This is a genomic window from Brevibacillus sp. GCM10020057 (genome assembly GCF_042683565.1).
Taxonomy (GTDB): Bacteria; Bacillota; Bacilli; order Brevibacillales; family Brevibacillaceae; genus Brevibacillus.
The window spans coordinates 1-57,671 of the sequence record NZ_JBHUJW010000024.1; the positions used below are offsets into that span (position 1 = coordinate 1).

47 protein-coding genes (1 of these 47 running past the window's edge) are annotated in these 57,671 nt (G+C 56.0%); 36 read left to right on the top strand and 11 right to left on the bottom strand.

Features of this window, described 5'->3' with window-relative positions:
• Positions 1 to 641: 641 nt before the first annotated feature.
• Genes ACFSO0_RS08490 through ACFSO0_RS08505 form a run of 4 tightly spaced genes read right to left on the bottom strand, consistent with a single transcriptional unit; the run spans position 642 to position 5,880 of the window.
• On the bottom strand, positions 642 to 1,952 hold the full coding sequence (locus tag ACFSO0_RS08490; RefSeq protein ID WP_376878919.1) for a YheC/YheD family endospore coat-associated protein: 1,311 nt from the start codon (positions 1,950 to 1,952) through the stop codon (positions 642 to 644).
• A gap of 42 nt (positions 1,953 to 1,994) precedes the next feature.
• Positions 1,995 to 3,368 carry a YheC/YheD family endospore coat-associated protein gene (locus tag ACFSO0_RS08495; protein WP_376878921.1) on the bottom strand — a complete coding sequence of 458 codons (1,374 nt, stop codon included), beginning with the start codon at positions 3,366 to 3,368 and terminating at the stop codon, positions 1,995 to 1,997.
• 2 nt (positions 3,369 to 3,370) lie between these two features.
• Positions 3,371 to 4,462, bottom strand: a complete 1,092-nt coding sequence (locus tag ACFSO0_RS08500) for a YheC/YheD family endospore coat-associated protein (protein ID WP_376878923.1) — start codon at positions 4,460 to 4,462, stop codon at positions 3,371 to 3,373.
• Positions 4,463 to 4,467: 5 nt separating this feature from the next.
• Complete coding sequence (locus ACFSO0_RS08505) at positions 4,468 to 5,880, bottom strand: YheC/YheD family endospore coat-associated protein (protein WP_376878925.1); 1,413 nt, start codon at positions 5,878 to 5,880, stop codon at positions 4,468 to 4,470.
• 93 nt (positions 5,881 to 5,973) lie between these two features.
• Here ACFSO0_RS08505 and ACFSO0_RS08510 point away from each other — a divergent pair, with 93 nt between their 5' ends.
• From ACFSO0_RS08510 to ACFSO0_RS08520, 3 genes are all read left to right on the top strand, one after another.
• Complete coding sequence (locus tag ACFSO0_RS08510; RefSeq protein WP_376878927.1) at positions 5,974 to 7,131, top strand: DUF445 domain-containing protein; 1,158 nt, start codon at positions 5,974 to 5,976, stop codon at positions 7,129 to 7,131.
• Positions 7,132 to 7,342: 211 nt separating this feature from the next.
• On the top strand, positions 7,343 to 8,653 hold the full coding sequence (locus ACFSO0_RS08515) for a DRTGG domain-containing protein (protein WP_376878929.1): 1,311 nt from the start codon (positions 7,343 to 7,345) through the stop codon (positions 8,651 to 8,653).
• A gap of 157 nt (positions 8,654 to 8,810) precedes the next feature.
• Positions 8,811 to 9,428 (top strand): DUF2087 domain-containing protein, encoded by a 618-nt coding sequence (locus ACFSO0_RS08520; protein ID WP_376878931.1) that lies wholly within the window; start codon positions 8,811 to 8,813, stop codon positions 9,426 to 9,428.
• 169 nt (positions 9,429 to 9,597) lie between these two features.
• On the opposite strand, the gene ACFSO0_RS08525 is transcribed toward ACFSO0_RS08520, so the two are convergent.
• Entirely contained in the window at positions 9,598 to 9,909 is a 312-nt protein-coding gene (locus ACFSO0_RS08525) for a YtpI family protein (protein WP_376878933.1), read from the bottom strand.
• Between the two features lie 179 nt (positions 9,910 to 10,088).
• On the opposite strand from ACFSO0_RS08525, the gene ACFSO0_RS08530 reads away from it, so the two are divergent.
• The 11 genes from ACFSO0_RS08530 (at position 10,089) to ACFSO0_RS08580 (ending at position 24,537) form a co-directional block, all read left to right on the top strand.
• The gene (locus ACFSO0_RS08530; RefSeq protein ID WP_376878935.1) at positions 10,089 to 13,565 is read left to right on the top strand and encodes a DNA polymerase III subunit alpha; all 3,477 of its coding nucleotides are present in this window, start codon (positions 10,089 to 10,091) and stop codon (positions 13,563 to 13,565) included.
• 166 nt (positions 13,566 to 13,731) lie between these two features.
• Entirely contained in the window at positions 13,732 to 14,976 is a 1,245-nt protein-coding gene (ystJ, locus tag ACFSO0_RS08535) for an NADP-dependent malic enzyme (RefSeq protein ID WP_376878937.1), read from the top strand.
• A gap of 82 nt (positions 14,977 to 15,058) precedes the next feature.
• Positions 15,059 to 15,730 (top strand): FadR/GntR family transcriptional regulator, encoded by a 672-nt coding sequence (locus ACFSO0_RS08540; RefSeq protein WP_376878939.1) that lies wholly within the window; start codon positions 15,059 to 15,061, stop codon positions 15,728 to 15,730.
• Between the two features lie 81 nt (positions 15,731 to 15,811).
• On the top strand, positions 15,812 to 15,994 hold the full coding sequence (locus tag ACFSO0_RS08545; protein ID WP_376878941.1) for a glutamate decarboxylase: 183 nt from the start codon (positions 15,812 to 15,814) through the stop codon (positions 15,992 to 15,994).
• Positions 15,995 to 16,015: 21 nt separating this feature from the next.
• Positions 16,016 to 16,960 carry an acetyl-CoA carboxylase, carboxyltransferase subunit beta gene (gene accD, locus ACFSO0_RS08550; protein WP_376878943.1) on the top strand — a complete coding sequence of 315 codons (945 nt, stop codon included), beginning with the start codon at positions 16,016 to 16,018 and terminating at the stop codon, positions 16,958 to 16,960.
• Positions 16,927 to 17,883 (top strand): acetyl-CoA carboxylase carboxyltransferase subunit alpha, encoded by a 957-nt coding sequence (locus ACFSO0_RS08555; protein WP_376878945.1) that lies wholly within the window; start codon positions 16,927 to 16,929, stop codon positions 17,881 to 17,883. Before accD ends, ACFSO0_RS08555 begins: the two co-directional genes overlap by 34 nt.
• A 222-nt stretch (positions 17,884 to 18,105) precedes the next feature.
• Positions 18,106 to 19,065, top strand: coding sequence for a 6-phosphofructokinase (gene pfkA, locus ACFSO0_RS08560; RefSeq protein ID WP_376878947.1), 960 nt, complete (start codon positions 18,106 to 18,108; stop codon positions 19,063 to 19,065).
• A gap of 39 nt (positions 19,066 to 19,104) precedes the next feature.
• Complete coding sequence (pyk, locus tag ACFSO0_RS08565; protein ID WP_376878949.1) at positions 19,105 to 20,859, top strand: pyruvate kinase; 1,755 nt, start codon at positions 19,105 to 19,107, stop codon at positions 20,857 to 20,859.
• A 359-nt stretch (positions 20,860 to 21,218) separates the two neighbouring features.
• Complete coding sequence (gene nrdJ, locus ACFSO0_RS08570; RefSeq protein ID WP_376878951.1) at positions 21,219 to 23,480, top strand: ribonucleoside-triphosphate reductase, adenosylcobalamin-dependent; 2,262 nt, start codon at positions 21,219 to 21,221, stop codon at positions 23,478 to 23,480.
• A 224-nt stretch (positions 23,481 to 23,704) separates the two neighbouring features.
• Positions 23,705 to 24,136: an acyl-CoA thioesterase gene (locus tag ACFSO0_RS08575; protein ID WP_376878953.1), complete on the top strand. Its 432-nt coding sequence runs from the start codon at positions 23,705 to 23,707 to the stop codon at positions 24,134 to 24,136.
• Between the two features lie 2 nt (positions 24,137 to 24,138).
• The gene (locus ACFSO0_RS08580; protein ID WP_376878955.1) at positions 24,139 to 24,537 is read left to right on the top strand and encodes an FxsA family protein; all 399 of its coding nucleotides are present in this window, start codon (positions 24,139 to 24,141) and stop codon (positions 24,535 to 24,537) included.
• Between the two features lie 69 nt (positions 24,538 to 24,606).
• On the opposite strand, the gene ytvI is transcribed toward ACFSO0_RS08580, so the two are convergent.
• Positions 24,607 to 25,737, bottom strand: a complete 1,131-nt coding sequence (gene ytvI / locus ACFSO0_RS08585; protein ID WP_376878957.1) for a sporulation integral membrane protein YtvI — start codon at positions 25,735 to 25,737, stop codon at positions 24,607 to 24,609.
• Positions 25,738 to 26,128: 391 nt separating this feature from the next.
• Here ytvI and citZ point away from each other — a divergent pair, with 391 nt between their 5' ends.
• The 12 genes from citZ to ACFSO0_RS08645 all read left to right on the top strand — a co-directional run bounded on the left by citZ (position 26,129) and on the right by ACFSO0_RS08645 (position 39,455).
• Entirely contained in the window at positions 26,129 to 27,241 is a 1,113-nt protein-coding gene (gene citZ / locus ACFSO0_RS08590; protein ID WP_376878959.1) for a citrate synthase, read from the top strand.
• 171 nt (positions 27,242 to 27,412) lie between these two features.
• Positions 27,413 to 28,696 (top strand): NADP-dependent isocitrate dehydrogenase, encoded by a 1,284-nt coding sequence (gene icd / locus ACFSO0_RS08595; protein WP_376878961.1) that lies wholly within the window; start codon positions 27,413 to 27,415, stop codon positions 28,694 to 28,696.
• A 64-nt stretch (positions 28,697 to 28,760) separates the two neighbouring features.
• A complete protein-coding gene (mdh, locus tag ACFSO0_RS08600; RefSeq protein ID WP_376878963.1) occupies positions 28,761 to 29,699 on the top strand; it encodes a malate dehydrogenase in 939 nt (312 codons plus the stop codon).
• Positions 29,700 to 29,911: 212 nt separating this feature from the next.
• A complete protein-coding gene (locus tag ACFSO0_RS08605; RefSeq protein WP_376878965.1) occupies positions 29,912 to 30,607 on the top strand; it encodes a response regulator in 696 nt (231 codons plus the stop codon).
• A gap of 15 nt (positions 30,608 to 30,622) precedes the next feature.
• Positions 30,623 to 32,386, top strand: a complete 1,764-nt coding sequence (gene pnpS, locus ACFSO0_RS08610; RefSeq protein ID WP_376878967.1) for a two-component system histidine kinase PnpS — start codon at positions 30,623 to 30,625, stop codon at positions 32,384 to 32,386.
• A gap of 96 nt (positions 32,387 to 32,482) precedes the next feature.
• Positions 32,483 to 33,139, top strand: a complete 657-nt coding sequence (gene phoU, locus ACFSO0_RS08615; RefSeq protein ID WP_376878969.1) for a phosphate signaling complex protein PhoU — start codon at positions 32,483 to 32,485, stop codon at positions 33,137 to 33,139.
• 148 nt (positions 33,140 to 33,287) lie between these two features.
• A complete protein-coding gene (locus ACFSO0_RS08620; RefSeq protein ID WP_376878971.1) occupies positions 33,288 to 34,373 on the top strand; it encodes a hypothetical protein in 1,086 nt (361 codons plus the stop codon).
• 74 nt (positions 34,374 to 34,447) lie between these two features.
• Positions 34,448 to 35,398 carry a VanW family protein gene (locus tag ACFSO0_RS08625; protein ID WP_376878974.1) on the top strand — a complete coding sequence of 317 codons (951 nt, stop codon included), beginning with the start codon at positions 34,448 to 34,450 and terminating at the stop codon, positions 35,396 to 35,398.
• A gap of 136 nt (positions 35,399 to 35,534) precedes the next feature.
• Entirely contained in the window at positions 35,535 to 35,963 is a 429-nt protein-coding gene (locus ACFSO0_RS08630; RefSeq protein WP_376878976.1) for a MarR family winged helix-turn-helix transcriptional regulator, read from the top strand.
• Between the two features lie 9 nt (positions 35,964 to 35,972).
• Positions 35,973 to 36,632 (top strand): efflux RND transporter periplasmic adaptor subunit, encoded by a 660-nt coding sequence (locus ACFSO0_RS08635; protein WP_376878979.1) that lies wholly within the window; start codon positions 35,973 to 35,975, stop codon positions 36,630 to 36,632.
• Positions 36,633 to 36,637: 5 nt separating this feature from the next.
• Positions 36,638 to 37,861 carry an efflux RND transporter periplasmic adaptor subunit gene (locus ACFSO0_RS08640; RefSeq protein WP_376878981.1) on the top strand — a complete coding sequence of 408 codons (1,224 nt, stop codon included), beginning with the start codon at positions 36,638 to 36,640 and terminating at the stop codon, positions 37,859 to 37,861.
• Positions 37,862 to 37,874: 13 nt separating this feature from the next.
• Positions 37,875 to 39,455 (top strand): DHA2 family efflux MFS transporter permease subunit, encoded by a 1,581-nt coding sequence (locus ACFSO0_RS08645; RefSeq protein ID WP_376878983.1) that lies wholly within the window; start codon positions 37,875 to 37,877, stop codon positions 39,453 to 39,455.
• Positions 39,456 to 39,530: 75 nt separating this feature from the next.
• On the opposite strand, the gene ACFSO0_RS08650 is transcribed toward ACFSO0_RS08645, so the two are convergent.
• Together ACFSO0_RS08650 and ACFSO0_RS08655 are read right to left on the bottom strand one after the other, a co-directional pair.
• The gene (locus ACFSO0_RS08650) at positions 39,531 to 39,674 is read right to left on the bottom strand and encodes a hypothetical protein (protein ID WP_376878986.1); all 144 of its coding nucleotides are present in this window, start codon (positions 39,672 to 39,674) and stop codon (positions 39,531 to 39,533) included.
• Positions 39,637 to 40,581 carry a DMT family transporter gene (locus ACFSO0_RS08655; RefSeq protein WP_376878988.1) on the bottom strand — a complete coding sequence of 315 codons (945 nt, stop codon included), beginning with the start codon at positions 40,579 to 40,581 and terminating at the stop codon, positions 39,637 to 39,639. The genes ACFSO0_RS08650 and ACFSO0_RS08655 overlap by 38 nt, the downstream gene beginning before the upstream one ends.
• Before the next feature lie 125 nt (positions 40,582 to 40,706).
• Here ACFSO0_RS08655 and ACFSO0_RS08660 point away from each other — a divergent pair, with 125 nt between their 5' ends.
• Entirely contained in the window at positions 40,707 to 41,441 is a 735-nt protein-coding gene (locus ACFSO0_RS08660) for an N-acetylmuramoyl-L-alanine amidase family protein (RefSeq protein WP_376878990.1), read from the top strand.
• On the opposite strand, the gene ACFSO0_RS08665 is transcribed toward ACFSO0_RS08660, so the two are convergent.
• Positions 41,418 to 42,209, bottom strand: a complete 792-nt coding sequence (locus ACFSO0_RS08665; protein WP_376879105.1) for a divergent polysaccharide deacetylase family protein — start codon at positions 42,207 to 42,209, stop codon at positions 41,418 to 41,420. The two genes, ACFSO0_RS08660 and ACFSO0_RS08665, sit on opposite strands and share 24 nt — an antisense overlap.
• A gap of 159 nt (positions 42,210 to 42,368) precedes the next feature.
• On the opposite strand from ACFSO0_RS08665, the gene polA reads away from it, so the two are divergent.
• From polA to ACFSO0_RS08690, 5 genes are all read left to right on the top strand, one after another.
• Positions 42,369 to 45,023 carry a DNA polymerase I gene (gene polA, locus ACFSO0_RS08670; RefSeq protein ID WP_376878992.1) on the top strand — a complete coding sequence of 885 codons (2,655 nt, stop codon included), beginning with the start codon at positions 42,369 to 42,371 and terminating at the stop codon, positions 45,021 to 45,023.
• Between the two features lie 44 nt (positions 45,024 to 45,067).
• Positions 45,068 to 45,895 carry a DNA-formamidopyrimidine glycosylase gene (gene mutM, locus ACFSO0_RS08675; RefSeq protein WP_376878995.1) on the top strand — a complete coding sequence of 276 codons (828 nt, stop codon included), beginning with the start codon at positions 45,068 to 45,070 and terminating at the stop codon, positions 45,893 to 45,895.
• A gap of 44 nt (positions 45,896 to 45,939) precedes the next feature.
• A complete protein-coding gene (coaE, locus tag ACFSO0_RS08680) occupies positions 45,940 to 46,548 on the top strand; it encodes a dephospho-CoA kinase (RefSeq protein WP_376878998.1) in 609 nt (202 codons plus the stop codon).
• Positions 46,545 to 47,108 (top strand): lytic transglycosylase domain-containing protein, encoded by a 564-nt coding sequence (locus ACFSO0_RS08685; RefSeq protein WP_376879001.1) that lies wholly within the window; start codon positions 46,545 to 46,547, stop codon positions 47,106 to 47,108. The genes coaE and ACFSO0_RS08685 overlap by 4 nt, the downstream gene beginning before the upstream one ends.
• A gap of 192 nt (positions 47,109 to 47,300) precedes the next feature.
• On the top strand, positions 47,301 to 48,347 hold the full coding sequence (locus ACFSO0_RS08690; protein WP_376879004.1) for a glyceraldehyde-3-phosphate dehydrogenase: 1,047 nt from the start codon (positions 47,301 to 47,303) through the stop codon (positions 48,345 to 48,347).
• A gap of 117 nt (positions 48,348 to 48,464) precedes the next feature.
• Here the strand turns inward: ACFSO0_RS08690 and ACFSO0_RS08695 are convergent, their stop codons facing one another.
• On the bottom strand, positions 48,465 to 49,580 hold the full coding sequence (locus tag ACFSO0_RS08695) for an HD-GYP domain-containing protein (RefSeq protein WP_376879007.1): 1,116 nt from the start codon (positions 49,578 to 49,580) through the stop codon (positions 48,465 to 48,467).
• Positions 49,581 to 49,718: 138 nt separating this feature from the next.
• Between ACFSO0_RS08695 and nrdR the strand changes: the two genes are divergently transcribed.
• The 4 genes from nrdR to ACFSO0_RS08715 all read left to right on the top strand — a co-directional run bounded on the left by nrdR (position 49,719) and on the right by ACFSO0_RS08715 (position 55,559).
• On the top strand, positions 49,719 to 50,207 hold the full coding sequence (nrdR, locus tag ACFSO0_RS08700) for a transcriptional regulator NrdR (RefSeq protein WP_376879009.1): 489 nt from the start codon (positions 49,719 to 49,721) through the stop codon (positions 50,205 to 50,207).
• Between the two features lie 146 nt (positions 50,208 to 50,353).
• Positions 50,354 to 51,802, top strand: a complete 1,449-nt coding sequence (locus ACFSO0_RS08705; protein ID WP_376879011.1) for a DnaD domain protein — start codon at positions 50,354 to 50,356, stop codon at positions 51,800 to 51,802.
• Positions 51,803 to 51,809: 7 nt separating this feature from the next.
• Positions 51,810 to 52,751 carry a primosomal protein DnaI gene (gene dnaI, locus ACFSO0_RS08710; RefSeq protein ID WP_376879013.1) on the top strand — a complete coding sequence of 314 codons (942 nt, stop codon included), beginning with the start codon at positions 51,810 to 51,812 and terminating at the stop codon, positions 52,749 to 52,751.
• A 204-nt stretch (positions 52,752 to 52,955) separates the two neighbouring features.
• Complete coding sequence (locus ACFSO0_RS08715; RefSeq protein WP_376879015.1) at positions 52,956 to 55,559, top strand: Ig-like domain-containing protein; 2,604 nt, start codon at positions 52,956 to 52,958, stop codon at positions 55,557 to 55,559.
• Between the two features lie 202 nt (positions 55,560 to 55,761).
• Here ACFSO0_RS08715 and ACFSO0_RS08720 read toward each other — a convergent pair whose 3' ends face one another.
• A protein-coding gene (locus ACFSO0_RS08720; protein WP_376879018.1) for a methyl-accepting chemotaxis protein crosses the window boundary here: on the bottom strand, positions 55,762 to 57,671 show its 3' portion. It continues 61 nt past the right edge of the window; 1,910 of the gene's 1,971 nt are visible here — the last part of the coding sequence; its start codon lies beyond the right edge, outside the window; its stop codon occupies positions 55,762 to 55,764.

Sequence of the window (57,671 nt, forward strand, 5' to 3'; positions counted from 1 at the left end):
ATCCGTATAATGGATGTCCCGGGCATTCTATTGTCTTTTTTCAGGTTAGCGAATCATTCGGAAGGTGAATTCCATTCCTTACTTCAATACTAAGGCATTAGGGATTTTCACAGAAAAAAGTATTTAATAGCCGAGAAGCATTTCAATGAAAGGGATATATATAAAGTCAAAACCACGTACAATCGAAAATTTGGAGAACACCAGACTAAGGTGATCTTCAACGACGAGAAAAATATTTGTTATGTGTATCTATACATCCAAGGGAGAATAAAACAATATGGTTTTCAAAGCTCAGAAGAGAGCACGACTCCCGACTCTCTTAACAATCCAAAACATATTGAAGAGTGATTGGTCCAGTACCAGCGCAGCTGACAAAGACGGCAAAGTAGTTTGACGGGTTCCGCCAGCAAAACTACGACAAAAGCATAGCCCTGTCACATAATTTTACGGTGCCAGGGCTTTTTCTATCTACGCAGAGCATATGAGAGACTATCCGCGTCAACGTGTCAGAAAGGCTAAAACGCCCCATATAGCTACACCCGCTTGCCGTTCAGCGCCAGAGCGACGGTTGCTTCCTGCTCCGCCTTTGATTCAGCCAACGCTTGTGGCGGCAAGATGACGTATTTCAGTTGCATGGTTCGTTACCCCGCTACGGTTCCGCGCCCGCTTTGCAGGCGGGATACATACTGTGCGTAATGAATGAGATTCGCCAGGGAAAGCCTGCGGATCGACGGTTCGTCGAATTTCTCCGGCTTGGCGTTCGCCTCGAAAAACCACAGCTTGCCGTCCTCGGTCAGTCCCAGATCCATTGACATCTCTGCCAAGCCTTCGATTTCCTCGTTGAGAGCACGGGCGAGCGTCAATGCAGCATGGTGGATGTTGGCTTCCATCATCTCGGGGTCTGCCCCGAACAAGTGATGGAGGACCGTTGACAAGGAGATGATCGAGCCGCCCCGGGGGACATGGGTCGTGATGCTCTGCGATCCCGATCTGCGGATGCCGACGCCTGTCACGCTCCATTCTCCTTTTCCGTTTTTTTGCACGAGGACGCGCACGTCAAACGGTTTGCCCCGATACCGCGCCCGCTTGATTCCTTGCTGCATGATATATTTTTTTTGCCCAATGTGCCCCATCACGTGATGCCAGACATCCTCCAGGGTGGCAAAGCGGCGGACGATCGCTCTTTGCTCTTTCAGGCGTTCCAGACGCCACGCGTTATTTTTGTATTCAATCCGCATGATTCCCTCTCCGGCCTTGCCCCGAACCGGCTTCAGATAGACGAAGCGGTGCTCGGAACAAAAGCTCTGGAAGCGGGCGAGAGTGTCGAGCTTTTTCGTCGCCGGCAAAAACGGCTGGACGCTCGGGTAATTGTCCAGGATTTGAAACAGCTCCTGTTTGTCAAAAAAACATCGGTTAAACAAGGTGACATTTGGCAAATCGCTGATGCGGGACAGCGTTTTGCGCACTTCCGGACGCTGCTCTGCCTTGCGCGTAGGGATGCGGTTGTAGACGACGTGGGGAAACGGGAGAATCATCTCCTGCCAGATGTTTTGCCGCTCGTTGTACAGGTAGCCGCGGACCTTTTTCTTCTCCCAGTTGATCCCCTGCGGCGTAAAGACGAAAACAAGCGCTCCCCACTTTTTTCCGGACAGGGCGATGTCCTTGAAGTTATCCCGATTTCCCAAGAATGCCGCCCCTTCACCGACAGTCAGAATGCCGATCAATGGCCCGAGTCGCACGGAGTTATTGACCATCTTCCAGTTGATCCGGGTGCGGATGCGGCCAGGATGTTGATTGGGCAAGCCGGTGTACAGCCGCTTGTGATGGGCAAAAGGTCCGAGACTGGCGATCAACGGCCTGCGGGTACGGTTGGCCAGAGCTTGCCGTGGCAGCTGCAGAAACCATTTGCCGCTGGGGAGGATGGTCAACCACCCGGAGCGCGATTGAGGCATGGGTGTTCCTCCTTCCTGAAAAAACGGTGCTGATTGTGTGGATCAAAAGTTTGCCAGATAGCAGCTGTAATCGACGAGCAGCTTGCGGGATTCGTAGTCTGCCTGCTTGAGCCGCGCGTGCTTGAAGATGGAGCGGCCCGGCTTGGAGTTGGCTTCAAACATCCAGACGTGGCCGTGCGTGTCGATCCCCATGTCAAGCCCCAACTCGCCCAGATCGATGCCCTTTGCCAGTTCGATGGCGGTAGCGAGACGGATGGCCGCGTCGGATATGCGCTCGGCGATCAGCGTCTTTTGTCGGCCAAAGAGGTGCTGGAGCAAATCGTCGCCGGGAATGACTGTACCGCCCGTACGCACGTGCGTCGTCACGCTGCCGGAACCCGCCACCTTGGCAGCGGTGCAGGAGACGACCCATTTGTTCTGCTGGTTTTTATGCAAGTGGACGCGGAAGTCGAAGGGACGACCGTGGAAGGTCATCAACGGAATCCCTTGCTGGGCCAGATAGGAGCTGACCCGGCGGTTGCGAAACACGTGCTGGTAGAGAGCGGAGAGCTTGGTGAAATGCCGTTTGACGTTGCCGCTGCCGGTGTGATAGGAGGCCTCATAGCCGGAGCCGGTGCGGACGACCTTGACAATGCCGTAGCCAAGGCTTCCGTTCTTCGGTTTCAGGTAGACAATCGGGTATTTGCGGATGAGATTGCGCACCGTTTGCAAGGTGGGGGAGGTGTACGTTTCGGGAATGTGTTCGTTGACCTCGGGATTCGGATACAGCAGCTGATGGACGCCCCATTTGTTGAAAAAGCCCTGGTTGAACATCGGCAGATTCGGGTAGCTCGCCAGCTTGTATTTAAACTCGCGGACGGCCTCGTGTTTCTCGGCGGAACGGGAAGGGATGCGGTCGTAAATCACGTCAGGCAGCGCCGTTTTCCTTTTTTTCCAGAGGTACCCTCCCTGCTTTCCTTTGCGCAAAAACCACGCGTATACTTCGTTTTTCGACCAGTCTACATCGTGTGGAGAGAAGATGTAGTAAAAGACGCCCTTTCCTTCCTGCGCCTGCAGCAGTTTCTGGAAGAACGATGTGCGCTGCCCGATCGGATTGCGGGAATCATGGCGAATGCCTGTCGTGACGATTCCGATCGCAGGCCCGATGCGGAGTGTTTCTCCCTCGCGTTTGAGGTTGATCAAGCCGGCGTGGGGAATGCACAGCTCTTCTTGCAGCAGGCTGGTGATTTTGACGACATTTCCGTCGGGATTGCGCCTGTCTTGCAGTACAGTGGCACCGGCTTCCTTTTTCCCCAGCGTGATCGTAATTTTTTGGCGGGGGCGGAGTTGGAGCTGCTGGATGAGATTGACCGGCAGGATGATCCCGTAGACATGGGGATGGGGGAGGAAGCGGAGTCGCACTCGGGTTGTTTCCATGCTTAGTAACCTCCTACACGCTCTTTCATGAGATAGTGGGCATAACGAACAGGCTGGGTGATGGAATGGAGCTGTGCAGCTGGATCGTTGATCATGGTGAAGACGGTGCGGCCCGGTCTGCTGTTCACTTCGATGATCCAGACATTGCCTGCCGTGTCGATGCCGACATCGATCCCGAGCTCTACCAGTCTGCCGTGGGATTGCTCGAGAAAACGGGGCAGCTCTCCTGCAAGCCAGTCAATCGTCTGTTCGATCCTTGCCTGCATCGCCGGTTTGTAGTGGCGCGCCAGAAAAGGAGAGAGCGGGACGGCTTTGCCTCCGCCGTGCAAATTGGAGGTAATGCTGCGTTTGTCGCCGATGCGTACAGCCTTGCCGGTCGTTTCCCATTCTCCCTGCCCGTTTTTTTGGACCAGCACACGGACGTCGAACGGCGAGCCATCCGGCGTATGCAGCTCGAGGTAGGGCTGAACGAGAAACTTTCGTCCGGAAGTAAAGGCCGTGACGAATCGTTTCAGCCCGCCCGGCTCCCGGACGATGCGGCGAAACGGCTGGTTTTCCCTGGTTCGCCCGCTGATTTCGTAGCCGGCATTGCGCTCCCGGATGCGCGCGACGCCGATTCCGTGGGTTCCCGCCATCGGTTTGATGACGGCCGCGCCGTACTTTTCCAATGTATCCGCGAGCGCCGAATAGGTGAAAAGCTCCGTTGGCGGCAGCAGGCGAGACAGCTTCTCCGAGCGCAAAAGCATCTGGTGCACCTGCCATTTGCCGGACAGGCCGTGCCCTAAAAAGGTAATGTTGCGATCTTTTTGCAACTTCTCCACAAATGGTTTATAGTGACGGTAAGCTGGGCCGACAAAGCAGCGGTCGTACACGAAGGCCGGCAACGGAAACGTGTCCGCCTGCCAGGCCCCATTCCGGTATTCAAAGCCCGGTACCGTTCGGGTAGAAAAATTGACTCGCCTTGGCGAAAACACAAACACGCGGATGCCATGCTTGCGTCCGATTAGCGTCAGTTTTTTGTAATAGCCTTTGTCGATAAAGTGGGAGCCTTGGCAGCGCGTCATGATGCCCAGGCTTCTCTGATTTGCTGTCATGTAGGTCACCTTCGCCTGTTTTTCTTGGCTGTTGGTTTTGCTTTGGCTGACCGGGGAAAACCGCTGACATACGCTGCGTAATCCAGCATGCGCACGACGGAGGGGCGAGCGCGTCGGGGAGGAGCTTCCACACCCTCCGGCAGAGGAATGGTATTCGTCGTCTTGGAAGGCTTGCTGTTGACCTCCAGCAGCCATACCCGGCCGCGTACGTCCACGCCGAGATCGACGCCGAACTCTGCGTAATGTCCGGTCAGCGCTTGTTCCAGCAGCACGGACAGCTTCAGCGCTACGGCTCGCAGCGTCCCGGGGGTAGGGCGAACCGTGCCCGCCCACGGCCCGCAAAGGCGCAGAGCCTGCTGCGGCGGCAGCATCGTACCGCCCCGGGACACATTCGAGACAATCCGGTTTTGCCCCACGCGCGCCACCATGGAGGTGACCGCCCATTCTCCTTTGCGGTCCTTTTGCACCAGGACGCGGAAATCGGTGGGACGGTTCTGGATGCCGATGAGCGGCAGGCCTTGCTGGAGCAGGTAAGTCGTGCCTTTTGTCTGTCGGGTGAGGTACTGATGCAGCCCGGTAATGCTGGAGAAGGTTTTGCTCATACCGCCTGGCCGGGCGAGCTGGTAGCCACTCTCCGTCTTGCGCAGCCGGATGATTCCCCGCCCCATGCTGCCGTTTGCCGGTTTCGCGTAAACCGTGCGATAGGAGGCCAGCATATTTTTCACGTCGTCCAGACTTTGGTAGCGGACTGTGCGGGGGAGGTGAGCTGCCGCTTCTTCCTGGTTTTCCAGGGCGGAGTGGACGTGCCACTTATTCAAAAACTGTTCGTTAAAAAACGGGATGTTGGCGTCTTTGCAGCGTTGAACCCATTGGGCCATCTGCTCGCTCCGCTCGCGCTGCCTGGACACGAGACGGTTGTAGATGCACTGGGGGAGCGGCAAAATCCGCTGTCGCCAGACGCCGCCCTTTCGCACGAGGCCGCGCACGATACCGGCATCCCAATTGACATCCTGAAGCCGAAATGCGCAAACGATACCGCCGCGTTTCCGGCAAATATCAGCTGTCTCATTGAAAAATGCGGTCAGCGGCCCAAAAGGGGATTGCGGAAACTGCGCGTTGTACGCAGAAACGAGAATGCCGACATAAGGGCCAAAGACGAGAGACTGCTGGTTCGCCTGGTAACTGGCCAGCAGAGGGACTCCCGCAGGCAGATGCAGCGCCTGGGCGATGGCGGGGCGGATGAGCGTGCTGCCGCTGCGATCCATGCTGCTTACGCGGGCGCGAACCTGTTTGCTTCCAAACTGGACGGTGAGGGTAGACGATGAGAGATTCCATTTGCGCATGTGCGCCTGGGGCAGGTAAAGGTCTACTTCCGATTTTGGCTCGTATGGTTGAACGATGGTTGGAACGTAAGACATGGGTATCCCCTTCCCATCAGGCATGAAGTTAGTCTATGGTATGAGTAGGGAAATGGTTTGGTTCCTAGCACGGAAGAGAGGTAGTTAGTATTTATGAATGTTTGGATGTTTTTGTTAAACGTCGCGGTAGGCTCTGCGATCGGCGGGGTGACCAATGAGCTGGCGATCCGGATGCTTTTTCGCCCGCTGAAGCCTTGGTATATCGGGCGGTGGCGTGTTCCCTTCACGCCCGGACTCATCCCTGGCAGGCGGGATGACATCGCGATACAAATGGGCAGATTGGTAGAAGAGCATCTGCTCACGACAGAAGGGGTAAAGCGGGCGCTTACCCAGAGCGGGCTGGAACAGCAGCTCGCAGAGTGGATCGACCGCGTGGCCCGCGAATGGATGACGGACGAGCAATGCGTGCGCGAGGTGCTGCTGTCGGCTGTCCCGCAGGTGTTTTCGGAGGATGGCAGCTGGAGCGAGTCCCTTCGCCGTCCCGTACTACTGCACTGGCAGTCATTCGTGGACCGCATCCTCGAGGAACAGGCAGCCAGACCGTTGCGCCAGCTGATCCCCGCAGCAGGACGGGAACGCCTGGACGCAGCTGTGGATACGGTGAGCGGGCTGCTCTTGCAGCGGCTGCGCGACTATTTGCACTCACCCGAGGGGCTGGAGGCGGCGCAGTCGTTGATACGCGGCATGTTCGGCGGCGGAGGGGGCATGTTTGGCGGCCTTGTCGGCATGTTTCTCGGAGATGACAAGATCGTCGGCAAGCTGCTGACCCATGTCGATGACATCCTGCAAAAACCGGAGTTGACGCAAAGGCTGCGCCAACTGCTGTGCGCCGAGCTGGACAGGTTGCTGGATAAAAACATAGGCGAGATCGCAGCGTGGATCGGCCGCAGCCAGATCGAGGACTGGTCCCGGGCCGTGTTCGCGAAGCTGGAGGAGAGAAGCCTGAAGCTGGTGGACATGCCGCTCTCCCGTTTGACCGCGCCGATTCAGGAGGCTGTTTCGACGCAGCTCGTCCCCCGCGTGGCGAAATGGATGGTAGAGTCGCTTGCGAGAAACGTAGAGCGCATTTTCCAGAGGCTGGCGATCCGCGAGATCGTGACGCGCCAGGTAGACAGCTTCCCGATTGAGAGAATCGAAGAAATCGTCCTTGGCATATCAGGCCGGGAGTTTCGCATGATTACACTGCTCGGTTTCATTCTGGGCGGGATCATCGGGGTCATCCAGAGCTTGCTCTCCATCTGGTTGGGGTAGCAAAACTGAAACGAAACTGTAAAATCCTTGTAATATTCCTGTAATATAAGAAGGATAAGATAAAAGCACGATGAAAAACCCCCTTAATGATATACTTTCGTTTTGGTAGCTCGATAAAAGCTACCCTTTTTTTTTGCCTCGCCTTCGGGTATATTGTTCCAAGGAGCCAGTATGTGGAACGGATGGGAGACCAGGAAGGGGGAAGAGCGACGTGGCAACAAAACACGAACAAATCTTGCAATATATCGATCGCCTTCCGATCGGCTCAAAGATATCGGTACGGCAAATTGCCAAAGACCTGGACGTGAGCGAGGGAACGGCATACCGTGCCATCAAGGAAGCGGAGACACAAGGATACGTCAGCACCATTGAGCGCGTCGGCACGGTGCGGATCGAGAAAAAACAAAAGGAAAACATAGAGCGGCTTACGTTTGCGGAAGTGGTCAACATCGTCGACGGCCATGTTCTGGGCGGCCGGGAAGGCTTGCACAAGACGCTGAACAAATTCGTCATCGGCGCAATGCAGCTGGAAGCGATGATGCGCTACATCGACGCGGGCAGCCTGTTGATCGTGGGGAACCGCTACCAGGCGCACAAAATCGCCCTGCAGCAAGGGGCAGCGGTGCTGATTACCGGCGGCTTCGACACGAGCGAGGAAACCAAGCAGCTGGCAGACCGTCTCGCGCTGCCGATCATCTCGTCCAGCTACGACACCTTTACCGTCGCGTCCATGATCAACCGGGCCATCTACGACCGGCTGATCAAAAAAGAGATCGTCATGGTCGAGGACGTGCTGAAGCCGCTGGCGGAGACGCCGGTCCTGCTGCCGACCGACCCTGTCGCCAAGTGGCATCAGTACACGGAGCTGTATCAGGACACCCGCTTTCCCGTCGTGGATGAGCAGATGCGCCTGATCGGGATCGTGACCTCCAAGGACATCATCGGCCACGAGGAAACAGCGACGATCGACAAAGTCATGACCAAAAACCCGATCACCACCTCTCCGCGGGTGTCGGTGGCGTCGTCGGCGCATATGATGGTCTGGGAAGGGATCGAACTGCTGCCCGTGGTGGACAATCACCGCAAGCTGGTCGGCGTCCTCAGCCGCAACGACGTGCTGAAGGCGCTGCAGTACACGGCCAAGCAGCCGCAGATGAGCGAGACGTTCCCGAATCTGATCATGTCCCACTTCCGCGAGGAGCGTAAAGGGGATGAACTGGTTTACCTGGGTGAAGTGTCGCCGCAGATGACCAACCACCTTGGGACGATCGCCAGCGGGATCATGACCACGGTGATGGTCGAGGCTGCTTGTAACTTGCTGCGCCTGCACCGTAGAGGAGACATGGTCCCGGAAAACGTCACGGTCTACTTCATCAAGCCTGTGCAGATGGAGAGCCAGATCGAGGTGCAGCCGCGCCTGCTCGACATCAGCCGCCGCTTCGGCAAAGTGGAGGTATCCGTCTACCACGGCGAGCAGCAGGTCGGCCAGGCAATGGTGACGGCGCAAATCATCGAGCGGTAAAGCAGGGAAACATGTAAAAAAGAAAAGGCCAACCAGACATTTTTGCTTGCGTCTGGTTGGCCTTTTTGCTCAGCTTGACAAGAAAAGGAAGACTGCTTATCATCCAATTAGATAAATTACTAATTAGAATGGCGTAAAACAAGAAAGGAGATGCCCCATGCAACTAGACAAACTGGTTGCCTTCCACAAAGCGCTGGCTGACCCGACGCGCATCCGCATTCTCGCGATATTGGCGAACGGGCCGCTGCACGGTCAGGCTTTGGCGGGCAAGCTGGGAGTGACGCCGCCGACGATTACCCACCACATGGCGAAGCTGCGCGAGGCAGGCGCGGTGTATGAGCGGCGCGACAAGAACACGATTTACTTCTACCTGCACGAAGCCAATATGAAACGGAAATCCGCGGCGATCCTGCAAATTTTGGAAAAGGCGAAAGACAGCGGAGCGATCGATGAGGGAGAAGTCTTCGATGAGACAGAGCAAAGGAGAAGCGACATGGAAGCGGAAAAATGGCAGGTCATTCGCAATTTCATCACGCCGGACGGCAAGCTGAAGCAAATTCCGGCACAGCGCAAGAAAAAGCTGATCGTATTTGAATACATGGTGCGCGGGCTGGAAAAGGGCAGGAAGTATCCGGAGAGGGAAATCAACGAGTACATCAAGTCGTTCCATGACGATTTCGCCACGATCCGGCGCGAGTTTATCATGAACCATTACATGTACCGGGAGGACGGAATCTACGAGCTGAACCCGGAGGCAATGTGGGCGAAGGCGTAAAAATGGGCATAAAAAAGGACAACCGTCGGCACTGCACTCAGGTTGTCTGAAGCAATAAAATGTCACACAGGAACATTATAGCGCAGGTAAAAAAAGTTGCGCTACCTGAAACGGCTGGAAACAGACGAGAGTCGCCTCCAGCCCCCCTCGCGCCATTTCTCGCTCCCCGCTATACGCCTTTTTTCAATTCAGCCTGCCACTGCGTTTTATACCGAACATAATTGCGCGTTCCCAAAAACAGATTGATGAGCCCGACAAGCAGCATGATCAAGGCGACCACGATGCGGATCGTGTCCAGCTCATCGAACGTAAACTGATTGACTCCAAACAGCGTAACCAAAAACCCCAGGGCCATATTCATTTTTCCGAGCGTCATGCGGGAAGCCAGGGGATGGATACCGCGGCTGCGGGCATGGATGCTGAAGTAGACGCTGGCAACCAGCGAGGCGAGCACGCCGGTCAAGTAAATGGCAGACCACATAAACGGATTCATCCTCTCTTGCAATCTGGTATTATCCTACCAAATCAGCGCAAGGGCGGTCAAATTTGCGAGGAACATCCGTTCTTGTTATCCCGCAGCCTCCGCGCTTTTGCGCTATAATGGATGGTGAGGAACGGAAACGACGATTTGCAAGGTATAACCGGAGAGGAAGAAGCAGGATGACCTCTTTTGTCCATCTGCATGTTCATACGGAGTACAGCTTGCTGGACGGAGCGGCGCGGATCGAGCCGCTGGTAGCCCGTGCCAAGGAACTGGGCATGCGCGCGCTGGCGATTACGGATCACGCCAACCTGTACGGAGCCATTCCGTTTTACAAGGCCTGCCAGGAAGCGGGTATCAAGCCGATTATCGGCATGGAAGCGTACGTCATCGAGGGGAATCTGCAGGATCGCGTGCGCAACGCGCCTCCCCCGAGCCACCTGATCTTGCTGGCGGAAAACGAGCAAGGCTACCGCAATCTGCTGAAGCTGGCCACGATCGCCCAGACGGAGGGCAACTACATCCTCCCCCGCTTGAACAAAGAGGCGCTCGCCGCCCATCGGACAGGACTCATTGCCATCAGCGACAACCGGGAAGGGGAAGTGTCCCGGCTTTTGCTGGCCGGGGAGGTTCAGCAGGCGAAAGAAGCTGCGCTCTGGTACCGCCAGACGTTTGGACCGGATCGCTTTTATCTGGAGCTGGGCGACCACGGGCTGGAGGTGGAGCGCAGGGTGAACGCCCGCCTCGTCCGCCTCGCCGAGGAGACAGGCATTCCGCTGGTCGTGACGAACAACGTCCATTACGTCGCGCGGGAGGATCACGCCAGCCACGATATTTTGCTCGCAATCGGCGAAGGGAAAACGGTGGGAGAGGAAAACCGCTTCCGCTACGAGACCGACCAGTATTATTTGAAGAGCGGGGAGGAGATGGCAGCCGCCTTTGCCTACGCTCCCGAGGCGCTGGCCAATACGGCCGCGATTGCCGCGCGCTGTCAGGTAAGCTTGTCGTTTGGCGCTCACATTTTGCCGAAATTCCCCCTGCCCAACGGACAGGATTCGGCAGTATATTTGCGCGAGCTGTGCGTGCAAGGCTGTCTGGAGCGGTACAAGGAGCTGACGCCGCAAATTCGCGAGCGTCTGGACCATGAGCTGAACATCATTATGCGCACAGGCTTTACCGATTACTTCCTGATCGTCTGGGACTTTATGCGCTACGCCCACGAGCACGGCATTCCGACAGGGCCGGGGCGGGGCTCGGCGGCAGGGAGCCTGGTCGCCTACGCGCTCAAAATTACCAATGTCGACCCGCTGCGCTTTCACCTGCTGTTCGAGCGGTTCCTGAATCCGGAGCGGGTTACGATGCCCGACATCGACATCGACTTTTCCGTGGAGCGCCGGGACGAGGTGATCCGCTACGTGGCGGGCAAATACGGGCACGACCGCGTGGCGCAGATCATTACCTTCGGGACGATGGCGGCTCGCGCGGCTGTGCGCGACGTGGGCCGGGCCCTCGGGCTGTCCCTCGGCCTGATCGACCGCGTCGCGAAAATGATTCCCCAGTCGCCGGGGATGACGATCGAGCGGGCCATGCAGTTCAATCCGGACATCGGCAAGCTGTGCGCGGAAAACAAACAGGCCGCCCAGTTGATCGCAGCGGCGCGGGGAGTGGAAGGGCTGCCGCGGCACGCCTCTACGCATGCGGCGGGGGTCGTCATTTCCCGCGAGCCGCTGACGGAGTATGTGCCCTTGCAGACAGGGAGCGAGGGGCTTGCCCTCACCCAGTATCCGATGGAGATTCTGGAGGAAGTGGGCCTCTTGAAAATGGACTTTCTCGGCCTGCGCAACCTGACGATCATTCAGGAGACGCTGCGCAATCTGGAGCGGCAGGGCACGAAGCTCGATCTGGAAGCGATCCCGACGGACGATCCGCAGACGTTCCGCATGCTCTCCAGGGGCGAGACGACAGGCGTATTCCAGCTGGAGTCATCCGGAATGCGAAACGTCCTGCGCGAGCTCAAGCCGACCAGCCTCGGCGACATTATCGCCGTCCTGGCCTTGTACCGCCCGGGACCGATGGAGATCATCCCGCAGTACATCGCCGCCAAGCACGGTCAGTCTGCCGTCCATTACCCCCATCCGGTCCTCGAGCCGATTTTGCGGGAGACGCACGGCTTTATGATCTACCAGGAGCAGATCATGCAGATTTCCTCCTTGCTGGCCGGCTTCAGCCTGGGCGAAGCGGACATCCTGCGGCGCGCCGTGGGCAAAAAGAAACGGGAGCTTTTGGCCGAGCAGCGGGAGAAGTTCGTGGCAGGGTGCGTCAAACAGGGCTACGGAGAAGCGCTCGGCAACGAAATCTACGACCTGATCGTGCGCTTTGCCGATTACGGCTTCAACAAGGCGCACTCTGTCGCCTACGCCATCATCGCCTACCAGATGGCGTACTTGAAGGCGAACTATCCGCTCGCCTTTATGGCGGCGCTGCTCTCTTTGTCCATCGGCAGCCAGACGCGCATCGCGGAGTACACGGAGGAGGCCCGCCGTTTGCATCTGAACGTGCTCACCCCCGATGTGAACCGCAGCGAGGCGCATTTCACAGTGGAGCAGAACGCGATTCGCTTCGGTCTGGCCGCAGTGAAGAACGTCGGCTACGGCGCTATCGAGTCGATCGTCAAGGAGCGTGCGCGCAGGCCGTACCGGGACGTGTTTGATTTTTGCGCACGAGTAGACGGGCGGCTGGTAAACCGGCGAGTCGTGGAGTCGCTTGTGCTGTGCGGCGCGCTGGATTCGCTGCCGGGTCACCGCAGCCAGCTATTGCTGCTCTTGGATGAAGCGGTCGGCAAAGCCAACGGCAGACGGGTGGAGCGCGACGCTGACCAGCTCAACCTGTTCGCGGGAGAAGAATCTGCGCCGGTGCGGGAGCCTGCGGAATATCCGGAGGTGCCGCCGCTTTCCCGCGCGCAGCAGCTAAAGGAAGAACGGGAGCTTCTGGGCGTGTACATCTCCGGCCATCCGCTCGACCAGTACGCCCACCTCGCCAATCACGCGGAGGTGACGGCGATCGTCTCGCTCGGCGACCTGCCGCGGGACAAGACGGTGAAAGTGTTCGGGATGATTACGGAGGAGCGGCGCATCCAGACGAAAAAAGGAGACCCGATGGCGTTCATCACCATGGAGGACAAGACGGCGCAGGTCGAGGTGGTCGTCTTTCCACAGGTGTTCGCGAGGCATGCCGAGCTGTTGACCCGTGAAAGCATGGTCGTGGCAGAAGCCCGCATCGACCATCAGGACGACCTCGTCAAGCTGCTCGCCTCCCGCTTCTGGCCAGCCGACGCTTTGCCAAAGCCGGCCCCGGCAGCAGCCCCTGCCGAGCCGCACCCCGCCGCACAGCCACCGCAGGCGACAGAGCTGGTGCTCTTTGTAAAAATTCCCGGGCGGCAGGAGCAGAATTCGACGCTGCAGCGGCTGCAACAGCTTTTTGTCGAAAAAAAAGGAACGATTCCTGTGATTTTGTACTACGAGGCAAAAAGACAGACAATTCGCTTGCCCGATTCCATTCGGGTCGATGCGGACGAGTCATTTTTGGAGAAAGCGCGAGCAATTGTGGGACGTGACAGCGTAATCTTGAAAGAAATGCCGATAATGCAGGGAGGATGAGGAATGTCCTCCCTTTTTCGCTGTTTTCGGCAGGTTTACAGAAAAACAGGTTTGCTATATATTGAGAGCATAACTGAAAAAGTGGTCAGACCACTGGGCGTAGTTATAGGAGTAAATGCAGTTGATTTACAGTCATAGAAAGATTAACGTGAATGGAGTGTTTACGATGTCCAATCTGCGAGAGGAAGCACTGGAACTTCACAGAAAGAATCAGGGAAAACTGGAGGCTGTCACGAAAGTGCCTGTCCGCAATGCGCGCGATCTTAGCCTCGCTTATTCTCCCGGGGTAGCAGAGCCATGCAAGGATATTTTTGACGACAAGTCCAAAGTGTACGAATATACCATGAAAGGCAACCTCGTCGCGGTAGTCAGCGACGGTACGGCGGTGCTCGGCCTCGGCAACATCGGTCCGGAAGCAGCGATGCCGGTCATGGAAGGAAAGGCCGTCCTCTTCAAATCCTTCGCTGGGGTAGATGCGTTCCCGATTTGCCTCAACACGAACGAAGTAGACAAAATCGTAGAAACCGTAAAACTGCTCGAGCCGACATTCGGCGGCGTGAACCTCGAAGACATCGCGGCACCTGCCTGCTTCGCCATCGAGGAACGCCTGAAGCGCGAGACGAACATCCCTGTGTTCCACGATGACCAGCACGGCACGGCGATCGTGACTGCAGCAGGTCTTATCAACGCCCTGCGCGTGGTGGGCAAAAAGCTGGAAGACATTCGCGTCGTAACCAACGGCGCCGGTGCAGCCGGTATCGCCATCATCAAGCTGCTTTTGTCCATGGGCGTGAAAGACGTCATCATGTGCGACACGAAAGGGATCGTCTACGAAGGCCGTCCGTTCGGGATGAACCCGGTGAAAGAGGAAATGTCCAAGATCACGAACCGCAACAAAATCGAGGGCGACCTGGCAGAGGCCATGAAAGGCGCTGACGTGTTCATCGGCGTTTCCGTTGCAGGGGCCGTGACGCCTGAAATGGTGCGCTCCATGAACCGCGATGCGATCATCTTCGCCATGGCGAACCCGATTCCGGAAATCATGCCGGAAGAAGCGAAAGCAGCCGGCGCTGCCGTTGTCGGTACGGGACGCTCCGACTTCCCGAACCAGGTGAACAACGTGCTCGCATTCCCTGGCATCTTCCGAGGTGCGCTGGACACGCGCGCGACCGGCATCAACGAAGAGATGAAGCTGGCTGCCGTCTATGCGATTGCCGACCTGATCTCGCCGGAAGAGCTGTCCGCAGACAAGGTCATCCCGGCGCCGTTTGACGCACGCGTAGCGCCGAGCGTAGCAGCAGCCGTGGCAAAAGCAGCGATGGAAAGCGGCGTGGCCCGCATCGCCGTCGATCCGGAAGCGGTCAAACAAAAAACGATGAATCTGGCTGCGATTTCCTATCAGCAAGTATAGAAAACACGTACAGCCGCCACCCTCCGGACATGCTATGGAGGGTGCTTCACTTCACAGCAATGCTCCCTAAGGAGGATAAATGGTGCTCGACTCATCCCAAGATCGAAAAGTATACGAAGGGATTCTCTTGCAGCTCCACGAGATCGTGCAGGAGAGAAACCTGCGGCCGGGCGACAAACTCCCGTCCGAACGCGAACTGTCGGAGCAGCTCGGCGCAGGTCGTTCCTCCGTCCGTGAAGCGCTCCGGGCATTGGAGCTTCTCGGCCTGATCGAGACCCGCAGAGGGGAAGGCACATTTCTCAAGCATTACCGGCACAATCGGCTGATCGACATTCTCGGATTTTTCATCCTGCGGGATACGAAGACGAAAAAGGATTTGATCGAGATGCGCCGAATTCTGGAGCTGGATGCCGTCCGGCTCGCATGCAGGCGCGCGACCGACAAGCATTTTGAAGAGATGGAACGGATTTTGGCAATGGCCGAGGAGCGGGTTGAGCGCGGAGAAGTGCCGACGGAGGAAGACTACCAGTTCCACCGGGTCATCTGCCGCTCCAGCCGCAACTCCATCCTGCACCGCATCTGGGCGCCGCTGGTGGAATACAGCAACAGCGTCCGTACCGAATCGCTCTCGCGGGAGGGGCGGGCGAAGCTGGCATTGGCCGAGCACCGCGAGATCATGGAAGCGATACGCGCGGGCGATGCAGGAGTAGCCGTAGAAAAAATGAAACGCCATTTGGAGAACAGCAAGCTGTGATTTTGCCCCCATTTGCGACAGGCGCAAAGGCTGTGATATGATGATGCAGACCTGTATTGGACGATGAAGGAGGAAGCCAGCGTGTGGACTGTCATCTACATCGCTCCTAGTGCTAAAATCGCAGAACGGATACAACAACGTTTGACAGATGAAGGATTCCTGGTCAAGGTTCGGGAGGCAAAGGTCTCGAAGCAATACGAGATTCTGGTGCCGGAGGGCGAACTGCAAGAAGTCCAGGAAGTACTCGCCACGATCCTTCATTGAAGAGAAAGGTGGGGTGTACCAGTGCTAAAAGATCTTTTTGGGAAAAAGCGCAAGTTTGCTACCGTCCCTTCGGAGACACTCGCTCGTGTCCCGGCTTCCACTGACCCTTCCAGGGAAGCTGTACCGCGAGAAAAGGAAGTCCCCGAAGGTCTGATGAATAAATGTCCGCACTGCGGGACGATTCACTACTCCAAAGACCTGGAGAAAAATTTGCGCGTCTGCAAAGGCTGCCAGTATCACTATTCCATGTCGGCACCGGAACGTTTGGCTTCGCTGCTGGACGACGGAGCGCTGACGGAGGAATTCGACGCGAACCTGATTACGGCCAACCCGCTCGGCTTCCCCGGCTATCTGGAAAAGCTGGAACAGGACATGGCCAACACCAATCTGAACGAAGCCATCATGACCGGAGAAGGCGTGCTTGGCGGCAACCGGATTGTCATCGGGGTCATGGATTCCCGTTTTCGCATGGCCAGCATGGGCTCGGTTGTAGGAGAGAAAATTACGAGAGCGATCGAACAAGCAATCGCTCGTCGCCTGCCGTTCATTCTGTTCTCGGCTTCCGGCGGCGCCCGCATGCAGGAGGGCGTGCTCAGTCTGATGCAAATGGCCAAGACGAGCGCGGCGTTGTCCAGGCTCGACCGGGAGCGTCTGCTGTTCGTGTCCGTCATGACGAATCCTACCTACGGCGGTGTGTCTGCAAGCTTTTCTTCCTTGGGAGATTACAATATCGCGGAACCAGGGGCGATGATTGGCTTTGCCGGGCGTCGTGTCATTGAACAGACGATTCGCCAGGAGCTGCCGAAAGACTTCCAAACTGCGGAATTCTTGCTGAAGAACGGGCAGCTCGATATGGTCGTCCACCGCAAGGACATGCGCAATACGCTAGCCAAACTGGTAGAGATGCACACGTCGCGGGAAGGAGTGGAAGCATGGCAGGAGAACTCCCTTTTGAAAAGCCATTAGTCGAACTGCAGGAAAAGATCAAGGAATTGCGCCGCTTTACCGAGGAGAAAGGAATTGACTTCACGGATGAAATCAGGCGGCTGGAGCAAAAGTCGAAAGATCTGGCGCAGCAAATTTACGGTAATTTGACGCCGTGGCAGCGCGTGCAGCTGGCTCGCCATCCGGAGCGTCCGACGACCCTGGACTACATACAGCTACTTTTTACTGATTTTATCGAAGTGCACGGAGACCGTTTGTTCGGGGACGACCACTCGATCGTTGGCGGGATCGCCATGCTGGATGGACGCCCTGTCACCATTGTCGGTCACCAAAAAGGGAAAGACACCAAAGACAACATCAAGCGGAATTTCGGCATGGCGCATCCCGAGGGCTATCGCAAGGCGCTGCGCATCATGCAGCAGGCAAACAAGTTCGGGCGCCCGATCATCTGCTTTATCAATACGTCGGGTGCATACCCCGGCAAGGCTGCGGAAGAGCGCGGCCAGAGCGAAGCGATCGCTCGCAACCTGCGCGAAATGGCGACTTTCGGCGTTCCGATCATCTGCATCGTCATCGGCGAAGGCGGCAGCGGCGGCGCCCTTGCCATCAGCGTAGGCAACCGCATCTTTATGCTGGAGAATTCCTATTACTCCGTGATTGCGCCGGAGAGTGCCGCTGCCATTTTGTGGCGGGATTCCAGTCTCGGCATGCGCGCTGCGGAGACGATGAAAATTACCGCGCCTGACCTGCTTGAGTTGGGAGTAATCGACGGCATCATCGAAGAGCCGTTCGGAGGAGCGCATCGCGACCTGATCCAGCAGGCGAGTCTGGTCAAGGCGACGATCGTGGAGCAACTGGAACAGCTCGGCAAAATGACTCCGGATGAACTGATACAGGATCGATACGAGAAGTTTAAACAGATCGGTGAATACGCCTCCCTGTGATCGCAGGGGGCGTTTTTTGGCTTTTTTCTGCTAGGGAAATCTGCTACAATCGTAGTCGAATCGAGAAATGTTCAGATCTTTCTAAAAGTATGACACATATCGTTTCAAGAGTATAACAGATATGCGGAGCGGATTGATACAGCATGTTTCAAAGCTGCTTTGGTACATACTGTTACCGTTTCATGACATGCTAAAGACGACACGATTGGAGAGGTGGATTCCATGCAAAAGCTTGCGGTTCTGACCAGCGGCGGCGATGCCCCGGGAATGAACGCTGCCGTGCGGGCGGCTGTTCGCCGGGCTGCGCACCACGGGGTACAAATGTTTGGCGTGTACCACGGATACGAGGGACTGATGAGTGGCGATATTCAGGAGATGTCGCTCGGTTCCGTAGGGGATATTATCCAACGGGGCGGAACGATTTTATATTCGGCACGCAGCGAGGAATTCAAGACGGAGGCCGGACAGCAGAGGGCAGTCGAGCAGCTTCGCAAGTTCGGAATCGAAGGACTGATTGTCATCGGCGGCGACGGGTCCTTCCGCGGGGCGCAAAAGCTGACGGAAAAAGGCTTTCCCACCATCGGGGTGCCAGGGACGATCGACAACGACATTCCGTGCACAGACTTTACGATCGGCTTCGATACCGCGTTAAATACGATCGTAGAAGCGATCGATAAGATTCGCGATACCGCGACCTCCCATGAACGGACCTACATTATTGAAGTAATGGGACGGGATGCCGGCGACCTGGCTCTGTGGGCGGGTCTTGCCGCAGGTGCCGAGTCGATCATCATTCCGGAAGCCGACCAGGACATGGACGATATTTTGGATCGTCTCCACGCCGGGCAGCGACGGGGGAAAAAGCACTCCATCATCATCGTGGCAGAAGGCGTCGGCAGCGCTGCCTCTTACGCGGATGCAATCACCAAAGCAACCGGCTGGGAGACGCGGGTGACGGTGCTGGGGCATATTCAGCGCGGCGGTTCGCCTACCGCGATGGACCGCATGCTGGCGAGCCGGATGGGCGCGGCAGCAGTCGACCTTTTGCTCGAAGGCAAGCGGGATCGCATGGTCGGCATCCAGAACAACCAGATCGTCGATGTCGACTTTAACGAAGCATTGGCGAAAAAGCATCAGCTGGACTTATCCGTTTATCAGTTGGCTCGTACACTGTCCATCTAGGGGTGGCAGGTTTCAGGAGGAAAGAGGAGGCAATATCCTATGTTGAGAAAAGCGAAAATCGTATGTACCATCGGCCCCGCGAGCGAATCGGTCGAGACGCTCAAGAAGCTGATCCACGCGGGAATGAATGTGGCAAGGCTCAACTTCTCGCATGGTTCCCATGAGGAACATGCGGCGCGCATCGCCAATATCCGCAAGGCGTCAGAGGAGACGGGCAAGCCGGTCGCGATCCTGCTGGATACCAAAGGACCGGAAATCCGCACGGGGACATTGGCCACCGACTCCGTCGAACTGGCGGAAGGTAACACGATTGTCCTCACGACCGAAGAGGTGGCGGGGACGGCGGAGCGCGTCTCGATCACGTATGCCGAGCTGCCGCAGGACGTAGCGCCTGGCGACACGATTCTCATCGACGACGGCCTGATCGGCCTCACCGTGCAGGAAGTCCGGGGCAACGACATCGTCTGCCTGATCAAAAACGGCGGCACGCTGAAAAGCAAAAAAGGCGTAAACGTGCCAGGGGTCAAGATCAACCTGCCGGGAATTACGGAAAAGGACGCCCAGGATATCGAGTTTGGCATTGAGCAGCAGGTGGACTTCATCGCGGCTTCCTTTGTGCGCAAGGCGTCCGATATTTTGGAGATCCGCACGATTCTGGAGCGCCACAACGCGCATATCGATATCATCGCCAAGATCGAGAACCAGGAAGGCGTTGACAACGTAGACGAGATTCTTGCCGTCTCGGATGGCATCATGGTAGCGCGCGGCGATTTGGGTGTAGAAATTCCGGCGGAGGAAGTGCCGCTCGTTCAGAAAATGTTGATCAAGAAGTGCAACGAGTTGGCGAAGCCGGTCATCACGGCTACGCAGATGCTCGACTCCATGCAGCGCAACCCGCGTCCGACCCGAGCGGAGGCGAGCGACGTAGCCAATGCGATCTTTGACGGAACCGATGCGATCATGCTGTCCGGCGAGACGGCTGCGGGCAAGTATCCCGTAGAATCGGTAGAGACGATGGACCGAATCGCCGTGCGCGCCGAGCAGGAGCTGAACTACCGCGAGATTTTGTACGCGCAGGCGCAGCAAAAGCAAGTCACCATCACGGATGCGATCAGCCAGGCGGTGTCCAACGCCGCGCTCGACCTCAACGCCGCAGCGATCATTACGGCGACTGAGAGCGGGCATACGGCGCGGATGGTGTCCAAATTCCGTCCGAAGGCGCCGATCGTGGCCGTTACGCCGCACGCCAACGTCATTCGCCGCATGGCGCTGATCAACGGGGTTTATCCGGTATTGGGCGAGATGGCGAATACGACAGATGAAATGCTGGACAACTCCGTTCAGAAAGCGCTGGACGCAGGCTTTGTCCGCCACGGCGACCTCGTGGTGATCACGGCGGGTGTGCCTGTGCGCGAAGTGGGAACGACCAACCTGATGAAAATTCACCTCATCGGCGATGTCATTGCGAAAGGACAAGGTATCGGCCGCAAAGCGGTGACAGGCAAGGTCGTGATCGCGCGCTCCGCAGAGGAAGCACTGGCGAAGACGGAGAAGGGGTCCGTTCTGGTGACGATCGGCACCGATTCGGACATGATCGAGGCGTTCCAAAAGGCGGCAGCGGTCATCACGGAAGAGGGAGGTTTGACCTCTCACGCAGCCATAGTCGGGCTGAACCTGGGCGTACCGGTAATCGTAGGAGTTGCTCTGGCGACGGAATTGTTAAAGGATGGACAAGTCGTCACTGTCGATTCCGAGCGCGGAAACATTTACTCCGGACACGCGCGGGTTCTCTAGTACGAAAGACTCGTTTTTCTCATAGGATTCTCCGGGAGGGTGACTGCAGGTCGCCCTCTTTGTCGTGCCTTTTTGCATGGCGTGAACTTTGCCGATTCCGCTTTTCTCCAGAAAATGGGGATTTTTAGCCGATGCATTACGAGGGGGAATTTGATAAAATCGGCTGGTTACTTGTCGCAGAGAAGCAAAGCGAGAGAGCTTCGGGCAAATGTTCGGTTATCCCTGTCAAGTGTTTTTTTGCGAGAAATACTATATATAGTATTGTCGAAAATTATATTTCACAATATGTAGGTTTAACTATTGAGTTTTTCCACTAAAGATAGTTAACTAGAGAGGAAAGAATTGAAGGAGGAACCGATATGCTGGCCACTGAGACGAATACCAGAACCCGTTTTTTGACGGATGGATTCTTGCAACGATATCCAGATTTCCCTGCACATATGACTCCACTTGGACAATTCGTATATTATCGTACTTATTCTCGCTTTATACCGGAAAAAGGAAGACGGGAAACCTGGAAGGAAACCTGCCGTCGCTCGGTGGACTACAATATCAAGCTCGCCTATCAGCATATGAACAAAATCGGCTTGCGTCCGGACACGCGTGCGTTGGAAAAAGAGGCTGAGGGCTTGTTTGACAACATGTTCAACCTTCGCCAATTCCTGTCTGGCCGTACCTTGTGGGTAGGGGGGGCGGAAAACGGAGTCGCAGACCTGTATCCGCTCGCCAACTTCAACTGCTCGTTCCTGAACATCAAGTCCTGGGATGACCTTGGCGACCTGTTCTACCTGCTTCTCGTCGGGACAGGGGTCGGCTTCAAGTGCACAAAGGAGATGGCTGCCGGTCTCACGCCGATCCGCACGAACGTAACGCTGCTCTCGTCGGAGTACAGACCGCTGCCGAAACACCAGCGGCTCGAGCGCTCCGAACTGAACGTGCTGGAAAACGGCTTCGCCAAAATCTACGTCGGGGACAGCAAGGAAGGCTGGGTAGAATCGCTGCGCCTCTACTTGCAAATTTTGACGGACAAGGCGTACGAGCATATCCACACCGTGAAAATTTCCTACAACAGCGTCCGGCCAAAAGGCGAGCGCCTGAAGCGGTTCGGCGGAACGGCGAGCGGTCATGAGCCGCTTCGCGAAATGTTTGAAGGAATCGACAGAGTGCTGAAAAACCAGATCGATCAGCATCTGGCGCCGATCGAGAGCGACGAAAAAGGCTACGGCAAGGTTCGTCCCATCCACATTCTGGACATCGGCAATCTGATCGGTGCCAACGTCGTAGTCGGCGGCGTTCGCCGTACGGCTGAAATCTTCCTGTTCGACCACGACGACTACGAGTGCATGCTGGCCAAGTACGGCATCAACGGCTTCTGGACCGATGAACAGCTGGCGCACCATCGCCGCGTCGGGGAGCTTTTGGGCGAGCACAAGCCTGCCTGGTTTGACAACATCGAAAAAGTCGGCGACGGCCGTTTCGGACTGGACCACCGCCGCATGTCCAACAACTCCATCGCGTTTACGAAGCAGCCAAGCCGCGACTTCCTGCACCTCGTCTTCACCCTGATGCAGTTGGAAGGGGAGCCGGGCTTCATCAACCTCGAGGAAGCCAACCGCCGCCGTCCGAACGCCGAAGGACTGAATCCGTGCGCGGAAATTTTGCTCGATTCCTACGGGGTCTGCAACCTGACGACTGTCAATCTGGTCGAATTTGTCAAGAACAGCCCGGACGGTTCCAAATATTTGGATCTGGACGGCCTGCTCGACGCGCAGCGCAAATCGGCCCGCGCCGGACTGCGCATGACGCTGGTGACGCTGGAGCTGCCGCATTGGGATACGGTTCAGCAGCGCGACAGACTGCTCGGCACTTCCCTGACTGGCGTAAAAGATGCACTGGCATCGCTCGGCTACACGGAAGAACAGGAGCTGGAGCTGCTGCGCCTGCTTGGCGACGCTGCCCGTGACGAAGCGAACCGTTACGCGTACGAGCTGCGCGTCAATTCGCCGCTGCTCGTGACGACTGTCAAACCGGAAGGCACGCTGTCGCAGGTAGCGGGCGGAGTGTCCAGCGGCCTGCACTGGTCCCATTCGCCCTACTACATCCGCCGCATCCGCATCAACGCGGAGGACCCGCTTGCCAAGGCCGTACAGGCGCTGGGCTGGACTGTGCATCCAGAGGTAGGTACGCCTGGGGACACGCACGAGGAACGCATGGCCAATGCCCGTACGCTCGTCATCGATTTCCCTGTTGCTTCCGGAGCGAAAGAGACGAAGAACGAAGTCAGTGCGAAGCGCCAGTTCGATACATACTTCCGCTTCCAAAAGGAGTATACCGAGCACAACTCATCCAACACGATTACGGTACGCAAGGAAGAGTGGGCAGAGGTGGAAGAGATCGTATTCGACAACTGGGACAATTTTGTTGGCGTCTCCTTCCTGCAGTTGGACGGCGGAAACTATCAGCTGGCGCCGTACGAGGAGTGCACCCGGGAACAGTACGAGGCATTGAAGCAAAGCATGAAGCCGTTTGATCCGGCCATTTTGCAGCAGTACGAAACAGGCGGAGATGTCGACCTGACGACTGCCGAAGCTTGCGAAGGCGGCGCTTGCCCGATTCGCTGATCGATTTTCACCAAAAGACAGAGCGGACAGAAAGCAGGGGAGGACGCATGATGCGGTTCTCCCTTGCTTTTTTCCCTCCATCCCCCGCATGATCGGACTCGCTCTGTAAATGTAAAATCTCTTCGCTCCGCTATTGCCGCAGCGGCCAAAATGACAAACGCGCCGTCAGAAAACACGGCCCGTCTATGGTACAATATGGGGAAAGAGAAAGGGGTGACAAGCGCATGAAACCCGTTGTTCATTCCCATCGTCTGCGCGTCAGGTACAGCGAGACGGACCGGATGGGCGTGGTTTACCATACGAATTATTTGAACTGGTTTGAAGTGGGGCGCACCGAATTTATCCGCCATGCGGACCTGACCTACCGTCAGCTGGAGGAAAAAGGCGTTCTGCTGCCGCTCACGGATGCCGCCATTTCGTACAAAAAGCCTGCGAAGTACGACGACGAGGTGGAGGTACGCACGCATGTATCCGAGATTACGCCGGTGCGGCTGACCTTTTCCTACGAGATTGTCCGCGTGGAAGATGACGAGCTGTTGGTGACAGGCAGCACGATGCACGTCTTTACGAATGCATCCTTCAGACCGATCCGTCTGTCCCGCACAGAGCCGGAAGTGTATGCCTGGCTGGAGAAGCAGCACAAAGGGGGAGAGTGACCATGCTGTTTCGCATCCTCGTCGTCCTGTTTATTGTCATTCCCGCCATCGAGCTGTGGGGACTCATTTCAATAGGCAAGATTATCGGTGGATGGAACACGGTTGCGTTGGTCATTTTGACGGGGGTGGCCGGGGCGTGGCTCGCCAGGCAGCAGGGAATCCAGGTCATCCGCTCCGTGCAGTTCCAGCTGTCGCGGGGACAGATGCCGACCGAATCTCTGATCGACGGCGCACTTGTCCTGGTCGGCGGAGTGCTGCTGATGTCTCCCGGCTTTTTCTCGGACGTCGCCGGCATTTTGCTGCTCATCCCCTACACCCGTCTCATCGTGCGCCATTTGCTGAAAGGGTGGCTGTGGTCGCTGATCGCCTCGGGGAAAATCCAGCTGCTGTTTCGCAGATGAACAGATGGTTGAAAAAAAGAACCGCTTCTTCCGGCAAGGCGCAATTGCCTGCCGCGAGCGGTTCTTTTCTTATGTACGACTGCCTTTGATGTAACGCCATACGTCCGAAAAAACATCTGCTTTGATCAACGCGTTGATCATCACCAGCGCTACTGGACCGATAATCAGGCCGAGAAAGCCGAACAGCTGCAAGCCGACAAACAGGGCGACCAACGTCAGCAACGGGTCCAGTCCCACATTTTCCGCGACTACCTTCGGCTCGATGATTTGCCGGAAGATCAGCACGACGGCGTACAGGATGGACAAGCCGATGACCAGGGTGTAGTTGCCCTTGAAGAACAGGTAAATGATCCACGGAATGAAGACCGTCCCGGTGCCGAGATAGGGCAGCAAATCGACAAGTCCCGTGATCAGGCCGATCGTGATGGCGTATTCGACGCGCAGGATCAACAGACCGATGATGACAATGGCGGCGGTGAGCGAGATCAGCGTCAGCTGGGCCTTCACAAACCCGATGAGGGCGCCGCGCAGATCGCGAAAGACCTGGTCCAGGCGGCTGTTGACGCCTTTGGGCAGTATCCGGCGGAAGCGCGCCTCCCACTGTAAGAAGTCTTTCGAGATGAAGAACGCTCCCATCAAGGAAATCACCGAGACGGTTGCCATGTTCGGAAGCGAGAGCAGGAACGTTTTGAGATTGTCCAGAAAGCTGACGATCAGATTCTGGCCCGCATGCGTGATGGACGAAATGCCGCTGCCCAGCGTGGCGTCCACCTTGAGCTGAAAATCCGGGTCGAGCTGGGTGTAGAGCCACTGGACCTGATTGTACAGCCCCATGAGAAATTCCTGGGTGATGGTCCGCTGCAAATACTCGGAGAGCTCGGCGGCGAATCCCGGAAGACGTTTGGCAAGCTCGCCGATTTCCACGACCGTCTCCGTCACCACCAGCGTGACCACCCCGACGGCCAGCAGCATCAGCAGGAGCAGGGAGATCGTCACGGACAGCCAGCGGGGAAACTTGAACTTGCGGGTCATGAACGTGACGGGCCGATGGATCAAGAGGGCAATGACTAAAGCAATCAGAAATGGGTAAAGTAAGGGTGTTGCAAACCGGAAAACCCATACGGCAAAGTACACAAGCAGGCAAACCCACAAAAACCGAATGATTTGAAAAAGTCTTTCCACCCAGTTTTCCTGATTCAAAGCGGTCTCCTTTCTTGCCCTCTCAAGGGGACAAATGCTGCTGTAATTATTATGCCGTATGCTGAATAGACCGAGCAAGTTAGTTGAAAAAACAAAACCGGGTTTCACCCTTTGAAACATTTTTTCGCTTACCTTATTCACAAAACTGCAATAATCTTTTATAATTGGGTCGACTTGAGTGGATTCTTTTTTCTCTCCATGCGAAGATTTCTCTCCTCTCTATAGGCTGACTGCGAGGAATGGGCATGGACGACATTCTTAGACAAGAGTGGTGGATGAAAGAAACCGCTGCCTGCAAAATTTATATAGCTTCACGGCTGTGCGTGTACCGGTCGGCGGACAAGCGACGACTGGTTGACACATTACTTAGTGGAAAAGGAGAGGGAGTTCTATGACAGCAACCCGTGGACTGGAAGGCATTGTTGCAGCTGAATCATCAATCTGTTCGATCGTAGATGGCGTTCTCTGCTACGGCGGGATCAACATCGACGAGCTGGCAGAACATGCGACCTTTGAAGAGGTTGTATACTTGCTCTGGCATGGAGCGTTACCGAAGCGAGATCAGCTGGAAACCTTGAAAAAACAATTGGGCGAGGCAGCCGCTGTCCCTGCCGAAGTAATCGAGGGCATCCGCAATTACCCAAAAGGGATTCACCCGATGGCTGCATTGCGCACAGCTGTCTCTTCGCTAGCGCTCTACGATACAGAAGCGCAAGATATGTCTCCTGAAGCGAACTACCGCAAAGCAATCCGTCTGATGGCTCAAACTCCTACCCTGGTCGCAGCGTTCGCTCGCCTGCGCAAAGGTCTGGAGCCGGTTGCTCCAAAAGCTGAGTACACCATCGCGCAAAACTTCCTGTACATGCTGAAAGGCGAAGAGCCTACCGAGACTGCTGTGAAAGCGCTCGATGTCGCACTGATCCTGCACGCGGATCATGAATTGAACGCCTCTACATTCGCTGCTCGTGTAACCGTTGCCACCCTGACCGATATCTACTCCGGTATCGTGTCCGCGATCGGTACCCTGAAAGGCCCTCTGCACGGCGGCGCGAATGAAGCTGTAGCGAAAATGCTGACAGAAATCGGCAGCCTGGACAACGTGGAAGGCTATGTTCGCAATAAGCTGGACAACAAGGAAAAAATCATGGGCTTCGGACACCGCGTATACAAAGATGGCGACCCGCGCGCAAAATGGCTGCGCCAAATGTCCAAAGCGCTGACTGCGCAAACCGGACGTCCGGAACTGTATGAGATGTCTGTAAAAATCGAAGACATGGTAACAGGCGAAAAAGGCCTGAAGCCAAACGTCGACTTCTATTCCGCATCCGTATACATTTCGCTCGGCCTGGAAATCGACCTGTTCACACCGATCTTTGCAATCAGCCGCATGTCTGGCTGGACTGCACACATCATGGAACAGTATGAAAATAACCGCTTGATCCGTCCTCGCGCGGATTACACTGGTCCGGTAGGAAAGCATTACGTACCGATCGACCAACGTTAATCATCCGCGAGCGAAGACTGCACTCGTTGCTTTTCCGAGCGTGAAGAAACAGGGAGATGCCTGTTTCGCAGAGCAGGAGCCATCCTGTTTCAGCGAAGCGGGTATGGACCTGTTTCAAGCTGTCTGGAAATATTTCTGATTCCTAACTATTTCAACTCTGGAGGGGTTCTTGTGTTCAAAAACTTGACGCAACCAACTGTCGGCGAAAAAATCACAGTGGATAACGGCAAACTCGTTGTGCCTAACAATCCGATCATTCCTTTCATCGAAGGTGACGGTACTGGCCCGGACATCTGGAAAGCTTCCGTGCGCGTACTGGATGCAGCTGTTGAAAAAGCGTACAAAGGCGAAAAGAAAATCGCATGGTTTGAAGTGTTCGCTGGTGAAAAATCTTTCAACCAATACAACGAATGGCTGCCTGAAGATACCCTCACAGCGATCCGCGAATACCTGATCGCGATCAAAGGTCCTCTGACTACACCTGTTGGCGGCGGTATCCGCTCCATCAACGTAGCTCTGCGTCAAGAACTGGATCTGTACGCATGCGTACGCCCTGTTCAATACTTCGACGGCGTGCCATCCCCTGTCAAACACCCTGAGCTGACTGACATGGTCATCTTCCGCGAAAACACTGAAGACATCTACGCTGGCGTAGAGTGGGCGGAAGGTACTCCGGAAGTGAAAAAAGTGATCGACTTCCTGCAAAAAGAAATGGGCGTGAAGAAAATCCGCTTCCCGGAAACTTCTGGTATCGGCATCAAGCCTGTTTCCAAAGATGGTACCGAGCGTCTCGTTCGCGCTGCGATCAACTACGCAATCGACAACAAACGCAAATCCGTTACCCTGGTACACAAAGGCAACATCATGAAATTCACCGAAGGCGCGTTCAAAAACTGGGGTTACGCAGTGGCTGAAGCCGAATTCGGAGACAAAGTATTCACTTGGGCTCAATACGACCGCATCAAAGCGGAAGGCGGAGACGCTGACAAAGCGCAAAAAGAAGCAGAAGCAGCTGGCAAAATCATCGTAAAAGACGTGATCGCCGACGCATTCCTGCAACAAATTCTGACTCGTCCGGCTGAATACGATGTCGTAGCAACCCTCAACCTGAACGGTGACTACGTATCCGACGCTCTGGCAGCGCAAGTAGGCGGTATCGGTATCGCACCAGGCGCAAACATCAACTACCTGACCGGTCATGCGATCTTTGAAGCAACACATGGTACTGCTCCGAAATACGCTGGTCTGGACAAAGTAAACCCGTCCTCCGTCATTCTGTCCGGTGAAATGATGCTCCGTCACCTGGGCTGGAACGAAGCAGCTGACCTGATCATCAACTCCATGGAGAAAACCATCTCCGCGAAAACCGTTACTTACGATTTCGCCCGTCTGATGGAAGGTGCAACCGAGCTGAAATGCTCCGAGTTTGCTGACGCCCTGATCAAAAACATGTAAGTTTGCGTGTATGTATAGTTGATTCATTGGATACGAGTTAACTAACATTTGGAGGGGATTTGTCATGGCATTCCAACGCAAAAAGATCGCTGTCATCGGCAGCGGCTTCACAGGGGCAACAACTGCATTCATCCTGGGACAAAAGGAACTGGGCGACATTGTACTGGTGGACATCCCGCAGCTGGAAAACCCGACCAAAGGGAAAGCGCTGGATATGATGGAAGCCTCTCCTGTTCTCGGCTTCGATGCCAAGATCACCGGAACGGCTGACTATGCAGACATCAAGGATGCAGACCTGGTCATCATCACCGCCGGTATCGCCCGCAAGCCTGGCATGTCCCGCGATGACCTCGTGAACACGAATGCTGGTATCATGAAATCCGTAGCGGAGCAAGTGAAAACGCATGCTCCCGACTCCACTGTTATCGTTCTGTCCAATCCGGTCGACGCCATGACCTACACGTTCTATACTACTTCCGGCTTCCCGAAAGAGCGCGTCATCGGCCAATCCGGCGTGCTCGATACAGCACGCTTCCGCACGTTCGTGGCAATGGAGCTGGGCGTATCTGTCGAAGATGTGACAGGGTTCGTCCTGGGCGGCCATGGTGACGACATGGTGCCATTGGTTCGCTACTCCTATGCGGGCGGTATCCCGCTGGAAAAGCTGATTCCAAAAGACCGTCTGGATGCGATCGTCGAGCGCACCCGCAAAGGTGGGGGCGAAATCGTCAGCCTGCTCGGCAACGGTTCCGCTTACTACGCTCCGGCGGCTTCCCTCGTGCAAATGGCGGAAGCGATTCTGAAAGACAAAAAACGCATTCTGCCGTCCATCGCCCTCTTGCAGGGCGAATACGGCTACAACGATTTGTACCTGGGCGTACCTACACTTCTGGGTGCAAACGGGATCGAGAAAATCATCGAGCTGGAACTGACAGCCGAAGAAAAAGCGGCTCTCGACAAGTCTGCTGATTCTGTCCGTAAAGTGCTGGCTGTGTTGAAATAGGATCGATGCGTGAAATACGAAAGACGCCTCTCCTCTGGAAGGCGTCTTTTCGCGTCTCGGGAGGAATCATACCTGCAAATGGTGTGTGGAGCTATCTTTACAAAAAATTTACTTGTCTGTCGCGATTCCGGTTTGGCAGACTGAGATTAGAGAGAAAAGGAACGAAGCCTATCGCGTCATGCCAACAGGACGATAGCTCAGGGGGAAAAAACATGATCAAAGTATTGGTAGTGGATGACGAGGCTTCTATCGTGAAGCTGTTGCAATTCAATCTGGAAAAATCAGGATTTCGGGTCATGACGGCCTTCGACGGCAAACAGGCGCTGGAGATGGTCAAAAGCGAGCAGCCCGACTTTATTATTCTCGATCTGATGCTGCCGAAGATGGACGGCATGGACGTGTGCAAGACGCTGCGCCAGGAACGGGTGAATACGCCGATCCTCATGCTGACGGCAAAGGACGATGAACTCGACAAGATACTCGGTCTGGAACTGGGGGCTGACGATTACCTGACGAAGCCGTTCAGCCCGCGCGAGGTGGTCGCCCGGGTCAAGGCGATATTGCGCCGCGTTCAGGCCGCCCCGGAAGTGTCGGTGGTCCAGGAGGAAGTCGTCCTGCAGTTCGGAGACGTTCGCGTCTATCCGGAAAAATACGAAGTGTTCCGCGGCGACGCCAAAGTGGAGCTGACCCCGAAGGAATTCGAGCTGCTGCACTATTTGGCGAGCCACCACGGGCGTGTCCTGACGCGCGATCAGTTGCTCAACGCTGTCTGGAACTACGACTTTATCGGCGATTCCCGCATCGTGGATGTCCACGTCAGCCATTTGCGCGACAAGCTGGAGGAAGACACGAAAAATCCGCGTTACATCAAAACCGTTCGCGGTCTTGGGTATAAATTGGAAGGATAACGGGAGGCACCGCCTTTGACTCGCTTTCGCATCAAACTCACCTTGACCATACTCGGTTTGATTTCCTTGGTTCTGCTCCTGCTGGGGCTGTACTTTGCCAAGGTGCTTGAAAACTCCTACCTGCAGTCGTTGCAGGAACTGCTGTTGCGGGAATCCAGGCTCATCGCGCAGGCGGTACGGTTCCCGGAAGTTTTTTCAGACAAACAGGTACTGGAAGAGCGAGTGCTGCAGGTAGCTCCCGCCAACGACGTCAGGCTGACGCTCATCGATCAGGCTGGCACCGTGCTTTTTGACAATTCTACCTATGCAAACGGGATGGAAAACCATCACGACCGGCCGGAGTTCATCGCGGCGCTGCGCGGGGAAACGGGTATATCGCGGCGCTACAGCGAGACGCTGAGGCACGACATGATGTATGTGGCGGTGCCCATCGCGTTGGATGGACAAATCGTCGGGGCGGTGCGTTCGGCGATGTCCATGAAAGACATCACCAATACGATCCACAACATGTGGTACAGCCTTTTGACGGGGCTTTTGGTCACGCTGGTAGTCGGTTCGATTGTCGTTTCCCGCATTTCTTTTTCCATTATCCGGCCGATCGAGGAAATTACCCGCGTCGCCCGCAACATTACGCAGCGGCAGTACGAGAGTCGCGTGCGCATCAAGGCAAAGGACGAGATCGGTCAGCTGGCAGGGGCGATCAACTTCATGGCCTCCAGCCTGGAGCAGCAGATGTACGAGATTTCCGAGAACCAGCAGCGGCTGTCGGGCGTGCTGACCAATATGACGAGCGGGGTCATCTTCATTTCCGAGCAGCGCAGAATCATGCTGGTCAATCCGGCGGTGGAGAAGCTGCTCGGGATGGCGGGAAACGAGATCGTCGGCAAGCTCCATATCGAGGCGGGAAAAAGCTTTGGACTGAGCCACTACATCGACCGCTGTCTGGACAAGGGCGAGAAGTTCCGGGAAGAGGTGCACATTTACTACCCGCAGGAGCGCGTGCTGGATGTCAACTTCGCGCCGTACATCAACTACAGGGGCGAGGCGCGCGGCGTAGTCGTCGTGCTGCACGACATCACCGACATACGCCGGTTGGAAAAGATGCGCAGCGATTTCGTAGCGAACGTCTCCCATGAGCTGCGCACCCCGATCACGTCGATCAAGGGCTTTACGGAGACCTTGCTGGAAGGGGCGATGCAGGACGAGGAAACGTGCCGCAACTTCCTGCAGATCATCTCGGACGAAAGCGAACGGCTCTACCGGATGATCCGCGACATCCTCGACCTGTCGAGGATCGAGCAGAAACGCATTCCGCTGCAAATGAGCCAGGTGCATGTGCAGGAGCTGATCGCATCGGCGGCCGCGATTATGCACGACCAGGCGCAGCGCAAGCAGCTGACGATAGAGCTGCCGATCGCTGGCGAGGACATCTGGCTGATGACGGATCGAGACTGCCTGCAGCAGATTGTACTGAACCTGCTGTCGAACGCCGTCGCCTATACGCCGGAGGGCGGAACGATCGCCATTCATGCCGCGAAGGAAGGCAAAAACGTCCGGCTTCAGGTCGCCGACACAGGCATCGGCATTCCGGGAAAAGACATTCCGCGCATTTTCGAGCGCTTTTATCGGGTGGACAAAGCGCGCAGCCGCGATTCCGGAGGAACAGGACTCGGCCTTGCAATCGTCAAGCACCTGGTGGACAACCTGCACGGGCATATTTCGGTCGAAAGCGAGGAAGGACAAGGCACGACCTTTACCGTCATCCTGCCGCTGCACTGAAAAGATTTACAGAAACCACACACGGTCTTTACCGTCCCTCTACAATCCCCTTGTACTATTTGTCGTAACCACAGATATACGAAGGGGGACGAGGATATGTCGCGGCACACCTTTGAGGAACAGCAGGACGTACTGCACCGCAAGCTGATGGCGATGGGCACGCTGGTGGAGGAAGCCATTCATAAAGCGATCAAAAGCCTGGTGGAGAGGGATGTACAGCTCGCCGAGCAGGTCATTGGCAGCGATCACCTCATCAACGAACTGGAGCATGAAGTTCAGAGCGATTGTTTTCGGCTGATCGCGTTGCAGCAGCCCGTGGGGAGCGACCTGCGCCGGTTGGGGACGATGCTCAAGCTGGTGACGGATCTGGAGCGGATGGGAGATCATGCAGTGTCGATCGCCAAGACGACGCGGAGGCTGATGACAGAACCATACGTCAAGCCGCTGATCGACATTCCCTTGATGGCGGACCACGTGAAGGCGATGGTGCGGGACTGCCTGAATGCCTATATCGCGCGCAATCAAGTGGACGCAGAGGAAATCGCGGCACGCGACGACATTGTCGACAAGCTGTTTTCCACCATTTTCCGCGACCTGATCGAGGTCATGACCAGGAACGGGACAGCGATCTCCCAGGGGACGCATCTGCTCTTGGTCGCCCAGTATTTGGAGCGGATTGCGGACCATGTGACGAATATTTGCGAGTGGATCATTTACATGTCGACGGGAAAGCTGACGGACCTGAACAAGTGACGAACCGCATCTTGCCGTCGGTCAATGATTCAAAGAGTCGCCGCAAGCATGGCTTGCAGCGGCTCTTTTTTTCGGGAGCCCATTCCTTTTTTTGTGCATATCATGCAGAGATTCAACTTTGCATCAGGAAGCACAGGAGGGAATGACGATGGCAAAAAGAGAGAGACATATTTACGCGGCGGGAAACACCGCCCGAGGATACCGGACTTTCTATGATTCTGTTCTGGCGGGGATGGAGCGAATTTACTATTTGACGGGTGTGGTAGAAGGCATCACGTCGCGAGTGATTGAGACCATCGGCAAGGAAATGGCGAGAGTGACCGATCAGGTGGAATGGATTCATTCGCCGTTTGAGAATGGCAAATACGACGGCGTCATTTTCACGGACTGGAAGGTCGCTGTCATGGACGGCAGCTACCCACGCCAGTATCGGCCGCTCGCGCAGGGTGTGACCGATATCCAGGTGAATCTGCAGACTTCGTTGAAGGTTGAGCTGCTCACGCCCTATGCGGCGCAGATCACGGGCTGGAACGCCGGCATCGCGCGGCACAGCCAGGAGGCGTACGACGCGTTTGCGGAAGCGCTGCGCATCCATGACGAGTGGGAAGCACCGTACATCGCGAATCTGGACCGTGACAAGGCGAACCGCGTGACGGAGGAGCTGATCGAACGTCTCTTTGCCGACGAGCCGCTGGGCAAGACGGCACGTGTCAGGAGGATGTACCTTGGGGCCGCCACTCCCCAAGGGCCGGTCGATCACATCATGAAGCTGACCGATCATTTGCAGAAGCGGTACTTCATCAAGGGGCGTCCGGGTTCGGGAAAATCGACGATGCTCAAGCGGCTGGTGAGCGAAGCCGAGCAGCGCGGACTGGACGTGGAGGTCTACCACTGCGGTCTGGACCCGCACAGCCTGGACATGGTCATTTTGCCGGAAAAAGGCGTGGCTCTCTTTGACAGCACTGCTCCCCACGAGTATTTTCCGAGCAAGCCGACGGATGAAGTCATCGACATGTACGAGCGGGCAATCACGCCAGGTACGGATGAACAATATGCCGATGAGCTGTTTGACATCAAGGCGCGCTACTCGCAAAAAATCAAGGAGGCGACCGCTTGTCTCGTTGCGGCGAAAGAACTGCGGGAGCAGCTGAACAATGTCTACCTGGAAGCGACCGATCAGCAGCGGCTGAAGGTGGTCACCGAGGCCATCATGGGTCGGCTGGCTTGCATGTGAGTCTGGCCAGCGAAATGATGACCGCATGAAACTTGCCCGGCTGCTCATACTACAGACAGGAGGTGAGCAGCCGGATGGTTTATGGTTTGATGCTGGCTCTGCTGCTGGCAAATCCCCTCGATCCCGTTCCTTTTCTGCAGGTAGAAATGGAAGGGGAGACAGTGGCGATACTGGATCGATCGGATTACACCGTGCCGTGGGAAGGCGTGCCCACCGTTGACGAGGAGCATTTGCGCATGACCATGGAGCGTCTGGCAGAGAAGGCGTACATCGAGCCGATCAACGCCACAATCGACGACACTGGCGCAATCGTGCAAGACAAAAAGGGACGGAAGCTGAACGAGACGGACTTTCTTACGCAATTCTACAATTACTATTACGGCAGCGGTTCAGGGGTACTCAAGGCGACGTACCAGGAAATTTATCCGAAAGTGGACACCGCCCTAATGACGCAGGTGAGGAAGAAGAGAATCGGTGAATATACAACGTACTTCAATGCGGGCAACAAAAACCGCTCACACAATATCGCGCTGGCAGCCAGGGCGATCAACAATACGGTTGTGTTGCCGGGGGAGATTTTTTCCTTCAACAAGGTGGTGGGCAAGCGGACGCGGGCCAAAGGCTATTTGCAAGCCCCTGTCATCGTGCGCGGAGAATTGTCGGAAGGGATCGGCGGAGGGATCTGCCAGGTTTCTTCCACGCTTTTTAATGCGGTGGACAAGGCTGGCCTGCATATCGTGCAGCGGTATTCGCACAGCAGGCACGTAGCGTATGTGCGGCCGGGGCGGGATGCGACAGTCAGCTGGTACGGGCCAGACTTTGTCTTTCAGAACAAGTACGCGTACCCCATCCTGATTCGGGCCAAAGTGTACGGCGGCACGATGCACGTCTCCGTACACTCCTTCCCGGAGATCGAATACGAGCCAAGGCATGTTCCCAGCGTCAGCCGTGCCACCCCGGAGGAAGAACCGGCGATTCTGCCAGGCAATCCCAAGACTCCCGACGACTCGACAGCACCTGAATGAGGTGCGGTCGAGTCGTTTTGCTTACTTAGTTAAAATTTAAAGCAAAGAAATAGTTGCCATGAAACAAAAAAAGTCGTATAGTGTTTCGTGTGATAAAATTTCGCGTACGAAATATTATTCAGGAAAGGAGTGCATCATGAACAAGCCATTGCATATCCGGGACTTGCTGAAACGTCTGAATAAAACGTTCGGGATAATGGCCACAAAAGAGCTGTGCAAATACGGGCTAACTGTGCCGCAATTGGTGGTCATTAAACAAATCAACGCGGAACCGAAGACGATTGGACAGATCAGCAAAGCCGTTGACCTTTCGTATAGCACTGTATCCGGCATTATTGATCGCCTGGAGAGAGAGCAATTGGTGGAGCGAGTCCGGGATGAACATGACCGCCGTGTAGTCTGGATTCGGAAAACAGACAAGATCACCGAGCTGTTTGAGAAGGTGGATCTGTTATCCGGCGAGATTTACAAGCAGCATTTCAACAGTTTTACGGAAGAAGAACTCAATAACATTATTAACTCTTTGGAAGCTTTGGTCACCAAACTAGAAGAGATAGAAAGCTGAGGAGAAACCATGAAGCGAAAACTGGTATTGTATGTCATTTTGCTCCTGATCGTGGTAGGCGGTGGCAGCATCGGTTACTACTACTGGTATCAGGGTGAACATTATGTGACTACACAAGACGCACGAATTACGGGAGATATTTATCGTGTCATGCCCAAAATGACAGGCAAACTGACCGGACTCGCTGTAAAAGAGGGCGACGCTGTCGTAGCGGATCAAATCGTCGGCCAGCTGGAAACGACGAACATCCCGACGAACCTGCTGGACAACAGCGTTCTGCGTTCGCCGATTACCGGTACCGTCATCAAGACACAGGCAAAAGAGGGTGAGGTCGTTTCCACCGGAACTTCCGTCGCTCTCGTCATCGACGAAAGCAAGCTGTACATCTCCGCCAACCTGGAGGAAACAGAGATCCAACGTTTGAAATTGGGCCAAAAGGTAGACTTTACGGTCGATGCTTTCCCAGGCAAACAATTGACCGGGCACGTGATGGACATCGGGAAAGCCACGAACTCCACGTTCTCCCTGTTGCCGGCAACCAACACAAGCGGTAACTTCACGAAAGTCACCCAGCGTATCCCGATCAAGATTGCCATTGATGACACCCAAGGCCTGCACCTGGCAGCTGGCTTGAACGTTGAGATCAAAGTGCACGTGAAGGAGATGTAATGATCATGAAAAACAAGCATTGGAAAACAATCGGCGCAGTGCTCACAGCCGTTTCCCTGATTACCGCCGGTTGCAGCGAATCTGCTTCCGGCACGAATGAAGAAACTTTGCCGGTGGTGAAAACGTGGAAAGTAGCCTCCACCCAGGCAGGCGTGATTGCCAGCGGGAAAATCGCGGCCTCCGAAGAAATTCAGGTCGTGTCCAAAGTATCCGGAAAGGCGGCAACCGTCAATGTGAACGAAGGCTCTGTCGTCAAGCAAGGCGACGTTCTGGTGACGCTGGAAGCATCCGACTACCAGCAGCAAATTGCCCAGGCGCAAGCGGCGATTGCCGGTGCCCAGGCCAAGCTGCGAGACACCAAGGCAGGCGCGCGTAATGAGCAGCTGCAGCAGCTCGCCAGCACCGTGGAGCAGGCAAAAGCGAGCCTGAAGGTCGCAGAGAGCACCTACAACCGGATGAAGGCCCTCTTTGATTCCGGCGCATTGTCCCAGGCGGAATTGGAGAAAACATCGCTCGATCTGGAAAAAGCGCGCACGGGTCTCGAGCAGGCACAAGCGCAATACAATCTGGCAAAAGCAGGCCCGACCTCGGATACGGTAGCAGCGCTGCAGGCGGAAGTAAGCCGGCTCAATTCCAGCCTGGAGCTGGCGAAAAGCAGCTATGACAATACAATCGTCCGCGCGCCGATTTCCGGTATCGTTGCCAAGCGCAACATCGATCCGGGCGAAATGGCGGCTGCCGGATCGCCACTGCTCGTGTTGGTGAAAATGGATGAAGTAAAGGTAGAAGCAAGCGTTCCGCAAGAGCAAATCAACAATGTGAAAGTCGGCTCTACCGTCGATGTGAAAGTCGACAGCCTGGGCGGCAAAGTGTTGCAAGGGACTGTGGAATTTGTCTCCCCGATCTCTGACGCTAACAGCAGCTCTTTCCCGATCAAGGTGAAAATGCCGAACAAGGATGGCTTGCTGCGTGCCGGTATGGTCGCAGAAGTCATGCTGCAAGGGCAAGCCGAACAAGGAACCAAAGTGCCGACAGCGGCTCTGCAGCAAAAAGACAACAAGCAATACATTTACAAAGTCGATAACGATGTGGTCCATCAAGTGGAAGTGACTGTGAGCAACACGAGCGGCGATTGGGCGACCGTTACGGCAGGCGTTAACGAGAACGATCAAGTAGTGCTGAATCCGACCGACAAATTGGCTGAGGGCACTAAGGTGATCGCAAACTAACGGGGGTGAGGACATGGCGGAAGCGGTGGCACAGCGGGAGGATAAAAGCGGAAGCGGCGGAATGTGGTTGTCTCTTCTCGCTATCCTCTCCGGAACCTTCGTTGCGATCTTGAATAACAGTCTGATTAACGTAGCACTTCCTGCTATGGTGACCATTTTCGGTTCTACGACAGACACCATGCAGTGGGTGTTGACGGGATACATGCTGGCGAACGCTGTCATGATCCCGATGAGCGGCTCTCTTTCTGCGAAGTTCGGAGCGAAGAGAGTGTTTGTCCTGTCCCTGACGTTCTTTACCATCTCATCCGTGCTCTGTGCGCTGGCGTGGAGCGACACTTCGCTGATTGCGTTCCGCGTCATTCAGGGCGTGAGCGGCGGGATGATCATGCCGATCGGGATGTCGATGATTTACATGATCGTGCCGCGCGAAAAAATCGGGATGGCGCTCGGGATCTTCGGGATTGCCGCGATGACGGCGCCTGCTCTCGGGCCGACGCTGGGCGGTTATCTGGTCGAGTTTTTAAGCTGGCAGTTCCTGTTTCTGGTCGGTGTGCCGTTCGGCATTTTTGCGATCATCATGTCGTCGGTATTGCTGAAGGAAACGCCGAAAAAGCCGGAGCTGAAGTTCGACTATCTCGGAGCATTCCTCGCGATTGTCGGCTTCGGTGCGCTCCTTTTGGCTTTCAGTAAAGGGCAGGCGCAAGGATGGACGTCTTTCTACATCGTGTTTCTGTTCTTCATAGCCATTATGAGTCTCGCCTTGTTCGTCTGGGTCGAGCTGGGCAAGGAGCATCCTCTGCTTGACTTGTCTTTGCTCAAAATTCCGGTGTTCACCATTAGTATTCTGACATCCGGCTTCGTCATGATGGGGATGATGGGCGGGATCTTCCTGATGCCGATCTTCCTGCAAAATGTCCAGGGCTTGACGGCCATGGAATCGGGGCTTTTGCTGATGCCGCAGTCCATCGCGATGGCCATCATGATGCCGATCAGCGGCAAGCTGTTGGACAAATACGGCGTCGGGCCAATCGGTCTGGTCGGGCTGTCGATCATGACGGTGACCACTTTCGAGCTGCACAATCTGGCGGCAGACAGCATGCACGAATGGATCGACAGAATCTTGACCATTCGCGGCATCGGCATCGGCCTTTGCATGATGACGCTGTCGACGGTCGGGATGAACGCGGTGCCGCGGTCGCGCGTAGGGGATGCCTCTCCTTTGTCCAACGTGCTCCGGCAAGTCATGAGCTCGTTTGCCATCGCGATCCTGACCGTAATCATGCAGTCCCGGCAGACGTTCCACATGGCCTCCATCGCAGACAACATGAACACGGACGTCGCGACACAGCTGCTTTCAGGTCTGGCTGGCCTGTACACGCAGGCGGGAGTCGATGCAGCGAGCGCAAGCGGCGGTGCGAGTACCTTGCTCTACGGGATCATGGCGAAAGAGGCGCTGGTGCAAGGCATCGGCGATACGTTCCTCGTCTCGACGATTCCGATTGCCCTGTCGCTTTTCCTGCTGTACTTCCTGCATAAGAAGCCAAAGGCAAGTCCGAGTCCGGAAGCTCCGAAAGGACAAAACTCGGCGGCTTGACCCGCTGATGAAAACAGCCCTCCGATTGACCCGACTGGCGAGGTCGAACGGAGGGCTGTTTGTGATTGGCGCGATTTACGAGGTGACGAGTTTGGCGATCCAGTAGATGATGCGGCCGACGATGTAGCCGAGCAGGATTGTCCATCCGATTTTGGACCAGACGCTAAGGCCCTTGATCCATTCACGCAAGCTTTTCCGGTGCTGTGGCAGATTGCTCAACGGGAGTCACTCCTTTGGCGGGTTGATTGTATTGGGTGAACAGGTAAATGCCGGCGAGAATGATCAGACCGCCAACCCATTGCGGCAGCGTCACTGCTTCCCCAAGGATGAAATAAGCCAGGATGGCCGTGCCTACCGGTTCTCCCAAGATGCCCATGGAGATCGTCGTCGTATTCAGCCATTTGATGATCCAGTTGAAAATGGAGTGGCCGAGCAGAGTCGGGAACAGCGCAAGGCAGAAGAACCAGCCCCAGTCGGCAGCGGGATAGCCCGCGAGCGGATAACCGAGCACCAGGTCGTACCCGACGAGAATGATGCTGGTTACGGAGTATACGACGAGCGTATAGGCAAAGGACGACAGATACTGCCGGACGTATTGCCCGACCAGCCAGTAACCGGTAACGGTCGCGGCTCCAAGCAGGGCAAGGAAGTCCCCCCACAGCGCCATGCCTCCTACCCGAAAGTCTCCCCAACCGATGACGAAGCTGCCGACGATCGCCAGCAGCCCCCCGGCCAGGGCAAGCAGACGGACCCGTTCGCCGAAGAAAAAGTAACCTCCGATAAAGGCGAACAAAGGCTGCAGCGTGACCAGGACTGTGGAACTGGCCACAGAGGTGTAGTTTAACGACTCAAACCAGAGCAAAAAGTGACTGGCCAAAAAGGCACCGGACAATGTACAGAGCAGCCACACTTTTTTGGGCATCACGCGGATCTCCGCCAAAGCTCCCCGATTCCACAGCAGGAGGGGGAGGGTCAGCAGGACGGAGAACACCAGCCGGTACGTCGCGATGATGGGAGAGGGAGCGGCTGACAGCTTCACAAAGATGGCGGAAGTAGATACGGCGACTACCCCGAGAAACAGCGCAAGATACGGGGGAAAGAACGGTTTTTCCAATGATTTTTCCATAAGTGCACCTTCTTCTGGGAGAAAGTCAAGATGGTATCTATTGTACCGTTGGATGAAAGAATTCACAATGTTATGCTTACCCGGCAGCCTGAAAGGTTTACTTACAATCGGGAAATCCTACAAGCATGAAAAAGAGCATCCTGTTATTCGCAGCCCTGATTGTTTTCACCGTCTGCATTCCGCCGCGCAGCCAGGCAATCCCGCTCACCTCGATCAACATCCTCATCGATGTCGGGCACGGGGGCGTGGATTCGGGCACTTCCTTTGGCGATCTGCACGAGAAAGACATCAATCTGCAAGTAGCCAAACGCCTGTACGAGCAGTTGACGGCAGCTGGATACCAGGTAGCGCTGAATCGCCAGGAGGACATCGCACTCAGCGACGATAACCGCTGGCTGAATACGCGCTCGCGGCATATTCGCGACCTCGCTCAGCGCAGGAGCCTCGCAAAAGAACTCGCTCCGCAGATGATGCTCAGCCTGCATGTGAACTGGTCGTCCGACCAAGGGCGGCGCGGACCGGTCGTTCTGTACCAAAGCAACGAGCAAAGCTACATGCTCGCCCAACTGCTGCAAGATTCGCTCAACCAGTTGACGGGTTCCCGCGAAAAGCCAGTGAAAGGAGGCACGTATTACGTTTTGCGGCACAGCTACTGTCCGACCGTGATCGTCGAGATGGGCTTTATCAGCAACGCGGCTGACCGCCGCATGCTGACAGAGGGGGAAGGACAAGAAAAAATCGCCCAGGCCATCAAGGAGGCTGTGAGCGAATATACCATACTGACAGGAAACTTGGGCATGGAGGAGGCGAGGGTGAACGAGAGCTTGTGGAAAATCTTAATGGAAAGATTGATGAACTAGCTGCGAAACGGTGACGAATCTGGCCTCCTTCTGAATTCGCGGGATGTACCGCCGCAGGACGGAGGCTGTTTTTTTGCCGGGAGGTCCCACATGCCCGATTGCCACGCATACCGGCAGGCTGTCGATGCGCTTGCACAGCTTTTCCATCTGCCCCGAGATGTGCGGGAGGGAGTATACATCATCGAGAAAAAGCTGGTTTTCCGCGTACGGGACGCCCAGTTCTGCCGCGAGCTTGCCAGCCACGCTCTTGTCTGTCGTTTTGCTGTCCAGGTAGATGAGCCCGCGTTCTTTGACCACTTCCATGATGATGCGCATGATATGCTCGTTCGCCGTGATTTTGGAGCCCATGTGGTTGTTCATCCCGATCGCGTGGGGGACGTCGTCGATCGCTTTTTGCACGCGCTGCCTGATCTCGTCATCGGACAGGTCTGAGGTGATCGCGCCGGGGCCCAGCCACGACTTTTTGCCTTTGTTCGGCTCCATCGGCATGTGGACGAACACATCGTGCCCTCTCTGGTGAGCCAGCTCGGCGTCCTGCTTCGTGCTCGGCATGAACGGCATGACGGCAACGGTCAGCGGGACTGGCAGCGCCAGCATCTCCTGCGTTCCCGCCATGTTGTTTCCGAAATCGTCGATGACGAAAGCGACGGCCTTTTGCGGGGCAGACGACGGCGCGGGGGTGATCGGTGCAGGGGGTGAGGCCGCTGCGGCCAACGAGTTTGTACAAAAGAAAAATAACGCTGCACCCACCAGGGAGATGCACCTCATCCGTCTTTTTGCAATCACGGGATCACCTTCCATTTTGTTTTTCCTTAGTCTGTTCAAGCGCCTGCCACTTTACCCGCAAGTTCCGCGCACTTGGCTTCTGCGTCTTCCCTATGTTACGATTGAAGATAGCAGTTTTTGTAACGAGAGGGGTCGGATTGCTTGAGCCATTTTGTGTTGATTGACGGAAACAGTATCGCCAATCGTGCGTTTTATGCCCTGCCGCTCCTGTCCACGTCGACAGGGCTGCATACCAATGCCGTACTGGGATTCACGACCATGCTGCTGAAAGTATTGGAGGAAATGAAGCCTACGCATATCATGGTAGCGTTTGATGCGGGCAAAGTGGTGTTCCGCCATAGCGAATATGCCGATTATAAAGGGGGACGGGCCAAAACGCCGCCGGAGCTGTCGGAGCAGTTTCCCCTGATCCGCGAGCTTTTGGATGCATTTTCCATCCGGCGCTTCGAGCTTGAAGGCTACGAGGCCGACGACATCATCGGCACACTGACCAAGAGGGCGGACGAGCAGGCGCAGAAGACGACCGTCATCACGGGAGACAAGGATATGCTCCAGCTCGTCTCGGAGCATGTCTCTGTCGCGCTCACTCGCAAGGGCGTAAGCGAGATCGAGCTGTACACCCCTCAAGAAATTCAAGACAAGTACGGACTAGCCCCCTTGCAGATCATCGACCTCAAGGGGCTGATGGGAGATACGTCGGACAATATTCCGGGCGTTCCCGGAGTCGGTGAAAAGACTGCCCTGAAGCTGCTGCACGAATACGGCTCCGTGGAAGCTGTGCTGGAAAACATCGATCGGGTGTCCGGCAAAAAGCTGCAGGAAAACCTACGCGAGAACGTCGACAAGGCGAAGATGAGCAAGGAGCTGGCGACGATTTTGCGGGAAGCGCCAGTTGAACTGGATGTGCGGCAGACCGCTTATTCCGGCTATGACGGCCAAGCAGTAAGCGAGTTTTTCAAAAAGATGGAGTTCAAATCGCTCCTGTCCAAGATCAAGGTGGAAGCGCCGGCAGAGGGCGAGGGAGCCGGGGAAAAAGCGGCTCCGTTTTCCTTCGAGGTCGTTTCTGCGGAGACGGCAGACGGTTATACAAGCAAGCTGACGTCGCCGATGGCCGTTTACGTGGAAATGGACGGGGAGAACTACCATCACGCGCCGATCATCGGGTTTGGCCTGTCGGCGGACGATGTGACCTTCTACGTGCCATGGGACGTGGCGAAGGACTGGCAGGCATTTTGCACGTGGCTGGCGGACGCCGGACAGGAGAAGTGGGTGTTTGACGGAAAGCGCGACACGGTAGGGCTTTCCTGGCACGGTCTGGACATCCAAGGCATCGGCTTCGACGTCTACCTGGCCTCCTATTTGCTGAATGCCACCGAGAGCAACCCGACGCTCGATTCCATCGCGGCCCAGTACGCGCCAGGCGTGCGTGTGAGGGCGGATGACGAGGTGTACGGAAAAGGGGCAAAGCGTGTGCTGCCACAGACGGATGTCATCAGCGAGCACGTGGCGCACAAGGCAGCGGCCATTTGGCAAAGCGTGCCCGTCCTGCGCGAGCAGCTGGCGCAGAACGAAATGAACGAGCTTTTAAGCGATCTGGAAGCGCCGCTTAGCATGGTGCTTGCCAAGATGGAGAAGCAGGGAGTCACGGTCAACCGCGATCGCCTGGATCAAATGGGAGTCGAGCTGGATGCCAAGCTGGAGGAGCTGACACGGCAAATTTACGAGCTGGCTGGCAGGACGTTTAATATCAACTCGCCGAAGCAGCTGGGCGAAATTTTGTTCGACGTGCTCGATCTGCCTGTGCTGAAAAAAACGAAGACGGGACCGTCCACGAGCGCGGACGTCCTGGAAAAGCTGGCGCCATACCATCCGATCATCGACGCGATCCTGACGTTCCGCCAGCTGGGCAAGCTGCGCTCGACGTACATCGAAGGGCTGACCAAGGAGATCCACAGCCAGTCGGGCAAGGTGCACACGCTGTACAATCAGGCGACGACCGCGACAGGACGGCTGTCCAGCACGGAGCCGAACCTGCAGAATATCCCGATCCGCATGGAGGAAGGCCGCAAGATCCGGGAGGCGTTCATCCCGTCCGAGGAAGGCTGGTACATGCTGGCAGCGGACTACTCCCAGATCGAGCTGCGCATTCTGGCGCACATCTCCGGCGACGAGAACCTGATCGACGCCTTCCGCAAAGGCATGGACATCCATACGCGCACCGCGATGGACGTGTTCGGCGTGAGCGAGGGCGAAGTGACCTCCCTGATGCGCCGCCAGGCCAAGGCGGTCAACTTCGGGATCGTATACGGCATCAGCGACTACGGACTTTCCCAGAACCTGAATATTACGCGCAAGGAAGCGGCCGATTTCATCGAACGCTATTTCTCCGTCTTTTCCGGCGTCAAGCAGTGGATGGAGGACATCGTCAAGCAGGCGAAGCAGGACGGCTTTGTCACGACGCTGTTGCACCGCCGCCGCCATTTGCCTGACATTCGCAGCAGCAATTTCAACCTGCGTTCCTTTGCGGAGCGGACGGCGATGAATACGCCGATCCAGGGCACCGCAGCCGATGTCATCAAGCTGGCGATGATCCGCATGCAGGAGAGCCTGCAGGAAAAAGGGCTGAAGAGCCGCATGCTGCTGCAGGTGCACGACGAACTGGTGTTTGAAGTGCCGCAGGATGAGCTGGAGACGATGCAGAAGCTGGTGCCGCAGGTGATGGAGGGCGCCTTGGAGCTGAACGTGCCGCTCAAGGTGGACGTGAACTTCGGACACAGCTGGTACGACGCCAAGTAAGCGATTCGCGGGCGAGAGAGTCAGACAGCGAGAGGAGGAGGCATATGCCGGAATTGCCAGAGGTGGAAACGGTCGTCCGGACGCTGGGCGGACTGGTGGTCGGCAAACAGATCGAGCGGGTGAGCGTGCATTTGCCGCGCATTATCCGCACCCCGGATGACGTGGAGGCGTTCAAGTCTCTGCTGGCGGGACAGACCATTCAGGCGATCAAGCGCCGGGCGAAGTTCATCCAGTTTATACTCGATCGGGACGTGCTGATCTCCCATCTGCGCATGGAAGGGCGGTACGGCCTATATCAGGCGGACGAGCCTGTCGAGAAGCATACCCATGTCATTATTCACTTTACGGACGGCACCGAGCTGCGCTATCGGGACGTGCGCCAGTTCGGGACGATGGACGTGATTCCGCTGGGAACGGAGACGACGACAGGTCCGCTGGCCAAGCTCGGCGTAGAGCCGCTGGACGAGAGCTTTACGGTGGACGTCCTGCGCCAGCTGCTGAAGGACCGATCCACAAAAATAAAGCCGCTATTGCTGAACCAGGAATGTATTGTCGGGCTGGGGAATATTTATGTGGACGAGTCACTGTTTAAGGCGGGAATCCACCCCGAGCGGCCGGCGCGCAAGCTGACCCGCAAGCAGGTCGCAAGCCTGCACGCGAGCATCGTCTCCACGCTGGCGGAAGCGGTAGAGCAAGGCGGCAGCTCGATCAAGTCGTACGTCAACGGACAAGGGGAAATGGGCATGTTCCAGCAGTCCCTCCTCGTGTACGGCCGGAAAGACGAGCCTTGTGTCCGTTGCGGCACGCCCATCGTCCGGTTTGTTGTGGGAGGACGTGGCACTCATATTTGTCCCAAGTGCCAAAAAAAGTAACGGCTTCTTTCGTTCGTACAATCAATCGCTAATCGGAGAGGAGGATGTGCATGATATTGGGATTGACTGGCGGAATCGCTACGGGGAAAAGCACGGTCACAGGCATGCTGCGCGAGCGGGGAATACCGGTGATTGACGCCGATCAGATTGCCAGAGAGGTCGTGGAGCCTGGCAAGCCTGCCTACGAAGCCATCGTGCGCCACTTTGGCCGGGAGATTTTGCTCGCGGATGGGCAGATTGACCGGAAGAAATTGGGGGAAATCGTCTTTTCGGATGAGTCCCAGCGTCAAAAACTGAATGCGATCGTTCATCCCGAGGTGCGCCGCGTGATGCGGGAAGAGGCGGAAGCGGCGGAAGCGGGCGGTGCAGACATCGTTTTTATGGACATTCCTCTCTTGTTCGAGAGCAAGCTGCAGCATATGGTAGAAAAGATCGTGGTCGTATACGCGCCGGCCGACATGCAGCTCGCGCGGATGATCGAACGGGATGAACTGGAAGAAGAGCAGGCGCAAAAAAGGCTGCGGGCACAGTTTCCGATCGATCAGAAGAGGGCGGACGCCGACTTTTTGATCGACAACTCCGCGTCGAGAGAAGAAACAGAACGTCAGGTCGAAGAGATGCTGGCACAGATTCGCGCGGAGCTGAACTCATGAAGCTGCGCCAAAGGGCAGCGTTTCTGTTGCTCATTTTGATGAGCGTTTTTTTGCTGCTCAATACGTCTTTGATCTGGAAGTGGATGTACCCGATCAAGTTTCAGCATGAAATTGTGACGGCATCGCAAAAATACAACGTCGACCCGTATCTGATCCTGGCTGTCATCCGCTCCGAGAGCAGCTTCAAGACGGATCGCGTCTCGAAAAAAGGCGCAATCGGACTGATGCAGATCATGCCGAATACAGCCGAGTGGATCGTCCGGCAGGCAGGATTTCGGCCCAAGGACGATCGGTACCTGTACGATCCGGTCATGAACATTCACATCGGGACGTGGTACTTGAGCTTTTTGCTCGACCGCTACCAGGGCGACCTCGTCAAGGTCGTCGCCGCGTACAATGCGGGGCCGGGGAAAGTCAGCGGATGGCTGGAAAGCGAGCAGTGGAGCGGGCAGCGGGAGCATATCGAGGACATCCCGTTCGGAGAGACCAGGCAGTACGTGCAGCGCGTCCTCTACTATCACGATCGTTACAAGAGCATATACAATACCAATTTGCAATGAAAGCCGCTTTCTTGATGAAAAGAGAGCGGCTTTCGTCATGGATCGGGCAGTCTATGGAAAACGCATTAAAAATAGGATGGGGAAATCGTCTAAATATTTATTTTTCAGTAAAACACATTGATAATTGTGTCATACTTATTATAATAAAAGTAACAGAACAGCGTAACTCAATTGTGAAAGGGGTTTCTATATATGACAATCAAAATTGGTATTAATGGTTTCGGCCGTATCGGGCGCATGGTTTTCCGCCGCGCTATCCAGGACCCCAACATCGAGATCGTTGCGATCAATGCCAGCTATCCAGCTGAAACGCTCGCACACCTGCTGAAATACGACACCATTCACGGACGTCTGCAAAATAAAGTGGAAGTACAAGACAACAAGATCATCGTGGACGGCAAACCTACCGTCGTGCTCTCCGACCGTGACCCGCTGAAGCTGCCTTGGGGCGAGCTGGGTGTGGAAATCGTCGTGGAAGCGACGGGCAAGTTCAAAGACCGCGAAGGCGCTGGCAAGCATCTGCAGAGCGGCGCGAAAAAGGTGGTCATCACGGCACCGGCAAAAGAGGAAGACGCGACAATCGTTATGGGCGTAAACGAATCGATCTACGACCATGCGAACCATCATATTGTGTCCAACGCTTCTTGCACTACGAACTGCCTGGCGCCTGTAGCCAAAGTGCTGAATGACGCGTTCGGCATCGAGCAAGGCTTGATGACGACCATCCACTCGATCACCAACGACCAGGTGAACATCGACAACCCGCACAAAGACCTGCGCCGCGCCCGTGCAGCCGGTGAGTCCATCATTCCGACGACGACAGGTGCCGCGCGCGCTGTGGGCAAAGTATTGCCGGAGCTGAACGGCAAGCTGAACGGATTCGCCCTGCGTGTGCCGACTCCAAACGTTTCCGTCGTCGACCTGGTAATCAACACCAAAAAGCCGGTTACGGTAGAAGAAGTGAACCGCGTCCTGCGCGAAGCAAGCGAAGGCAGCATGAAAGGCTACCTGGAGTTTTGCGATGAACCGCTCGTCTCCAGCGATTTCAACGGCAACGACAATTCCTCCATCGTGGACGGCCTGTCTACAATGGTGATGGGCACCAACCAGGTAAAAGTGATCGCCTGGTACGACAACGAGTGGGGCTACTCCTGCCGCGTCGTTGACCTGGTGCGCCACGTGTCCGATATGTACAACCAGGCGATGACAAAAGAAGCAGCTGCTGCGGGCATCAACTAAAGGTCTTTGCTCCATTTGCGGCAGCACATACAGCAAACCCCTTTGCTCAATCGGGAGCAAAGGGGTTTTTTAGCAGACAGGAATGACTTCGCATTCAGTCCGGGACGTGTGCGAGGATTAGAAAAGATCGTTCATCAGGAACAGCCCGTCATCCTCAAAACCGACGATGAACAGCTTGATATTCGATTTCAGGTCCAGATCATACGGGTGATGGACGTCGTTGCCGCGGCCGTCCTTGATGATGCGCACACTGGGACGGTGAGGGTAATTTGAATCGACGCGGCTGACGACCCCGACTTCACCGGTGTTCAGGACGACGCTGCTCCCGATTGGGAAAACGGCGATATGCTTGATGAAGGCATTGACGAGGTGGTGCTCGAACAGATGGCCGCCAGATCCGAGCAAATACTCGAGGGCGTCCTGGGGCATGTACCGCTTGCGCCAAGGCTTGGGCGATGTCAAGGAATCATAGACATCCGCGATGCCCACGATTTGCGCGTATTCGTGAATTTGCTTGCCCTGCAAGCCCTGGGGATAGCCGCTGCCATTCAACCGCTCGTGGTGCTGCAGACAGATGTGGGCAGACAGCAGGGAGATGTCTTGCTGTTTTCGCAGCAGCTCAAAACCGTACGTCGTATGCTGCTTGGCGATCTCTTTTTCCTCATCGTTCCAGCGCTCTTCCTTCTGGAGCATTTCTTGCGGAAGATTCAGTTTGCCGATGTCGTGCAGCATGGCGCCGATTCCAAGGTCCATGAGCTGCTGCCGGTTGTAGCCGAGCGACATTCCGACAGCGGCAGCCAGCACTGCGACATTGACCGAATGGTGATACAAGGATGGTGAATGCGAAGAGAGGGTAGCCAGATTACCGATGATTTGCTTGTTCAGCAAAAGGTCTTCGAGGATAGAACTGAAGGCACGCTGAAAATGCAGACCCATTTCAACAAGGGATATTTTTCGAGCGAGTTTGTTTGAGTTGGTGATCTGCTTGAACGTATTCTTGATGGTCTCCACTGCGAGTGTTCGCGTTTGCGGCTGGATGACTTCTTCCACCTCGATGTCCCGTGTCCGGGGATCGTCGATGTAAATGGCGTCGACTTTGGATCGCGCCAGCCCCGCAATGAGACGCTCGGTCAAGATCATGCCCGAGCCGAGCAGCACTTTCCCGTCTTCATTGAAAACGGTACGGCCCAATTTCATGCCTGGCTGAACTTGTCGTAATGATACTAACCTCATACCAATCCCTCCAACAATACCCTATTGTACCCGAATCTACTTATGCTTTAAATAGGTACAAGGATTGACTTGACTTCTGAAGGGAAATTGAGGGACACTGTAAGCAAAGTATTGTTCGTACTGGAGTTGATTGCTGCGATGCGTTGTCCATTTTGCGAGTATAACGGGACTAGAGTCCTGGATTCGCGTCCGTTCAATAATAATAAGTCCATTCGCCGCAGGCGGGAATGTGAACAGTGCGAACGTCGCTTCACTACCTTCGAGATGGTCGAGGAGGCCCCGCTGTTGATCGTGAAAAAGGACGGCACCCGCGAGGAATTCAGCCGCGAAAAGGTGCTGCGCGGCCTGGTGCGGGCTTGCGAGAAGCGTCCGGTGCCTCTGGAAGTGCTGGAAGATGTGGTCAATGACATCGAGCGGGAGCTGCGCAGCTGCGGTCAGGCGGAGATCCCCAGCAACGATATTGGAGAAAAAGTCATGGAGCGTCTGTGCCGCGTCGACGAAGTGGCATACGTCCGTTTCGCTTCGGTTTACCGCCAGTTCAAGGACATCAGCGTATTCATGAAGGAGCTGGAGGAACTGCTCGCGCAGGCGCGAAACAGTCAGGCTCCTTCGCTCCCGAAAGAGTGACCTAATAGTCGAAATAGATTGGCTTGCGCTACGCTCTCGCAATATTTCTGCCAGGGCGTCTTTCGCTTTCCATCGGATTTCAGCACGTGGGCAGCATTGCCATGCTATAATAGGGGAACGAGATTTGTCAGGGAAGGAAAGAACTCATGCGTCGTTTGGTCTGGAACGAATTGTTGCCGAAAGATCGTTATTTGGTGCGGCTGGCAAGACCGCTTGGCTTTACCGAGATGGGCTATGTCACCCAGCTGTACTTGCCGATCATCGGTGTCGAGTCGTACACTCTCTACCAGTTGCTCGTGCACGGTGTACAGGAAGTGAGCGGCGCGTCGGCGGAAGCGACCCATCGCAGCCTGATGCTCTCCACTTCGCTGTCGCTGGACCGACTGCTGGACGCACGGGAGCGGCTGGAGGCAATCGGCCTTTTGGAGGTGCGGCGCCGGGAAAATTTGCAGCGGGATTACTACTACGACTATTTGGTGAAGCCGCCGCTGACGCCGGCAGAGTTTTTCGGGGATTACGTGCTGTCGCTCATGCTGCTCAACAAGATCGAGAATATCCGCTTTCAGCAGCTGCGGGAGAAATACGCAGACCTGGTGGCGACCCGGCTGAATGAAGAATATACGATCGTGGAAAATATGACGAAAGATTTTCATGAAGTGTTTCAATCGTTGAAACCGTCTGAGCTGGAAGTAAAGAAAGGTTCGGAGCGCGAGCAGTTTTTGACGAGGATGGAGGAGAGCTTCCCGTCGGCTTCGATGAAGTCGGGGTTCGAGGCGCAGGTCGCCACTCCGCTCAGCGTCTCGTCCCTTCGTCTGTACTTGCCGGACAATGCAGATGCGTCCAAGGTGCTTGGCGGGGCGAGCATGGAGTTTCTGTACCTGTTGTGCCATTTTTATCAGATGGACAGCTGGGGACTGGGCCAGGAGCTGCGTGACTGGACGCTTTACAAGCCGGACAAAAGCCTCGATCAGGAAGTGCTGCGCAAGCGTCTGATCCAGCGTTATACGGAGGACAAGCTGTATCGCAACCCCCCGGCAGAGCAAGGGGGCGGTGACGAATGGGGCCCTGGCAGGCTGCCGGAGCCGGGCAGCGAGGCGTTCACCCGCGCCTGTCGCTTGCTTTCACCGCTCCGACTGCTGGAAAAGGTGGTCGGCGGCAGGGTGAGCAAGGTGTTTCTGGAGCGTGCAGAGACGCTCGTCTTTACGGACGGGATGCAGCCAGAGGTCGTGAATGCCTTGCTCTTCCATACGCTTGCCAGCATGCAGATGGAGCTGCCGAAAGCGTACATGGAGACGATTCGCGACAGCTGGAAAGCAAAGCGGATCGGCACGGTGGACGAGGCCGTCAAACAGATTTTGGAGCGCGCCGATCAACGGACGCAGTCTGTGGAAAAGGCGAAAGCTCCCAAGAAAGATACGGGCGCGGTACGGCGAAATGGAAAAGCCGTTTTGCAGGACAAGCTGCCGGCATCTGTAGAATGGCAAAGAGAACAGGAGAAAAGCGGTCAGCCCGCGGCCAAAGGGAAGCTGATCTCGGATGATCCTGAGCTCAGTAAAATGCTGGAATCCATGCGCAAGAGACGGAGAGGAGAGTGACGACTAGATGGAATCTGTAGGTCAATTTATGAAGGAACTCGCAAAACGCACCCCTCGCCAGTTGCTTTCGCCTGATGAACAGCTCGACAAAATGTTTCGCTCCAGCGTGTATTTGCAAGCATTTGCACAAGAGCATCCCGAGTTGACACGTGATGATTACATGCGTTCGCTCTCCAACGTGTACACGGCTGTAAAGGAGCAGTACTGGTGCGAGCACTGTCCCGGACTGACCGAATGCCCGAACCTGGTAAAGGGACATCGGACGCAGCTTGATCTGATGAAAAACACGATCGTCAGCGCGATTGCTCCCTGTAAAAAGCAAATTTCCCATGAAGAAGAGCTCAAGCGCAGACGGATGATGCGCAGCTACTACGTGTCAGAGGAAACCATGTCTGCGAGCTTCGACAAGTTGGAGCACGATGCTGGGAATCAGGCTGCAGTGGCGGCGGCGATCCAGTTCTGTAACCAGATGGGGACGGGTGAGCGTGTGAAAGGTTTGTATTTGCACGGATCTTTTGGTGTGGGAAAGAGCTATCTGATGGGTGCCATCGCGCGTGAGCTGTCGGAGAGTCACATCGCCTCGCTGCTCGTTTATGTCCCCGATTTTATTCGCGAAATGAAGGACTCCATCTCCGACCAGTCATACGTCGGCAAGCTGGAGCTGCTAAAAGAAGTGCCCGTGCTCATCCTGGATGACATCGGCGCGGAAAACCTCACGCCATGGGTGCGCGACGAGATTTTGGGCGTCATTTTGAATCAGCGGGCCAACAACTATTTGCCGACCTTGTTTACGTCCAACTACTCGCTGGAGGAGCTGGAGGAGCACTTGTCCATTTCCAACGGCAACCGGATCGAGCGGACCAAGGCGGCGCGGATCATGGAGCGCATCCGCCATTTCGTCGATGTGTACGAGATTTTACGCAAAAATCAGCGTCTGGAAAACGGATGATCAAAAGAAGCGCGGGAAGCGCCTGCAGGTGAGTGCAAGCACTTGCCGCGCTTCTTGGCATGGCGTGAACAGAGCCCGCCTCTCGCATCTGACACATGTCAGACATAAATCAATTGTAAATTATTTCTCATAAAAACCGATATATTTATCGAGGAGGAAAGGGTTTCCAAGTAACAGATTTCATACTTGCGAGGGAGGCTAGACATGTTCTGGAAAAAGACGACGCTATTGCTTCTGGCCATCCTGCTCTTGTGCGGGGCTGGAAATGCCGGGGTAGGATACGCTGCGGACGAAATCAGCAGACTGGTCCTGTCGAAAAATGAAGTGACATTGGAACAGGGAGATTCCGCTGCCTTGACGGCGACGGCTGTCTACGTGAGCGGGAAGACCGAGGATGTCACCATCACGACGGACTGGACGAGCCAGGAACCGGATGTCGCGGCTGCGTATGCGGGCCGCATCACGGCCAAGGCAGTAGGCAATACAACGGTGACTGCGACGTACATGGGAAAAAGTGTTCTGGTTGCTGTCAATGTTACGAAAAAAGTGAAAGCGTTGACGATGGACAAGCAGTCGCTCAACGTGCTCATCGGCGAAGAGCCGCCGGCACAGCTTGCGCTCACTGCGCTCTACAGCGATGGCACGACAGAGGATGTCACGACCAAAGCGGATTGGTCCATCGACAACAGCTCGATTGCAACGGTCATCAACGGGCAAGTCAAAGGCTTGAACTCCGGGACGGGCATCATCACGGCCAAATTCGGCAGCCAGTCGACCACGATCCCGGTAAACGTGGAGATCGCGCACCGGCTGGAGCCGAGCAAAAACCAGGTGTCGCTCCTGCTGGGAGGCAAGGAGACGATCGTGCTGCGCGCTATTTATCCGGACGGCAGCGACAATCCGGATGTGGCGGCAAAAGCCGAATGGTCCTCTGACAATCCTGCCGTAGCCGATGCGCTCAAGGGAGTCATCACGGCCTATGGCGCGGGTACGGCGACCATCACGGCCAAATACGGAACGAAAACAGCGACGATCGCCGTCGATGTCGATACGACGCAAAAGCTGGAAGTAAGCCCGCAAAATCTCTTTTTGCACGTGGGCGTAGCTTCCGACCCGATCAGCCTGACCGCGACCTACGCGAATAACGGGGCGACGGTAGATGTGGCAGACAAAGCCGAATGGTCTACCAGCAACGAGGCTGTCGCGTACTACAACAAAGGCAAGATTTACGCGGTCTCCTCCGGGGAAGCGGTCATCACCGCCAAATACGGCAACAAGTCCGTACAAATCCGGGTAGACGTGGAAGTTCCGCGCTCCCTCGACATCGTGCCAACGTATTTGACGATGAAGAGCGGAACGACGGAGACGGTGAAAGCTCTGGCAACTTTTGCAGGGGCAACTGCTGCCGAGGAGATTACCGGCAAGGCGAAGTGGTCCTCGGATGCGGAAGAGATCGTTTTTGCCCAAAATGGCACAATCTCCGCCTACAAGCCCGGTTCCGCGAAGATCACTGCCAGCTACGGCGGGAAGACTGCGACCCTGATCGTGGACGTAGATGTGCCGCAGAGCCTGACCGCTGACGCGGCCAACGTGGCGCTGCCCGTCGGAGGGGCCAAGCAAGTGAAGCTCACGGCTGTCTATCCGGGCAGCGAGACCGGGGAAGATGTGACGCAAAAAGCGGCGTGGACATCGAGCGCTCCGGCAGTCGCAAGCGTGCGCAACGGTCTCATCACAGGCGTTGCGACGGGAGCTGCGAGCGTAACGGCTACATATGGCGGGCGCACTGTCACGATCCCTGTTTCTGTCGGCGTCCTGCAGACGCTGACCGTAGACAAGCAAAAGCTCGTCCTGAACAACGGCAAAAGCGAGACCGTGCAGGTGACCGCGACCTATGCAGACGGAACGACCAAAAAGGTCAACGAGCAAGCGTCCTGGACCAGCGGCTCTGTGAATGTCGCGGAAGTGTATCAGGGTACCATTACGGCAAAAGGTGCAGGGAAAACGACAGTTTCGGCCACTTTTGAGGGCAAGACAGTATCTATCGCCGTAGAAGTGGACCAGGCGACGACCCTGACTGTGGAGCCTCGCCTGCTCATTCTCACGGTCAACGAGACAGCTGAGCTCAAGCTGCTCGCGACAGACTCTGCCGGCAATACCAGCAACGTGACGGCAGATGCCGAGTGGGCCTCGTCCGCCATTAAAATCGCGGATGTAGCCAATGGCCGCGTCACCGGCCTGACGAACGGCCGCGCCACCATCACAGCGAGGTATGGCGGCAAATCGATCACCATTCCGGTCGAGGTCGGAATCGTCACCAAACTGGAGGCGGACAAGCGCTACGCCTCAATCAAATCGAACACGACCTCCCAGGTGACGTTGACCGCCACCTTTTCGGACGGCCGCACGATGAATGTGACGTCGCTTGCCGACTGGAAGACGAGCAACTACAAGGTCGCTGACGTAGCCAATGGCCTGATAACAGGTAGGGCGTACGGCAAGGCAACTGTTACGGCGAGGTACAACGACAAGAGCGTTTCGATCCCTGTGGATGTCGACACATTGAAATATTTGAAGACGGATGTCGTGCAGATCGTCTTGAACAAAGGAGAGACGAAGCAGGTAACGGCGACTGCGACCTACATGGACGGTTCGGAGCAAAACGTGACGAAACCGGCGCTGTGGACCACTTCCCGCCTGCTCGTGGCTGACGTCAAGGACGGCGTGATCAAGGCGACGGGCTCCGGAAAAGCGACGATCTACGTGACCTACGGCGGTATGAAGACACCGATAGTGGTGACGGTGCGTTAGGGGGCAGGGAAAAGAGGAAAAGAGAATTTCGTGGGCAAAGCCACACAAAAAATAGCCCCGCGCGTGTCAGACATACTTGACACGCGGGGTAAGAAGGAACGGTCCCCCGTTTGTTAGGCAGCTAACAGCGGGGGACCGTTTTACTAGGGAGCTGGGGAGAACTGCCCGTTCTACGGCTTCAACCGTAGGAAAACCAGATGCGCTAGATTTTGAAATGACCGATCTGATTTTGCAACTCTTCTGCCATTCTTTCCAGGGAGACGGACGAGGACGCGATCTCCTCCATTGAGGCGAGCTGCTCTTCGGCGGCAGCAGATACGCTTTGCGTGCCGTCAGAGGTTTGCAGAGTCACATCGGAAATACGGCTGATCAACTGCACGACGATCCGCGTGCGGGCCGTGATGTCCTGCGTGGCGCCGGAGACTTGGCTGATACGCTCGGCGACCTGCTCGACGGCAGTCTGGATCTGCTCAAAGGCTTGTCCTGCTTCATTGACTTTCCCGATGCCGTCGGTTACTTCTTTTTTGCTATTTTCCATCACAACGACGGCTTGCTCCGTGGCAGCCTGGATCGAGTCAATCAACTCGCTGATCTGCTTCGCGGAATGCGAGGACTGCTCCGCCAGCTTCCTGACTTCATCTGCTACGACGGCGAAGCCGCGGCCGGATTCACCGGCGCGTGCCGCCTCGATGGCTGCGTTAAGGGCGAGCAAATTCGTCTGCCCCGCAATGGCGGTAATGACATCCACAATCTTCCCGATTTCCTGGGAGCGCTCGCCGAGATTGTGCACAACGGCGGCAAGGGTGTGAATGGACTGGTTAATGGCATTCATTTGCGAAACGGCAGTCTGAATCGAAACGTTGCCCTCTGACGCGAGATCGGCTGTTTGTCTCGCCGCTTCGGAAACTTGCTGGGTGTAACCCGCGATCTGGGTAATTCCTTCCGACATTTGCTCGGCTGCTTCCGTGCCTTCTTTGGCGTAAGCGGCCTGCTTCTCGGTACCGCTCGCCATTTCTTGCATCGTGACCGCGATCTGTTCCGTCGCCTTGCTCGTCTGGTCAGCACTGGCCGAAAGCTGCTCAGCTGAGGCGGCGAGCTGCTGGATGTTGCCATTGACGGAGTAGAGCAGGGCGCGAAGCGAGCTGGACATATGGTTGAAGCTTTTGCCAAGCGTGCCCAGCTCATCGTCGCTTTTGACATCCACTTGCTGGGTGACATCACCCATGCTCATTTTTTCTGCGGCATCTGTCAATTTCTGCAGCGGCATCAGCATGGAACGGAGGATGACATAGACTGCTCCGCCCCCGATGACCAGCGCGATGGCGATAATCAGCATGGTCTTGGTAAAGATCGGGTTGGCCGCCCGGACGGCTTCGGATTCGTACATGACGCCCAGCAGCTTCCATCCGGTTGTCTCGTTGGTCTGGTAGACGGCTTTGGCGTTCTGTCCGCCGTCGGTAAAGTCGAACTGGCCCGCTGTTCCGGTGTACATCTGTTCGACCCAAGATTCGGTTGCAGTCGTTCCCGGTTTGCCTGTCGGGTGAATCAAAAACTGGCGGTTTTTGTCAAAGATCGAGAGGTAGCCCTTTTCCCCGATCTTCGCCTGCTTGACGGTCTTGTCCAAGGCGGTCAACTGAATATCGATGCCCAATACGCCAGAGCCGTCGGATAATGCTTTGGCAAGGCCAATCACTACATTCCCTGTGCTGGCATCGATGTACGGGTCAGTCACGATGGTGCTCTGCGGCTTGTTCATGGCTGCTTCGTACCACGGCCGCTTCCGGGGATCAAAGTCGTCGGGCAGCTTGGCGTCCGTCGCCATGATCATCCCGCCGGCATCGTCGCCAATGTAAACTTCGCCGATCTCGGGATGCAAGGAGTGATAGAGTTGCAGCTTTTTGCGGGTCGCTGCGCGCGCCGCATCCTGCAAATCGCTGCGCCCCGTCGAGGACGCGATCATCTCCAGATCCCGCGACTGGGACTGCAACGTCTGGCTGAGCAATTCATCCACCAGCCGCACATTCTCGGAGGCAGTCGTGAGCAAAGCCTCCTCCAGCCGCTCTTTGGCACTCTGATAGGAAAGGTAGCCGAGGATCAGCATAGGTATGACCA

Excerpts from the sequence above, each read along its gene's own strand:
- ACFSO0_RS08490 (WP_376878919.1), bottom strand. The coding sequence starts at position 1,952 with ATGCCTCAATCGCGCTCCGGGTGGTTGACCATCCTCCCCAGCGGCAAA.
- ACFSO0_RS08495 (WP_376878921.1), bottom strand. The coding sequence starts at position 3,368 with ATGGAAACAACCCGAGTGCGACTCCGCTTCCTCCCCCATCCCCATGTC.
- ACFSO0_RS08500 (WP_376878923.1), bottom strand. The coding sequence starts at position 4,462 with ATGACAGCAAATCAGAGAAGCCTGGGCATCATGACGCGCTGCCAAGGC.
- ACFSO0_RS08505 (WP_376878925.1), bottom strand. The coding sequence starts at position 5,880 with ATGTCTTACGTTCCAACCATCGTTCAACCATACGAGCCAAAATCGGAA.
- ACFSO0_RS08510 (WP_376878927.1), top strand. The coding sequence starts at position 5,974 with ATGAATGTTTGGATGTTTTTGTTAAACGTCGCGGTAGGCTCTGCGATC.
- ACFSO0_RS08520 (WP_376878931.1), top strand. The coding sequence starts at position 8,811 with ATGCAACTAGACAAACTGGTTGCCTTCCACAAAGCGCTGGCTGACCCG.
- ACFSO0_RS08525 (WP_376878933.1), bottom strand. The coding sequence starts at position 9,909 with ATGTGGTCTGCCATTTACTTGACCGGCGTGCTCGCCTCGCTGGTTGCC.
- ACFSO0_RS08530 (WP_376878935.1), top strand. The coding sequence starts at position 10,089 with ATGACCTCTTTTGTCCATCTGCATGTTCATACGGAGTACAGCTTGCTG.
- ystJ (WP_376878937.1), top strand. The coding sequence starts at position 13,732 with ATGTCCAATCTGCGAGAGGAAGCACTGGAACTTCACAGAAAGAATCAG.
- ACFSO0_RS08555 (WP_376878945.1), top strand. The coding sequence starts at position 16,927 with ATGGCAGGAGAACTCCCTTTTGAAAAGCCATTAGTCGAACTGCAGGAA.
- pfkA (WP_376878947.1), top strand. The coding sequence starts at position 18,106 with ATGCAAAAGCTTGCGGTTCTGACCAGCGGCGGCGATGCCCCGGGAATG.
- pyk (WP_376878949.1), top strand. The coding sequence starts at position 19,105 with ATGTTGAGAAAAGCGAAAATCGTATGTACCATCGGCCCCGCGAGCGAA.
- nrdJ (WP_376878951.1), top strand. The coding sequence starts at position 21,219 with ATGCTGGCCACTGAGACGAATACCAGAACCCGTTTTTTGACGGATGGA.
- ACFSO0_RS08575 (WP_376878953.1), top strand. The coding sequence starts at position 23,705 with ATGAAACCCGTTGTTCATTCCCATCGTCTGCGCGTCAGGTACAGCGAG.
- ACFSO0_RS08580 (WP_376878955.1), top strand. The coding sequence starts at position 24,139 with ATGCTGTTTCGCATCCTCGTCGTCCTGTTTATTGTCATTCCCGCCATC.
- citZ (WP_376878959.1), top strand. The coding sequence starts at position 26,129 with ATGACAGCAACCCGTGGACTGGAAGGCATTGTTGCAGCTGAATCATCA.
- mdh (WP_376878963.1), top strand. The coding sequence starts at position 28,761 with ATGGCATTCCAACGCAAAAAGATCGCTGTCATCGGCAGCGGCTTCACA.
- ACFSO0_RS08605 (WP_376878965.1), top strand. The coding sequence starts at position 29,912 with ATGATCAAAGTATTGGTAGTGGATGACGAGGCTTCTATCGTGAAGCTG.
- phoU (WP_376878969.1), top strand. The coding sequence starts at position 32,483 with ATGTCGCGGCACACCTTTGAGGAACAGCAGGACGTACTGCACCGCAAG.
- ACFSO0_RS08620 (WP_376878971.1), top strand. The coding sequence starts at position 33,288 with ATGGCAAAAAGAGAGAGACATATTTACGCGGCGGGAAACACCGCCCGA.
- ACFSO0_RS08625 (WP_376878974.1), top strand. The coding sequence starts at position 34,448 with ATGGTTTATGGTTTGATGCTGGCTCTGCTGCTGGCAAATCCCCTCGAT.
- ACFSO0_RS08630 (WP_376878976.1), top strand. The coding sequence starts at position 35,535 with ATGAACAAGCCATTGCATATCCGGGACTTGCTGAAACGTCTGAATAAA.
- ACFSO0_RS08635 (WP_376878979.1), top strand. The coding sequence starts at position 35,973 with ATGAAGCGAAAACTGGTATTGTATGTCATTTTGCTCCTGATCGTGGTA.
- ACFSO0_RS08640 (WP_376878981.1), top strand. The coding sequence starts at position 36,638 with ATGAAAAACAAGCATTGGAAAACAATCGGCGCAGTGCTCACAGCCGTT.
- ACFSO0_RS08645 (WP_376878983.1), top strand. The coding sequence starts at position 37,875 with ATGGCGGAAGCGGTGGCACAGCGGGAGGATAAAAGCGGAAGCGGCGGA.
- ACFSO0_RS08655 (WP_376878988.1), bottom strand. The coding sequence starts at position 40,581 with ATGGAAAAATCATTGGAAAAACCGTTCTTTCCCCCGTATCTTGCGCTG.
- ACFSO0_RS08660 (WP_376878990.1), top strand. The coding sequence starts at position 40,707 with ATGAAAAAGAGCATCCTGTTATTCGCAGCCCTGATTGTTTTCACCGTC.
- ACFSO0_RS08665 (WP_376879105.1), bottom strand. The coding sequence starts at position 42,209 with ATGAGGTGCATCTCCCTGGTGGGTGCAGCGTTATTTTTCTTTTGTACA.
- mutM (WP_376878995.1), top strand. The coding sequence starts at position 45,068 with ATGCCGGAATTGCCAGAGGTGGAAACGGTCGTCCGGACGCTGGGCGGA.
- coaE (WP_376878998.1), top strand. The coding sequence starts at position 45,940 with ATGTGCATGATATTGGGATTGACTGGCGGAATCGCTACGGGGAAAAGC.
- ACFSO0_RS08685 (WP_376879001.1), top strand. The coding sequence starts at position 46,545 with ATGAAGCTGCGCCAAAGGGCAGCGTTTCTGTTGCTCATTTTGATGAGC.
- ACFSO0_RS08690 (WP_376879004.1), top strand. The coding sequence starts at position 47,301 with ATGACAATCAAAATTGGTATTAATGGTTTCGGCCGTATCGGGCGCATG.
- ACFSO0_RS08695 (WP_376879007.1), bottom strand. The coding sequence starts at position 49,580 with ATGAGGTTAGTATCATTACGACAAGTTCAGCCAGGCATGAAATTGGGC.
- nrdR (WP_376879009.1), top strand. The coding sequence starts at position 49,719 with ATGCGTTGTCCATTTTGCGAGTATAACGGGACTAGAGTCCTGGATTCG.
- ACFSO0_RS08705 (WP_376879011.1), top strand. The coding sequence starts at position 50,354 with ATGCGTCGTTTGGTCTGGAACGAATTGTTGCCGAAAGATCGTTATTTG.
- dnaI (WP_376879013.1), top strand. The coding sequence starts at position 51,810 with ATGGAATCTGTAGGTCAATTTATGAAGGAACTCGCAAAACGCACCCCT.
- ACFSO0_RS08715 (WP_376879015.1), top strand. The coding sequence starts at position 52,956 with ATGTTCTGGAAAAAGACGACGCTATTGCTTCTGGCCATCCTGCTCTTG.